Source organism: Dyadobacter sp. 676 (genome assembly GCF_040448675.1).
Taxonomy (GTDB): Bacteria; Bacteroidota; Bacteroidia; order Cytophagales; family Spirosomataceae; genus Dyadobacter.
In genome coordinates this window covers 3,240,343-3,297,186 of sequence record NZ_CP159289.1, presented here as the reverse complement: position 1 = coordinate 3,297,186, position 56,844 = coordinate 3,240,343, and the positions used below count along the sequence as shown (strand labels likewise).

55 protein-coding genes and 1 pseudogene (2 of these 56 cut by a window edge) are annotated in these 56,844 nt (G+C 49.9%); 14 read left to right on the top strand and 42 right to left on the bottom strand.

Features of this window, described 5'->3' with window-relative positions; genetic code table 11:
• Together ABV298_RS14800 and ABV298_RS14795 are read left to right on the top strand one after the other, a co-directional pair.
• On the top strand, window positions 1-1,576 hold the 3' portion of the coding sequence (locus tag ABV298_RS14800; protein ID WP_353722838.1) for an acyl-CoA carboxylase subunit beta. 38 nt of this gene lie to the left of the window's left edge; the window shows 1,576 of its 1,614 coding nt (coding positions 39-1,614); its start codon lies beyond the left edge, outside the window; it ends in the stop codon at window positions 1,574-1,576.
• Between the two features lie 23 nt (window positions 1,577-1,599).
• Complete coding sequence (locus ABV298_RS14795; protein WP_353722837.1) at window positions 1,600-2,484, top strand: NAD(P)-dependent oxidoreductase; 885 nt, start codon at window positions 1,600-1,602, stop codon at window positions 2,482-2,484.
• 136 nt (window positions 2,485-2,620) lie between these two features.
• Here the strand turns inward: ABV298_RS14795 and ABV298_RS14790 are convergent, their stop codons facing one another.
• Window positions 2,621-3,196, bottom strand: a complete 576-nt coding sequence (locus ABV298_RS14790; protein ID WP_353722836.1) for a DUF4136 domain-containing protein — start codon at window positions 3,194-3,196, stop codon at window positions 2,621-2,623.
• Window positions 3,197-3,289: 93 nt separating this feature from the next.
• Window positions 3,290-4,325 (bottom strand): annotated as a pseudogene (aroB, locus tag ABV298_RS14785) (3-dehydroquinate synthase).
• 277 nt (window positions 4,326-4,602) lie between these two features.
• On the opposite strand from aroB, the gene ABV298_RS14780 reads away from it, so the two are divergent.
• Window positions 4,603-5,661 carry a VOC family protein gene (locus ABV298_RS14780; protein ID WP_353722835.1) on the top strand — a complete coding sequence of 353 codons (1,059 nt, stop codon included), beginning with the start codon at window positions 4,603-4,605 and terminating at the stop codon, window positions 5,659-5,661.
• A 106-nt stretch (window positions 5,662-5,767) separates the two neighbouring features.
• Here ABV298_RS14780 and ABV298_RS14775 read toward each other — a convergent pair whose 3' ends face one another.
• Window positions 5,768-6,748, bottom strand: a complete 981-nt coding sequence (locus tag ABV298_RS14775) for a 1-acyl-sn-glycerol-3-phosphate acyltransferase (RefSeq protein ID WP_353722834.1) — start codon at window positions 6,746-6,748, stop codon at window positions 5,768-5,770.
• A gap of 159 nt (window positions 6,749-6,907) precedes the next feature.
• Between ABV298_RS14775 and ABV298_RS14770 the strand changes: the two genes are divergently transcribed.
• Together ABV298_RS14770 and ABV298_RS14765 are read left to right on the top strand one after the other, a co-directional pair.
• On the top strand, window positions 6,908-7,948 hold the full coding sequence (locus ABV298_RS14770; protein WP_353722833.1) for a hypothetical protein: 1,041 nt from the start codon (window positions 6,908-6,910) through the stop codon (window positions 7,946-7,948).
• A 41-nt stretch (window positions 7,949-7,989) separates the two neighbouring features.
• A complete protein-coding gene (locus ABV298_RS14765; protein WP_353722832.1) occupies window positions 7,990-8,838 on the top strand; it encodes a TIGR01459 family HAD-type hydrolase in 849 nt (282 codons plus the stop codon).
• Between the two features lie 2 nt (window positions 8,839-8,840).
• Here ABV298_RS14765 and ABV298_RS14760 read toward each other — a convergent pair whose 3' ends face one another.
• The 4 genes from ABV298_RS14760 to ABV298_RS14745 all read right to left on the bottom strand — a co-directional run bounded on the left by ABV298_RS14760 (window position 8,841) and on the right by ABV298_RS14745 (window position 12,962).
• Window positions 8,841-11,498, bottom strand: a complete 2,658-nt coding sequence (locus ABV298_RS14760) for an ABC transporter permease (RefSeq protein ID WP_353722831.1) — start codon at window positions 11,496-11,498, stop codon at window positions 8,841-8,843.
• Window positions 11,495-11,830, bottom strand: coding sequence for a helix-turn-helix transcriptional regulator (locus ABV298_RS14755; protein ID WP_353722830.1), 336 nt, complete (start codon window positions 11,828-11,830; stop codon window positions 11,495-11,497). Before ABV298_RS14755 ends, ABV298_RS14760 begins: the two co-directional genes overlap by 4 nt.
• A 120-nt stretch (window positions 11,831-11,950) precedes the next feature.
• On the bottom strand, window positions 11,951-12,163 hold the full coding sequence (locus ABV298_RS14750) for a hypothetical protein (protein ID WP_353722829.1): 213 nt from the start codon (window positions 12,161-12,163) through the stop codon (window positions 11,951-11,953).
• 16 nt (window positions 12,164-12,179) lie between these two features.
• Window positions 12,180-12,962, bottom strand: a complete 783-nt coding sequence (locus ABV298_RS14745; protein ID WP_353722828.1) for an N-acetylmuramoyl-L-alanine amidase — start codon at window positions 12,960-12,962, stop codon at window positions 12,180-12,182.
• A gap of 134 nt (window positions 12,963-13,096) precedes the next feature.
• Here ABV298_RS14745 and ABV298_RS14740 point away from each other — a divergent pair, with 134 nt between their 5' ends.
• The gene (locus tag ABV298_RS14740) at window positions 13,097-14,638 is read left to right on the top strand and encodes a YifB family Mg chelatase-like AAA ATPase (RefSeq protein WP_353722827.1); all 1,542 of its coding nucleotides are present in this window, start codon (window positions 13,097-13,099) and stop codon (window positions 14,636-14,638) included.
• Between the two features lie 42 nt (window positions 14,639-14,680).
• Window positions 14,681-15,355 carry a Uma2 family endonuclease gene (locus tag ABV298_RS14735; RefSeq protein WP_353722826.1) on the top strand — a complete coding sequence of 225 codons (675 nt, stop codon included), beginning with the start codon at window positions 14,681-14,683 and terminating at the stop codon, window positions 15,353-15,355.
• A gap of 13 nt (window positions 15,356-15,368) precedes the next feature.
• Here the strand turns inward: ABV298_RS14735 and ABV298_RS14730 are convergent, their stop codons facing one another.
• The 3 genes from ABV298_RS14730 to ABV298_RS14720 all read right to left on the bottom strand — a co-directional run bounded on the left by ABV298_RS14730 (window position 15,369) and on the right by ABV298_RS14720 (window position 18,282).
• Window positions 15,369-16,181, bottom strand: a complete 813-nt coding sequence (locus ABV298_RS14730) for a hypothetical protein (protein ID WP_353722825.1) — start codon at window positions 16,179-16,181, stop codon at window positions 15,369-15,371.
• A gap of 144 nt (window positions 16,182-16,325) precedes the next feature.
• Window positions 16,326-17,153 (bottom strand): SDR family oxidoreductase, encoded by an 828-nt coding sequence (locus tag ABV298_RS14725; protein WP_353722824.1) that lies wholly within the window; start codon window positions 17,151-17,153, stop codon window positions 16,326-16,328.
• Between the two features lie 109 nt (window positions 17,154-17,262).
• The gene (locus tag ABV298_RS14720; protein WP_353722823.1) at window positions 17,263-18,282 is read right to left on the bottom strand and encodes an alpha/beta fold hydrolase; all 1,020 of its coding nucleotides are present in this window, start codon (window positions 18,280-18,282) and stop codon (window positions 17,263-17,265) included.
• Between the two features lie 105 nt (window positions 18,283-18,387).
• Here ABV298_RS14720 and ABV298_RS14715 point away from each other — a divergent pair, with 105 nt between their 5' ends.
• From ABV298_RS14715 to ABV298_RS14705, 3 genes are all read left to right on the top strand, one after another.
• Window positions 18,388-19,074 carry a response regulator transcription factor gene (locus ABV298_RS14715; protein WP_353722822.1) on the top strand — a complete coding sequence of 229 codons (687 nt, stop codon included), beginning with the start codon at window positions 18,388-18,390 and terminating at the stop codon, window positions 19,072-19,074.
• A 157-nt stretch (window positions 19,075-19,231) separates the two neighbouring features.
• Entirely contained in the window at window positions 19,232-20,215 is a 984-nt protein-coding gene (gene hemB, locus ABV298_RS14710) for a porphobilinogen synthase (protein WP_353722821.1), read from the top strand.
• Window positions 20,216-20,304: 89 nt separating this feature from the next.
• A complete protein-coding gene (locus ABV298_RS14705; protein WP_353722820.1) occupies window positions 20,305-21,825 on the top strand; it encodes a M28 family peptidase in 1,521 nt (506 codons plus the stop codon).
• Between the two features lie 52 nt (window positions 21,826-21,877).
• Here the strand turns inward: ABV298_RS14705 and ABV298_RS14700 are convergent, their stop codons facing one another.
• From ABV298_RS14700 to ABV298_RS14675, 6 genes are all read right to left on the bottom strand, one after another.
• Window positions 21,878-22,624 carry a hypothetical protein gene (locus tag ABV298_RS14700; RefSeq protein WP_353722819.1) on the bottom strand — a complete coding sequence of 249 codons (747 nt, stop codon included), beginning with the start codon at window positions 22,622-22,624 and terminating at the stop codon, window positions 21,878-21,880.
• Window positions 22,624-24,804, bottom strand: coding sequence for a DPP IV N-terminal domain-containing protein (locus tag ABV298_RS14695; RefSeq protein WP_353722818.1), 2,181 nt, complete (start codon window positions 24,802-24,804; stop codon window positions 22,624-22,626). Before ABV298_RS14695 ends, ABV298_RS14700 begins: the two co-directional genes overlap by 1 nt.
• Before the next feature lie 54 nt (window positions 24,805-24,858).
• On the bottom strand, window positions 24,859-25,041 hold the full coding sequence (locus ABV298_RS14690) for an Arc family DNA-binding protein (RefSeq protein ID WP_353722817.1): 183 nt from the start codon (window positions 25,039-25,041) through the stop codon (window positions 24,859-24,861).
• 1 nt (window position 25,042) lies between these two features.
• Complete coding sequence (locus tag ABV298_RS14685; RefSeq protein WP_353722816.1) at window positions 25,043-25,906, bottom strand: SPFH domain-containing protein; 864 nt, start codon at window positions 25,904-25,906, stop codon at window positions 25,043-25,045.
• A gap of 127 nt (window positions 25,907-26,033) precedes the next feature.
• Window positions 26,034-26,567 carry an energy transducer TonB gene (locus tag ABV298_RS14680; protein WP_353722815.1) on the bottom strand — a complete coding sequence of 178 codons (534 nt, stop codon included), beginning with the start codon at window positions 26,565-26,567 and terminating at the stop codon, window positions 26,034-26,036.
• On the bottom strand, window positions 26,515-27,498 hold the full coding sequence (locus ABV298_RS14675) for an energy transducer TonB (RefSeq protein ID WP_353722814.1): 984 nt from the start codon (window positions 27,496-27,498) through the stop codon (window positions 26,515-26,517). The genes ABV298_RS14680 and ABV298_RS14675 overlap by 53 nt, the downstream gene beginning before the upstream one ends.
• Window positions 27,499-27,672: 174 nt before the next feature.
• Here ABV298_RS14675 and ABV298_RS14670 point away from each other — a divergent pair, with 174 nt between their 5' ends.
• Entirely contained in the window at window positions 27,673-28,539 is an 867-nt protein-coding gene (locus ABV298_RS14670) for a UDP-2,3-diacylglucosamine diphosphatase (RefSeq protein WP_353722813.1), read from the top strand.
• Window positions 28,540-28,541: 2 nt separating this feature from the next.
• The gene (locus ABV298_RS14665; RefSeq protein WP_353722812.1) at window positions 28,542-29,663 is read left to right on the top strand and encodes a glycosyltransferase family protein; all 1,122 of its coding nucleotides are present in this window, start codon (window positions 28,542-28,544) and stop codon (window positions 29,661-29,663) included.
• Between the two features lie 19 nt (window positions 29,664-29,682).
• Here the strand turns inward: ABV298_RS14665 and ABV298_RS14660 are convergent, their stop codons facing one another.
• The 6 genes from ABV298_RS14660 to ABV298_RS14635 form a co-directional block, all read right to left on the bottom strand.
• Window positions 29,683-30,156 (bottom strand): hypothetical protein, encoded by a 474-nt coding sequence (locus ABV298_RS14660; protein ID WP_353722811.1) that lies wholly within the window; start codon window positions 30,154-30,156, stop codon window positions 29,683-29,685.
• Window positions 30,157-30,167: 11 nt separating this feature from the next.
• Window positions 30,168-30,746: a hypothetical protein gene (locus ABV298_RS14655; protein WP_353722810.1), complete on the bottom strand. Its 579-nt coding sequence runs from the start codon at window positions 30,744-30,746 to the stop codon at window positions 30,168-30,170.
• 1 nt (window position 30,747) lies between these two features.
• Window positions 30,748-32,037 carry a hypothetical protein gene (locus ABV298_RS14650; RefSeq protein ID WP_353722809.1) on the bottom strand — a complete coding sequence of 430 codons (1,290 nt, stop codon included), beginning with the start codon at window positions 32,035-32,037 and terminating at the stop codon, window positions 30,748-30,750.
• A gap of 191 nt (window positions 32,038-32,228) precedes the next feature.
• Entirely contained in the window at window positions 32,229-33,461 is a 1,233-nt protein-coding gene (locus ABV298_RS14645; RefSeq protein WP_353722808.1) for a serpin family protein, read from the bottom strand.
• 95 nt (window positions 33,462-33,556) lie between these two features.
• A complete protein-coding gene (locus ABV298_RS14640; protein ID WP_353722807.1) occupies window positions 33,557-35,065 on the bottom strand; it encodes an outer membrane beta-barrel protein in 1,509 nt (502 codons plus the stop codon).
• Window positions 35,037-35,606, bottom strand: coding sequence for an RNA polymerase sigma factor (locus ABV298_RS14635; RefSeq protein ID WP_353722806.1), 570 nt, complete (start codon window positions 35,604-35,606; stop codon window positions 35,037-35,039). The genes ABV298_RS14640 and ABV298_RS14635 overlap by 29 nt, the downstream gene beginning before the upstream one ends.
• 247 nt (window positions 35,607-35,853) lie before the next feature.
• Here ABV298_RS14635 and ABV298_RS14630 point away from each other — a divergent pair, with 247 nt between their 5' ends.
• Window positions 35,854-36,150 (top strand): muconolactone Delta-isomerase family protein, encoded by a 297-nt coding sequence (locus ABV298_RS14630; RefSeq protein WP_015813116.1) that lies wholly within the window; start codon window positions 35,854-35,856, stop codon window positions 36,148-36,150.
• 61 nt (window positions 36,151-36,211) lie between these two features.
• On the opposite strand, the gene ABV298_RS14625 is transcribed toward ABV298_RS14630, so the two are convergent.
• The 17 genes from ABV298_RS14625 to ilvD all read right to left on the bottom strand — a co-directional run bounded on the left by ABV298_RS14625 (window position 36,212) and on the right by ilvD (window position 52,784).
• Window positions 36,212-36,697, bottom strand: a complete 486-nt coding sequence (locus ABV298_RS14625) for a GAF domain-containing protein (RefSeq protein ID WP_353722805.1) — start codon at window positions 36,695-36,697, stop codon at window positions 36,212-36,214.
• 475 nt (window positions 36,698-37,172) lie between these two features.
• Entirely contained in the window at window positions 37,173-38,327 is a 1,155-nt protein-coding gene (locus ABV298_RS14620) for a 2-isopropylmalate synthase (RefSeq protein ID WP_353722804.1), read from the bottom strand.
• A gap of 263 nt (window positions 38,328-38,590) precedes the next feature.
• Complete coding sequence (leuB, locus tag ABV298_RS14615) at window positions 38,591-39,661, bottom strand: 3-isopropylmalate dehydrogenase (protein ID WP_353722803.1); 1,071 nt, start codon at window positions 39,659-39,661, stop codon at window positions 38,591-38,593.
• 51 nt (window positions 39,662-39,712) lie between these two features.
• Window positions 39,713-41,281 (bottom strand): alpha-isopropylmalate synthase regulatory domain-containing protein, encoded by a 1,569-nt coding sequence (locus tag ABV298_RS14610; RefSeq protein WP_353722802.1) that lies wholly within the window; start codon window positions 41,279-41,281, stop codon window positions 39,713-39,715.
• 78 nt (window positions 41,282-41,359) lie between these two features.
• Window positions 41,360-41,956, bottom strand: coding sequence for a 3-isopropylmalate dehydratase small subunit (gene leuD / locus ABV298_RS14605; RefSeq protein ID WP_353722801.1), 597 nt, complete (start codon window positions 41,954-41,956; stop codon window positions 41,360-41,362).
• A 60-nt stretch (window positions 41,957-42,016) separates the two neighbouring features.
• Window positions 42,017-42,376 carry a four helix bundle protein gene (locus ABV298_RS14600; RefSeq protein WP_353722800.1) on the bottom strand — a complete coding sequence of 120 codons (360 nt, stop codon included), beginning with the start codon at window positions 42,374-42,376 and terminating at the stop codon, window positions 42,017-42,019.
• Window positions 42,377-42,429: 53 nt separating this feature from the next.
• The gene (gene leuC, locus ABV298_RS14595; protein WP_353722799.1) at window positions 42,430-43,833 is read right to left on the bottom strand and encodes a 3-isopropylmalate dehydratase large subunit; all 1,404 of its coding nucleotides are present in this window, start codon (window positions 43,831-43,833) and stop codon (window positions 42,430-42,432) included.
• A gap of 191 nt (window positions 43,834-44,024) precedes the next feature.
• Window positions 44,025-44,357, bottom strand: a complete 333-nt coding sequence (locus ABV298_RS14590) for a DUF86 domain-containing protein (protein ID WP_353722798.1) — start codon at window positions 44,355-44,357, stop codon at window positions 44,025-44,027.
• Window positions 44,350-44,637 (bottom strand): nucleotidyltransferase family protein, encoded by a 288-nt coding sequence (locus ABV298_RS14585; RefSeq protein ID WP_353722797.1) that lies wholly within the window; start codon window positions 44,635-44,637, stop codon window positions 44,350-44,352. The genes ABV298_RS14590 and ABV298_RS14585 overlap by 8 nt, the downstream gene beginning before the upstream one ends.
• 52 nt (window positions 44,638-44,689) lie before the next feature.
• Window positions 44,690-45,538 carry an AraC family transcriptional regulator gene (locus ABV298_RS14580; protein ID WP_353722796.1) on the bottom strand — a complete coding sequence of 283 codons (849 nt, stop codon included), beginning with the start codon at window positions 45,536-45,538 and terminating at the stop codon, window positions 44,690-44,692.
• 178 nt (window positions 45,539-45,716) lie between these two features.
• On the bottom strand, window positions 45,717-45,896 hold the full coding sequence (locus ABV298_RS14575; RefSeq protein ID WP_353722795.1) for a HepT-like ribonuclease domain-containing protein: 180 nt from the start codon (window positions 45,894-45,896) through the stop codon (window positions 45,717-45,719).
• Window positions 45,877-46,185, bottom strand: coding sequence for a nucleotidyltransferase family protein (locus ABV298_RS14570; protein ID WP_353722794.1), 309 nt, complete (start codon window positions 46,183-46,185; stop codon window positions 45,877-45,879). The genes ABV298_RS14575 and ABV298_RS14570 overlap by 20 nt, the downstream gene beginning before the upstream one ends.
• 72 nt (window positions 46,186-46,257) lie before the next feature.
• The gene (ilvA, locus tag ABV298_RS14565; RefSeq protein WP_353722793.1) at window positions 46,258-47,514 is read right to left on the bottom strand and encodes a threonine ammonia-lyase IlvA; all 1,257 of its coding nucleotides are present in this window, start codon (window positions 47,512-47,514) and stop codon (window positions 46,258-46,260) included.
• An 86-nt stretch (window positions 47,515-47,600) separates the two neighbouring features.
• A complete protein-coding gene (ilvC, locus tag ABV298_RS14560; RefSeq protein ID WP_353722792.1) occupies window positions 47,601-48,647 on the bottom strand; it encodes a ketol-acid reductoisomerase in 1,047 nt (348 codons plus the stop codon).
• A gap of 64 nt (window positions 48,648-48,711) precedes the next feature.
• Complete coding sequence (gene ilvN / locus ABV298_RS14555) at window positions 48,712-49,245, bottom strand: acetolactate synthase small subunit (protein ID WP_353722791.1); 534 nt, start codon at window positions 49,243-49,245, stop codon at window positions 48,712-48,714.
• 48 nt (window positions 49,246-49,293) lie between these two features.
• Window positions 49,294-51,054: a biosynthetic-type acetolactate synthase large subunit gene (ilvB, locus tag ABV298_RS14550; RefSeq protein ID WP_353722790.1), complete on the bottom strand. Its 1,761-nt coding sequence runs from the start codon at window positions 51,052-51,054 to the stop codon at window positions 49,294-49,296.
• Window positions 51,055-51,098: 44 nt separating this feature from the next.
• Window positions 51,099-52,784: a dihydroxy-acid dehydratase gene (ilvD, locus tag ABV298_RS14545; RefSeq protein WP_353722789.1), complete on the bottom strand. Its 1,686-nt coding sequence runs from the start codon at window positions 52,782-52,784 to the stop codon at window positions 51,099-51,101.
• Between the two features lie 324 nt (window positions 52,785-53,108).
• Between ilvD and murQ the strand changes: the two genes are divergently transcribed.
• A complete protein-coding gene (murQ, locus tag ABV298_RS14540; RefSeq protein WP_353722788.1) occupies window positions 53,109-53,912 on the top strand; it encodes an N-acetylmuramic acid 6-phosphate etherase in 804 nt (267 codons plus the stop codon).
• A 2-nt stretch (window positions 53,913-53,914) separates the two neighbouring features.
• On the opposite strand, the gene ABV298_RS14535 is transcribed toward murQ, so the two are convergent.
• The 3 genes from ABV298_RS14535 to ABV298_RS14525 all read right to left on the bottom strand — a co-directional run.
• Window positions 53,915-54,925 (bottom strand): zinc-binding dehydrogenase, encoded by a 1,011-nt coding sequence (locus ABV298_RS14535; protein WP_353722787.1) that lies wholly within the window; start codon window positions 54,923-54,925, stop codon window positions 53,915-53,917.
• A gap of 96 nt (window positions 54,926-55,021) precedes the next feature.
• Window positions 55,022-55,810 carry an NIPSNAP family protein gene (locus ABV298_RS14530; protein WP_353722786.1) on the bottom strand — a complete coding sequence of 263 codons (789 nt, stop codon included), beginning with the start codon at window positions 55,808-55,810 and terminating at the stop codon, window positions 55,022-55,024.
• 100 nt (window positions 55,811-55,910) lie between these two features.
• Window positions 55,911-56,844, bottom strand: the 3' portion of a protein-coding gene (locus ABV298_RS14525) for a type IX secretion system membrane protein PorP/SprF (RefSeq protein WP_353722785.1). Its footprint extends 98 nt past the window's final position; the window shows 934 of its 1,032 coding nt (coding positions 99-1,032); the start codon falls outside the window, past its right edge; it ends in the stop codon at window positions 55,911-55,913.

The window sequence follows — 56,844 nt, the reverse complement described above, 5'->3', positions numbered from 1 at the left end:
CCTGAATCGGAAGTACGAGCAGGTCAAGCTCGGCGGGGGCAGAAAAAAAATCGAAGCGCAGCACCAGAAAGGCAAGCTCACAGCACGCGAAAGGATCGCCTACCTGACCGACGAAGGTTCCGATTTCCTCGAAATAGGCGCATTCGCGGGAGAGGGAATGTATGAAGAAGAGGGCGGCTGCCCGTCGGGCGGCGTGGTAGCCGGTATTGGTTATGTGTCGGGAAGGCAATGCATGATCGTCGCGAATGACGCAACCGTGAAAGCGGGTGCATGGTTTCCGATAGCCGCGAAGAAAAATTTGCGCGCGCAGGAGATTGCGATGGAAAACCGACTGCCAGTCATTTACCTTGTCGACAGCGCGGGCGTATACCTGCCCATGCAGGCGGAAGTTTTCGCGGATAAGGAACATTTCGGCCGCATTTTCCGGAACAATGCCCAAATGTCGGCTATGGGCATCGTTCAGATTTCGGCAATCATGGGGGCTTGCGTAGCGGGTGGGGCCTATCTGCCGATCATGTCCGACGAGGCATTCATAGTCGAAGGTACCGGCTCCGTGTTTCTGGCCGGCCCCTATTTGGTCAAATCCTCTATTGGCGAAGATATCGATACGGAATCACTCGGGGGTGCAGCGATGCATTGCGAGATCTCCGGCGTCACGGACAACAAGTTCTCCGACGATAAATCCTGTCTGGACGCCATCAGAAGGCATATTGATAAAATCGGCAAACCATTTTCCGCCGGTTTTGACTACAAAAACCCGCTGCCTCCTACCCGCCAGCCAGAGGAAATTTACGATCTCCTCCCCACCGACCGCCTGAAACCTTACGACGTACTGCCCATCCTGGAATGCATTGTGGACAACTCGGAGCTCGACGAGTACAAACCCGATTACGGAAAAACACTCATATGCGCCTACGCACGCGTGGGCGGCTGGGCTGTGGGCATCGTCGCGAACCAGCGCAAAATGGTGCGGTCGGGGAAAGGTGAAATGCAAATGGGCGGCGTCATTTACGCCGAAGCCGCCGACAAAGCGGCGCGGTTTATCATGAACTGCAACCAGAAGAAAATCCCGCTCGTGTTTTTCCACGACGTGACGGGTTTTATGGTAGGCAGCCGCGCCGAGCAGGGCGGCATTATCAAGGATGGGGCTAAAATGGTGAATGCGGTAGCCAATTCGGTGGTGCCGAAGTTTACATTCATCATTGGAAACTCTTACGGTGCGGGCAACTACGCTATGTGCGGCAAGGCTTACGATCCTCGCCTGATATTCGCCTGGCCCACGGCCCAAATGGCCGTGATGAGCGGCGCCACCGCGGCACGGACTTTGCTGCAAGTACAAACCGCCACATTGAAAGCCAAAGGCGAAACGATCACCCCGGAGGCGGAAAAGGAATTGTTAAACCAGATTACCGATCGCTACAATCAGGAATTATCTCCTTACTACGCCGCTGCCCGCCTTTGGGTAGATGGCATTATCGATCCGGTCGAAACACGGCGCATTATCTCGGAGGGTATCAAAGCCGCCGATCAGGCGCCTATTGAGAAGGCATTCAATGTGGGTGTCATTCAAGTTTAAATTGAAATCTAAATCTGTAATTTATGTCGGAAAAAATTGCGTTTCTCGGACTCGGGAACCTTGGTACTCCTATCGCTGAAAGCCTGCTCGAAGCAGGTTATGAACTGGTCGTCTGGAACAGGACAGCCGCCAAAGCGGAACCATTGACCAAACTCGGCGCCACCGTTGTAGAAAACCCCATGGACGCCATTACTACGGGCGGATTGGTATTTTCGGTACTTGCCGACGATGCCGCGGTGGAAGAAATATTCTCGATGGAATTGGTGGAAAAGCTCGGAAAAGACGGTATACATATTTCCATGAGCACCATTTCGCCCGAAACCTCGCGCCAGCTTGCGCAGGTACATGAGTGGTATGGCGCGCATTATGTGGGCGCACCCATATTCGCCCGTCCGGAAGCCGTACGCGCGAAGGTGGGAAACATCTGTCTTTCGGGCAATGCGGCTGCAAAGGAACGCATCAAGCCCATTGTGCAAAGTTTTGTAAAAGGCGTTTTTGATTTCGGCGACGACCCCGGAGCCGCGAATGTGATCAAGCTTGCCGGTAACTTTATGATCGCGTGCAGCCTCGAAATGATGGGCGAGGCATTTACAATGGCCGAAAAGAACGGTATTTCACGACAAAGCATTTACGAAATGCTGACGTCGACCCTGTTCGCCGCACCGATTTTCCAGAATTATGGTAAGCTCGTCGCCAGCAACACTTACGAGCCGGTTGCATTCCGCTTTCCGCTGGGGTTGAAGGATATTAACCTCACATTGCAAACCGCTTCGGATGTAAATGCGCCGATGCCTTTTGCGGACATCATCAAAAACCGATTCATTTCCGGCCTCGCCAAAGGTCGCGAAAACCTCGATTGGGGCGCATTGGCATTGGGTGCGTCCGACGATGCCGGCTTGACGAAGTAGATTTTATATTTAATTAAACAGAAATGGCTCAAAATCTTCAACGAGAAGATCCTGAGCCATTTCAACCAGTGCGTTGCTGATATGGTAGCGACAGCTTCCGGCGGGCACCATTATGTCGACGATTTCTGATCGGCTATTATCGTCCAACCTGCTCGCCATAACGCCGCGGGTCATACCCTTTGGCAAATAACGGGTATTGGTCGAAAATGCGCCTTACTACGCTGCGGTAGTGGTTATTGGAACCTTCCGATCCTTTGAATATACCCGAGGCATATCCTCTCCAGACTACCTGATCGCTCTCCGCGTCGATCAGCGAGACGATCAGCGTACCCTTATCGAGCGCATATTTGATCGGCTCGTAGCGAAAGCCCTCGTTCTCAGTGTCTACCCAGTTCTTGATCACCGGCTGCATATAACCCTGGTAGCGCAGGTTATCATAAAAAATACCGTAGTTAACCAGCAGCGTAGGCTTTTCGGCGGTGAGCTTGTAGCCCCTCACTTGCATCTGGCGGCGGATCGCTTCGTAAATTTCGGTGCAAAGATTGTTGGTATCCCTCTCGCATTCCAGAAACGTATAAGAAGAGTAATCTTTAAAATTGGTTTCGTAGCTGTAATCATGCTCCACAAACACTTTCCGGCCACTGGAGCACCCTGCTATAACGGCTACGAGCAGCAAAGCGGCAAAAATTGAAATAGACCTCAGCATAAGCATTAAAATTTGTCAGGTTGTGAATTAAAATATATCAAGAATGTATTTTGAAATACTCCTCTTACACTACCAATAGCTTATGCCGAACCTGTAAATCTATCCCAAATAATAAGCTATTGATCTGCGCATTTCAGCCGCTGTTACTACTATATCAAAGGCACATTGCCCGGCTCCACTCAGCAATGAAAACCTGATTTCCTTTCCTTTATTCTTCTTATCCTGCCGTGTCAATGCGATGATTTCCTCCACATCCTCCGGCTTGATCTTCACCTTGCCGTAGGTAGCGAACAGGAATTCCTCGATGTCCGTCAGCGTCTGCTGGTCGATCATTTTCCGCTCGAACGACAGGTACGCTTCCATGATCATCCCCACCGCGATGGCTTCCCCGTGGAAAAGCCGCTCTTTGGGCGACTTGTTCAAAAAGCACGTCTCCACCGCGTGCCCGAGCGTGTGCCCGAAATTCAATATCTTCCGCAATCCTTTCTCCGTCGGGTCCTGATCCACCACCTGCTGTTTGATCTTCACCGAATGCGCGATCAGGTCGGGCCAGTTTTGTTCTTCGAAATCTTTGGCCCGGATTTCCTCCCATTTCGCACCGTCGGCGATCAGGCAATGCTTGACGATCTCCGCAAACCCCGACCGTATTTCACGTTCCGGCAATGTTTTCAGAAACACCGGGTCGATCAGCACACTTTTCGGGATGTTGAAAACGCCCAGGTGATTTTTGAAACCCTGAAAATCAATACCTAATTTTCCTCCCACGCTCGCATCGACCTGCGCCAGCAAGGTCGTCGGAACCTGAATAAAATCTATTCCACGTTTGTACACCGCGGCACAAAATCCCCCCCATATCCCCGATCACCCCGCCGCCGACATTCACCACCAATGCATGCCGGTCGAGCTCCTCCTTCGTCATGGCTTCCCAGATTTTTTCGCAAGTCGCCAAGGTTTTATGCGCCTCGCCGCTGGGAACGGTTACAACACCATGCTTCGGCAAAAACGCTTTTAAAATCGGATAACAATGCTTTTTTGTGTTGTTATCGGCTATTACTACAATTTTTGAATACTGTTTGGAACTCAAAAAATCCGGTAGGCTCTCGCCTATCGGTGCAATTACTACTGACTGGTTCATTCTAAACTATCATTGAGACGGGCTCATCGCAGATACGACGAGTGCAACCAAATGGATGCGTTGATTTCCAAGATCTTAAAATAAAATTTTGGAAAACCATTTTAAAGATAGCAATTATTACGCTTATCAAATAATCATTTGTTTTTTGTATCCCGAGAAATTTTTCCACAGGTCGCATTCCCGGTTCAAACGCCTGTGCCACGGCTCATTTGCTTTTTATTTCGTAAAATTGTCCCTTCTTTAAGATTATCCACCTTTATCTTTTATACCTCGACAAATGAGTGCTCCGCTGATCTCTGGAATTCAACAGGTAGGAATCGGTTGCCGGAATGTGCCCGAAACCTGGAAATGGTACCGGCAGGTGCTGGGTTTCGACGTGCCCATATTCGATGAAAAAGCCGATGCCCCGCTCATGACGCCCTATACCGGCGGCAAAGTGCAATCGCGGCAGGCGGCACTGGTGATCAATATGGCCGGCGGTGGCGGACTGGAAATATGGTCGTTCACGAGCCGCGTTTCACAACCGGCAAATTTCAAAGTTGAAATCGGTGATCTGGGCATTAATGCGATCCGTTTCAAAGCACCTGATGTAAAAAAGGCACACGAATGGGTGAAAGGCCACTCGAAAGAAGCGACCGGCCCGCTCGCAAAGCTGCCCGAAGGCGAAGGTTTCTGGGGAGCCGACCCGTGGGGCAATATATTTCAGATTACGAGCGATGCTACCTGGTTTCAGACCAAAGGCAAGAATGTCGGTGGCGTGGCGGGCGTTGTAATCGGCGTGTCCGACATCGACAAGGCTGTGGTTTTCTACCAAAACCTGCTGCAACCGCTGCATATCGTTTATGACAAAACCGGCGTTTTCGAAGACCTACCTACCTCCATTCCGGGCCAGCGCTTTCGCAGAATGCTGCTTCGCAAAAGCTTCACCCCCGACGGCGCATTCAGCCGCCTGCTCGGCGACGTGCAGATCGAGCTCGTGCAAGCGCTTGACCGCACACCCAAAAAAATATTCGAAAACCGTTTCTGGGGCGATTGCGGGTACATTCACCTGTGCTTCGACACGCTGGATATGAACGCATTGAAAACCAAACTGCAAGCGCAAGGTTATTCATTCACCGTCGATAGTGAAAGCTCATTTGGAATGGAAAATGCCGCGGGCCGCTTCGCCTATCTCGAAGACCCGGATGGAACGCTGATCGAACTTGTGGAAACCCATAAGGTGCCTATTCTGAAAAAGCTGGGCTGGTTCATGGACCTGCAAAAACGCGGGCTTCGGAAGCCGTTGCCGAACTGGATGTTAAAAGCGATGGGGCTAGGGAAAGTAAAGGACAAATAGTACAAATTTTGTATTACTAAAATACAAAATTTGTAAATTAACCATGCAAATTTGCAGGTGAAGTTCAAATTTACATGGTTAATGCTTTTTTTGGAGCACCAAGAACTTAGTACTTGCTCCCAATCCAGGCCAGCAATGGCAACCCTACAAACAGCCCCAGTCCCGCCTGCCAGCCCGCGAATGCGGCTACGATGATTGAAAGCAATACCACGATCACCGGGTACAAATACAGCAGCATACCAAAAAGTACGGAATCGTAAAAAACCGACCGCGCGGTGAGTTTGGCTGCCTTTTTTTCGAAGAAAGAATATAATGGCAAATGGACCATGCGGCCAATCCAGCCGATTGCGCCCAGCAATGGATTGCTTTTCGCTTTCGCTGCCGCGCATTGATCGAAGAATGCGCTGAGTTGTCGTTGTTGCTCGGCTTTGGGCAGATCGGCGGGGACGGTGAGTATCTCCGCATTCATCTTCCGGTCGAGGATTTCGTTAAATTCCCGGAGCCACTTTTCGTATTCCTGCGGGCTGGTCTGAATGTCGGCGGCAGCAATGGCTTCGCCAAAATTGAGGGAAACCCGCTTGCCGGGGCCACGGAAGTTTTCGTAGTTCAGGCCGGTCGGGATCACCTTCATACTTTGCAGCGCGTCGTCGCCGTACCAGATTTTATAGGCCATCCGCGCAGTACCTTTGCCAAGGGGGCGCAGGCGCCATTCATTTACGCAAATACCTTCCGAGAAGACCACCACGGCATCGCCCTTTTTGAGCGCATCGTGGCTTTCCTGCGCGGTAACATCATGGTTTTTGACATATTGCCTGCCTTCCGAACCGCGAAAAACGGGGATCAGGTTGATCTGGCGCAGCCAGAACGCAGCCGTTTTTTTTCGGAAAACGTCGCCGCGAGTGAGCGTATGAATGGGCTGTTTGAGCACGGAGCCGATTACCACCGCATCGAAAAATGAATCGGGATGGTTGGAGGCCAGCAGCAACGGCGCTCCTTTGGGTAATTTATCGAAATTGACGACGCAAAGCTTTCTCAGATAAATAGGCAATGCGAGACGGACCAGAAAACGCGAGAAATAGTAAAACAAAGTTCAAAAAGTATGTTTTTGCAAAATTAGGCGATTATTTTTTTATTCAATCCTTCGCTGCCAGGGTATTCTGCTCTTGCTAGTTTGCTACCTTTGGTGTCATCATAGGCCTCCCCGGAGCGTCGAATCTACTTTTGTAAAGCTAATGCGAGATCAGGAATGCGTTTAAAAGATTATCCCCAAATTATCCGGAAAGCCTGGGCGGGCTTCGATAATTCCATCGGGGTCAAATTTGTAGAGGACATCAGTGCGAAAGTTTCCACCAACCACGTTTTCCGGGTTACGCTCGATAACGACGACAAGGTAGTCGCCAAACTTTCATATTTCGGAAAATACGAACATTTCAAGGAAGATCACCGGATCATCCAGGCCCTTGCCAATAACCTGCTTTACCCTTTCGAGAACGTTCTTGCGAAGTCGCTGGTGAAGAATAATCAGGTTTATACGTACCGTTATCAGGAAGATTTCGTAGACACATGGGTGGTGTTTTACAACCCGATCCGTGCCATGAACCGGCTCCCGCGGCGCCTCGAAGAGGACCATATCCGCAAGCTGGGCGCAGAAGCCGCCAAATTCCATCAGGCATGTTTCCGGGCAAGCCGGTCCATTCCAAAATCTTCCAAAAACCTGCGGACAGACATACACCATTTGCTGGAAATCCTCGAAACCGATACGGGCCAGTATGAGCACCGCGGTTACATCAATATCCTCAAAAAGCAATGCGATATTTTCATGAAAAATATCCAGCGGCTGAACGTCAGCTCGTTCGACCTCATGCCTGTTTTTGTGGACTGGAACATCGGGAATTTCTCCGTTACCGACGATATGAAGCTCTTTTCGCGCTGGGATTACGACTGGTTCCGGGTATCGTCGCGGGTGATGGATTTCTATTTTTTCAGCCGGGTGTGCTCCAACGTCGGCGACCGCACCGTGTTCAGCTATCTTATCGGCCCGCTGATGGAAGACCGGTTTATGATCTTTTTACAGGAATATCATAAGGTGTATCCGCTGACGGAAAACGAGGTGCGCTTCATGAAGGAAGCCTACCGCTTTTTTATATTGAATTATGTGATCAAATATGGCAAATATTTTTTCCACCGCTCCTATTGCACCAAGCTGCAACGGGAGGCCTATGAATTATATTTCCCGTCGATCGACGGCTTCGATGCCGACAAAATTCTCCGCACACTGAAAATCTAGCATACCTCCTTTAATCAACTTCACTCCAAGACACCAACTGTATGGTCCTCGATAACTTCAAATCCGTCATTTCGAAATACGACGTAATTTTCTTCGACGCGTTCGGCGTGCTGAAAACCTACAACGGGCTGATTCCGGGCATCGAAAATACATTCGCCTACCTGCGCGAGCGCGGAAAGGACTTTTATGTAGTTACAAACGACGCATCCCGCAGCCCGGAGCAGCTCGCGCAAAGCTATGTGAACCTGGGTGTGTACGACGTTACGCCCGACCGCATCATATCCTCGGGCATGCTCGCGCGCGAATACCTCGGTTTGAAAGTGAGACAGGGCGTAGTGGCATATTTAGGCACAGAAAATTCGGCGCATTACATTGAAACGCCTGACCTCAAAACGCTTTCAATCCGTCAGCTGGATTTAAATAATGTGGCGGATATCAATGCGTTGGTGTTTTTGGATGACGAAGGCTTCGACTGGAACACGGATCTGACCAAAACGCTGAATCTGCTTCGCAAACGCAACATTCCGGTAATCGTGGCCAATACCGACAAAACTTACCCGGCATCCAAAAGTCGCGTATCTTTCGCAATCGGCGCATTGGCCAAGATGATCGAGGACACCATCGGCCGGCAATTTATCCGCTTCGGTAAACCGGACCCGCAGATGTTCATTTTTGCCTACCAGCATATCAAAAACTATCCGAATGTGAGCAAAAAGGAAATCCTCATGGTAGGCGACACGCTGAACACCGACATTCTCGGTGGCAATAAATTCGGGCTCGATACCGCGCTCGTGCTCACGGGCAATACCCAAGCGGAAGATGCCGAGGTACGTATCCGTGCGACCGGTATTATTCCGACTTACATTTGCGTTTCGGCGGTGGTGGAATAACGTTATTCGCTCCGCAAGCATACGACTGGGTTGGTTCTTGCCGCCCGCATGGATTGAATGGAAATAGTCAGTAGCGTGATCAGAGCTGTTATCCCAATGGTCAATGCGAAAATCCACCAGCCGACATCGATGCGGTACGCATATCTTTGGAGCCAGTTGGACATCAGGAACCAGCCCAATGCCGCTGCGGGTACAAAACCTGTGACCAGTAATCGCCCGAAATCTCTTCCGAATATCCAGAGCACCTGGTTCTCCGTCGCGCCGAGCACTTTTCGCACGCCGATTTCTTTCGACCGCGATTCGGCCATAAAAGTGACGAGGCCGTATAGCCCGAGGCAGCCGATCAGGATCGCGATGGCGGAAAATACGCGGATCAGGCCCAACAGTATTTGTTCGGTAGAATAGAAATCGTTGATCTTGTCTTCCAAAAAACCGGAATGATAAACATTCTCCTGAAACAATGCATTCCAGGCCTTTTCAATGCGGGGTAAGGTCGTATCCATCGTGCCGGTTTGAAGCTTAATGGCCGTCATGGCATAAGCCGTAGGCTCGTTCACCACGACCGCAGGCTGCGCGGAATTGCTCAGCGGGTCCAGGTTAAAGTCCCTGATAACGCCGACTATCGTACGTTCGCGGTCCCAAAGCCGGATGTCCTTGTTCAAAATGTCGACCGGATTGCCGATTCCAAGCTGTTTTAGCATCGCCTGGTTTACCAGTGCTTCCCGACGTGAAGTATCCCGGGATTCGAGGTTCCTACCTGCCAGCATTCTTAATCCAAAAACAGGCACATAATGGTCGTCTCCAATCCGTACACGCACCTGAAACTTTTCCTTTTCAGTACGATGATCGAATGTAAATGGCTCATCGGTATCCATTTGGGACATAGGCGGCTCGCCAGCCAGCGCCACGGCCTGCACACCCGGCATGGTACCGAGCCGATTGGTCCAGGCATCGGTTCTCGCAGCATTGCCGCCCGGAAGGCCCACCATCAGAATGGCTTCCGGATCAAATCCGGGATCAGCCGTTTTCAAATGCTTCACCTGCGCCGACATCACGATCACCCCGATAATGAAAAGCTGCGTGATAAAAAACTGCACGACCACCAGGCTCTTCCTCACCGAAAACTTTCCATCGCGCCGGGCGCCCGGCCTGCCTTTCAATGCAGCTACCGGATTGAAGCGGGCCATCACAGCCGACGGATAAAGTCCCGCCAGCAGGATCACCAGCATTACCAGGCTTCCAAACCACCACAATGCATGGGTATTCAATAAATCCAGCACAGAAATGTCTGGACGCAGCATCCACAATGCGCCGTTCAGCATCGGCAGGTTCAATTGGGTGAGCAACAATGCCATGACAAACGCCGCCCCACATAATATCGCCGTTTCCAGCATAAACTGCCCAATCAACTGCGCCCGCGAGCTGCCCATCGTTTTCCGCACGCCCACTTCCTTCGCCCGTCTGACGGCCTGGGCTGTGCACAAGTTGATGAAATTCACACAAGCCGCAATCACCAGAAATACACCGACAACGATCAACGCGTATAAAACGGGGCGCGGCGCCGGACCGTAACCGGGCATATGGAACATTTCGTGCAGCGGGATCGTCCGCATTTTGTATGTTCCTGCGTCTTTTCTACTATAATGCTTCCGCGTGATCTCCGTTAACGTTCGGTCCAGGCGGGCCACACCGACACCTTCTTTCAATGCCACCCAGCACATGGTAATCGGTTCGCCCCAGGCCTGCATCATGCCTGGGTCATTCCACAAGCCCGGCAGCGTGGAGTAGGAAATGAGCACATCATACCGCAGTTGGGTGTTTGAAGGCGGGTTTTCGATAATACCAGTTATCGTCAGGTCTGTTTTGTTATCCAGGCGTAACATTTTGCCGATGGCCTGGTCAGTACCAAAGTACTTTTTCGCATATTCCCTCGATAGCACGGCTGTATTCGGAGCGCTTAATGCCGCTCGCTGATCACCTGCTGCCCATTCGGAATCGAAGACTTTGAAATACTCCGGTTCTGTAAAACAGATATTCCGGGATTCCTCAAATTTTTTTGACATGCCTCCCTTCCCATCCGGGACGCTCACCAATGCGCCGAATACATTGTTCAATCGCACGGCACTTTCCACAAATGGATATTCATCGCGAAGTACTTGTCCAAGCGGTCTCGGCGTCACATCGGTTGGCTGCGGTTTATCATTCAAAATATCGGTAACGACCCAGTAAATGCGCTCCGATTTGGTGTGATAGCGGTTAAAACTAAACAGGTAACCCACAAGCAAAAAAATTACCAGCCCGCTCGCAAGCCCAACCGACAGGCCCAGGATGCTGACAATGCTGGTCGTACGATTGCGCCAAAGGTTGCGCAGCGCAATTTTGAAGTAATTGTTGAACATGGCCTGGTATGGGGTCTGATGATTCGGATTAATTTGTGTCCTTAATGCCTTCGACCAGCCTGCCCGCTCGAATCCGAAACGCAGGCGGATGAAGCCTATTACATTCAGGGAATAGCGTCGGCTCGCCTCCTTTTGGCCAAAAGCCAGGTAATCAGCTTGAAAACGCTCATGGAGATCGCCCTGCACTTCTTCCACCAAATGGGGTGTGCATAGCAACCTGAGCAGGGCATCGGCCCAGCGGGGAGGCTTAGGAGAATTCATATGGCGGGTATTAAAGTGTCCGGTCCAATCGCATTCCAAAGTCGGTTTCGCATCTCCTTGATCTCCGATAATGTTGCGCCACCCAATGCCGTCACCGCAAACAGTCGCTTGCGCCTGCCGCCACGTTCGGCCGTGGCTTCTCCCAGATGCGATACGAGCATCCCTTTTTCTTCCAACCGGTGCAATGCCGCATGCACCGCGCTGATATTGGCCGAGCGGCCGGTCTGATCCTGCAACTCATCAGCGATCGCCACGCCGTAGGCCTTCTCTTTAAGAATAGCCACGGTCAACAGCACCAGTTCTTCAAACTCTCCAAGGTAGATCCGCTTCATGTTTTATATTTTTCACTTTTGTAGATAAAATAATTGTGCCAATTTAAAGGATACCTATATATCAATTAATTATTATAAAGTAAAATGATTTTTTGTCCGTAAGCGGACGCTTGTAATTCGTTAACGGACAGCAGGAATCGCCGAAACGGGCACATAGTACTCTCGGAACCGCTCATCTTCCTGCCCGGCTTCGACGGCCTTGCCTAGTTTTCGTAACAGGACTGCGCGGTTTTGATGGCATTGCCCGGCAACCCAGGAATCGGGAAACGAACGGGCTGAACGGGTAAAAAGCTCATAGGATTCACGTAGCAATGCAGTGTCCCGCTTCGTCATGAATACTTTACCTTCCTCAAAATCCTGCCGCCACCGCTTTGCAATGGGGGGTCATACGCTCGGCTTCCTGAAAAACCTTGAATGGGGGAATAGCGGGGACTTTTGAATTTTTCGCGGCAATAGGCGCGACCGGCTTCGAAAAGAATGCAATCACTGCTTCCAAATAGGCCATAGCCTCCCGTCGGTTGTGTTCAGGTTGTTTCAATCGCTGTTCTTCGGAAGGGTTCGTAAAAAATGAAGCTTCCGCCAAAACCGCGGGTATTCCGTAAGTGTTTCTAAGCACCGAGGCACCTGCGTCGGCGAAGATGGTAAAGTCCGAGACCAATGACACCGGCGTGCCGGGCTTATGCAGATATTTGAGCAGCCGGGCGGCCAGTTCTTTACCAAAATCGACACTCGCGACATTTTCCGACTTGTTTCCATGAAAATAAATGATGGGAAAATTGACGGAAGAATCGGCTGTCGCATTGTGGTGAATGGAAACGAAAAGATCGGCTTTACGGTTTTTGGCGAGCGTCGCGCGATCAGGCAGCGGCACCTGAATGTCCTCTACCCGCGTCATGACTACCCTGGCCCCTTTCTTTTCCAGCAGTTTTTGCAACAGTAAGCCAACGCGCAGGTTAATCCACTCTTCCCGCTCGCCGCCGGGACCGACCCGGTAGCTGTCCGTGGCAGCCGTGCCACCATGGCCGGGATCGATGCAAATGATTTTGCCTTTTAAGGGTTTCCGCCTCGATTGGGCGAAGGCAACCGACGCGACGCCGGCGAGCAGTAACAGGACCAGTAGAATGCGGTTCATGCGAAACAATATAATGGATTCATAAATTAGGAATGATCAGGCGGTTGCGCAAGCCTTCCCGACGGTTTCCCTGGTTTATCCTTTTTCCTGCTATTTTTGCCGGGAATCTTTCAATTTACTTAAAGCACACACTTATGCTTGCGAAAACCTACGGAAGCGCCGTGTCCGGCGTCGACGCCACCATCATTACCATCGAAGTCAATGTAGGCCAGGGACTGGGCTTTTATATGGTCGGCCTGGCCGACAGCGCTGTAAAGGAAAGCCAGCAGCGCGTGGAGGCGTCCCTGAAACACTGCGGTTTTAAAATGCCCCGGCAGAAACTGGTCGTCAACCTGGCACCCGCCGACATCCGTAAAGAGGGTTCGGCATATGACCTGCCCATTGCCATTTGTACATTGCAATGCTCCGACCAGCTCGTTTGTACACGCTCCATCGAGGATTACTTTATCCTGGGCGAGCTCTCGCTCGACGGGATTCTCCGGCCCATTAAAGGCGTCCTGCCGATTGCCATTGAAGCGCGTAAACAAGGCTTCAAAGGCATTGTCCTACCCGCCGAAAACGCACATGAAGCAGCCATTGTCAATAACATCGATGTAATACCCGTCGAAACGCTGGCGCAGGCCGTCGGCTTCTTCAAGGGCGTTCAGGACATCGAGCCGCTTCACGTAGACACGCGCGACCTGTTCTTTACCTCTCAAAACGAATACGAGGCCGATTTCGAGCACGTACAAGGCCAGGAGAACATCAAACGTGCGTTGGAAATTACGGCAGCGGGCGGGCATAACGCCATTATGATCGGACCGCCGGGGGCTGGTAAAACGATGCTTGCGAAACGCATACCTGGCATATTGCCGCCGTTAAGCCTGCCAGAGGCATTGGAAACGACCAAAATCCATTCGGTAGCCGGCAAGCTCGGCAAAGAGGCGACGCTCGTTTCACGCAGGCCGTTCCGTTCGCCGCACCATTCGATCAGCGATGTGGCGTTGGTGGGAGGCGGAAGCTATCCGCAACCGGGCGAGATTTCACTGGCCCACAACGGCGTGCTCTTCCTCGACGAGCTGCCCGAATTCAAAAGATCCGTACTGGAAGTAATGCGCCAGCCTCTGGAAGAGCGAAGAGTGAGTATTTCCAGGGCGAAAATGGCGGTAGAATATCCCGCGAACTTCATGCTGATTGCCAGCATGAACCCCTGCCCGTGCGGCTATTATAACCATCCCGAAAAAGAATGCGTCTGCGGCCCGGGCGTTGTTCAAAAATATCTTAACAAAATCAGCGGTCCGCTTCTGGACCGCATCGACCTCCATGTAGAAGTTACGCCTGTCTCCTTCGATCAAATTTCTTCCACCCGCAAATCCGAGAGCAGTGAGCAAATCCGCACGCGTGTGATCAATGCCCGCCAACGCCAGACCGAGCGTTTCAGGAACCATAAGGAAATCTATTCCAATGCGATGATGACGCCGGAAATGGTCAGGCAGATCTGTATCATCGAAGATTCCGGCAAAATGTTGCTCCGTAAAGCGATGGAGCGCATCGGTCTCTCCGCACGTGCCTACGACCGCATCCTCAAAGTCTCCCGCACCATCGCCGACCTCGCCGATAGCGACGATATCAAAGTCGAGCATTTGGCCGAAGCGATTCAATACCGGAGTCTGGACCGGGAGAACTGGGCTGGATGACCGTGCTAATAGTCTATTTTTTCACCTTAAACTTTGTTAAATTTGGAAACACTACAACTGACCAAAGAGATGAGTAATCGTATCGTTTCGGAAATCATGAATGTGCCGGATGCCTATCTGGTGCTGGATGCGGTACAAAAAGCGCTTGATGAAGAACAGAAGCGCCGGTTGAAATTTTACAATGACATTACCGGAGAACAAAAGGTAGAGTTCATAAACGGCGAAATCATTGTTCACTCTCCGGCGCAGAAGCAACATGGCAGGATATTCTTTCGCCTCGGCCATCTGCTCGATATTTATGTCAACAGGGAAGGGCTAGGTTTGGTTGGAGGAGAAAAATATATGGTTGCTCTCACTCGCAATGATTATGAGCCGGACCTGTGCTATTTCAGAAAAGAAAAAGCAGATAAGATGACCGATAAACAGGTGCTTTTTCCAGCACCCGATTTTATTGTCGAAATTTTATCTCCGTCGACAGCGGCTCGTGACCGCGGTGTAAAGTTTAGGGACTACCAGGCACACAGAATTGAAGAGTACTGGATAGTTGACCCGGAAAGTCACACAGTCGAGCAATATCACCTTTTCGGCGACGAATATCAGTTGATTCTCAAATCTGCGGTGGGCGACATTAAGAGCTTCGTAATTGACGGCTTCCAGATTCCGATTGTCGCCATTTTCGACGATGCGGAGAATCTGAAAGCCATTCAAAATCTATAATTCCCTCAACTACTCAAAGTTCCTCTACGCTTACCCCGCCCAATTCCTGAAAGAGTGTCTGCCAATAATGCGTCACGTGCGGGTTGTTCTCCTTACTAGAAGCCGTCGGCTCGAACGGCGATACGATCGTCACCTGCGGAGAGCCAATTGCATACCGTTCCAGCTTTTTCGTATCTTCTTTGGCATCCGCCTCCGCTTCCGCGTCGCTCTTCGGCGGATTGGCATGAAAATCGCGGCGGTCGGTGCCTTTTACGCTTTCTACCATATCACTGAAATAGTATACCTTCACTTGTGAACCACTTTCTCCGGCTTTGGCGATTACAGGCAGACTGGCCCAAATGTCGGTCGAGAGGTTTGACGAGCCGGTGTTCTGCTGGTTGAGCTTCGCAAGCAACTGGCGTAGGTAAATGCTCTTTTCCTTCTGCAAAGCCAATTGGAATGCTGTTTCAATACCCTCGCGGTCGGTAGCATTCGCTCCTTCGAGGTCATCGCGTTCGCTCCGAACGGTGAGCGACAACGCACGGGCTTTCGAAGTGTTTTCGTGGATAAAATATACTTCCAGTTTATCCCCCTTGTTCTTCATATTGTTCTCCACGATATCGGTAAGCGCCTGGCGGTATTTCTGGTTGACATACTGTTTATCCACATGTACGCTTTGGGTTTTATCCAGAAACACGATGGTATAAACCGGCGCGTCGGGAACGGCCCGGGTGGCCTCTTTCTCGCTTCCGCATGAAACTATCGTCAGGAATAATACCGCAAGCAGCAGGCGGCTTGCCTGCGCCCCGAATTTGCTGAAAAAGGGGTGATGGGTCTGATGATTCATAAATGGAATTTATTTGGCTAAACTAATTGGTTCTTCAAATATTACACAACGCCAAACGGTGGCTATACGCATTTATTTTAATACAAAAAGAAAACCCTTCAAAACGCGTGCCTTGAAGGGTTTTTCAGGATGTCAATTGGAATATTACTGCTGCTGCGCCTGTTGCTGGATCATCGTTACCAGTTCCTCCGAAATACCGGTGGAAGAATAACCGCCGTCGTGATACAAGTTCTGCATGGTCACGAAACGGGTCAGGTCGGAGAACAGGGTAATGGCGTAGTTCGCGCAATCGTCTGCCGAAGCGTTCCCCAGCGGGCTCATTTTTTCCGCAAAATCATAGAATGCGTCGAACCCTTCGATGCCCGAGCCGGCCTTGGTTTTGGTAGGCGACTGCGAAATGGTATTTACACGTACATTTTTGGCTTTTCCGTAGCGGTAGCCATAGCTGCGCGCAATGCTTTCGAGCATCGCCTTGGCTTCGGCCATGTCGCTGTAAAAAGAGTAGGTTCTTTGGGCCGCAATGTAGGATAATGCCACAACCGACCCCCATTCGTTGATCGCGTCGAGCTTTTCCGCAACCTGAAGAAATTTGTGCAGTGACAACGCGGATATATCTACGCCCTTCTGGAACCATTCGTAGTTCAGGTCACCATAAGATCTGCCTTTACGAACGTTCAGCGACATTCCGATCGAATGGAGTACGAAATCGATCTTGCCGCCGAGGATCTCGGTCGATTTGGTAAAAAGGTTCTCGATATCTTCCAGGGAAGTAGCGTCGGCAGGAATGATCTCGGCGTCGCATTGCTTCGCCAGGTCGTTGATTGCCCCCATGCGCATCGCAATCGGCGCGTTGGTAAGTACAAACGTGGCACCTTCTTCCTTTGCTTTCAGCGCTACTTTCCAGGCAATGGAGTTTTCGTCCAATGCACCCGATATAATTCCTCTTTTTCCTTTTAATAAACCGTAAGCCATGTTTCCTTTCTTTGTTGATATTAGGACGTCCGTTCAAGGCGGCAAAGTAAAGCATTTTTCATCGGTTTAACCACAAATTACCCCCTCACAATGCCGTTTCCGTACCCGTTCAAGGTTGAGCGGCAGCGTTTTCTACTGGTTTCATGTGCAGCTTTTCCTGAAAAAACCGGTCTGTGGCCTCGTACACGCTCTTTACGTCTTTCGAACGCAGACGCGATGCGATCACGTGGTCGCCGCTTTCGGGGAATGCTTTTTCTTCTTTCAGGCCTGCGGGTGTTCCGAGCCCTTCGAACATCTTGCGGATCGCCTTTACCGACACTACTTTGTCCTGTTCTTCATCGTTTTTATAATAATACCCTACAAAAACGGGCATTTTGATCTCCTTGTAAATCTCCGGCCGGGCGATGGCGTCGATCATCTGCTGTAAAGTCGTGAGCCCGTTCGTATGATAGCCCTGCAACCAGAACTGCGCCTGGGCCGGAAGAGAGTCTTTACCCATGTTATGCGTCCCCATTACCTTATGCAGAATCTGCTGCCCCCACGGGCCGGTTACGAGCTTCATAGCCGGATTTGCAATGGCCATACAGGGCGAGTAAAGGACAAGTCCCTTGATTTCCGGGTGCGCAGCGGCCAGGTAAACCGATAGTAATCCGCCCGCCGAAGTGCCGATCACGATCACGCTGTCGCCCAAAACCTTCCCAATAGCCAGCGCCCGTTTTGCACCCGCCAGAAAATTGGCGGGCGTCAGGTCGTCGAATGCGTTCGTATCTGCGATACCGGCATCGTGCATACGCGCGAGGTAAAGGTTCGCGCCGTATCTTCTTGCCAGGTCTTTATGAACAGGGTCGCCCTCCGCCCAGCTGGCGCCGAAACCATGAATATATACGATGCTATACGTCGTTTTCTGCTTCAAACTGTCGTTGGCCCACACAATGCGCGCCTCATTATCGGGTTTGAGCAGCGGAATGGCCTTTTCAGTCCGGTTTATTTCCTCTTCCAGTTTCAGAAGATCGCCGGTGACGGTAGGCAAAACGGGCGTAAGGCGTGCTTCGGGCACTTTGGGGCCTGACAGGAACACTACACCGAGGATCACGAGGATCGCAGCGACCCAGAGGATGAATTTTAACATTTTTTATGAGTTAAGAAGGTTTCAGAGATACGAAAGATCGCTAGTTTTATCGGGTTAATTTACGCATGATGTCACCATTCAGCAAATTCTGTTATCCCTGCGCCAATGCCCAATCTCTTACTCGTTGAAGATGACGCCAACCTGGGGATGCTTCTTCAGGAGTATCTGACCGATAAAGGCTTTCCTACCGACCTTGCTACTGATGGCCAGAAAGGATGGCAGCATTTCGTCGATAAAGAATACGACCTGTGTATTTTCGATGTGATGATGCCTAAAAAAGACGGGTTTTCGCTTGCCAAAGAGGTCAGGATGAGTGGGCGTGATGTGCCGATCATTTTTCTAACGGCAAAGTCGATGAAAGAGGATACCCTGCAGGGCTTTCGGGTGGGAGCGGACGATTATGTGACGAAACCTTTCGACCGCGAGGAATTGCTGATGCGCATCCACGCTATTTTACGACGATACGCGCGACAAGCAGACCAGCAAGAGGAGACAAAGGTTTTTCAGATTGGTCAATATACTTTCGATTACGACCATCAGCAATTAGCCATCGGCGAAAATTCAGCACGACTGACGAGTAAGGAATCGGAACTGCTGCGGCTTTTTTGCCAGAACCTCAACCAGCCCATCAGCCGCAGCTTTGCACTCAAAACCATTTGGGGCGACGATTCCTATTTCAATGCACGAAGTATGGATGTTTACATTACCAAGCTCCGCAAATATCTTCGCGACGATCCATCCATACAGATTATGAATTTGCATGGGGAGGGTTTTAAGCTGATGGTGGGGTAAGGGAGGAAAGGAGAAGGAGGAAAAAGGAGAAGGAGGAAAGGGCGAGGAAAAAGGGCTGTTCGGGAAACTCTGCGTTTCTTTGTGTCGTTTTCCATTTAATGTTCCATAAGCTTTAAATAAAAGCCGACGGCCGAGAGCCGATCGCCGAATGCCTATCATGATCCAGTTATCCCGTCGTCCCCGACGCAATAGAAAATCCGCAGGAGTTCGTGACCTTGTTCAGGAAACCAATTTACAGGTATCCGATTTCATTTTCCCCATGTTTGTCGTTGACGGCACGCGGCAGAAGTCCGAAGTGAAGTCAATGCCCGGCATTTACCGCTATTCACTCGATAACCTGCTCGAAGAACTCAAAGAAGTGACCGACCTCGGTATCCGGGCCATCGATCTTTTTCCGAATTATCCTGAAAGCAGAAAGGACCGTTTCGCATCCGAGAGCTACTTCGAAGATACTTTTTACCTGAAAGCCATCACGGCCATTAAAGAACAGTTCCCGGAGCTGGTGATCATGACCGACGTGGCGATGGACCCGTATAGCTCCGACGGCCACGACGGCCTGGTCGAAAACGGCAGGATATTGAACGACGCCACCCTTGAAATACTCGCCAACATGTCGCTCGCGCAAGCCAAAGCCGGTGCCGACATCCTGGGGCCGAGCGATATGATGGACGGCCGGGTGGGTCACATCCGCCGGCACCTCGACGCTCACGGTTTTACCGACGTGAGCATCATGTCGTATTCCGCCAAGTATGCCAGCGCATTCTACGGTCCGTTCCGCGACGCGTTGGAATCTGCGCCCAAGTTCGGCGATAAAAAAACCTACCAGATGAACCCGGCCAACAAGCGCGAGGCGTTGCTCGAAGCACAGCTGGATTTCGAGGAGGGGGCCGATATGCTGATGGTTAAACCCGCATTGTCTTACCTGGATATTATCCGTCTGCTCGACGAAAACTTTGATATTCCGATTGCCGCCTACAACGTGTCGGGCGAATATGCGATGGTGAAAGCCGCAGCGCAAAACGGCTGGCTCGACGGCGAACGGGCAATGATGGAAGTGCTCACGAGCATCCGCCGTGCGGGTGCCAAATGCATTCTTACCTATTTCGCGAAGGAAGCGGCCGTGATATTGAACAAACGGTAGCGAATTCCTATTGCCGCAACATAGAATGTGAAGATGTCTGATTATCTTACGTCTTCACATTTTTCTTTTCGACATCATTAAAACCAGTCATGAAGCTGTCATTACTACTATTACCGCTCGGTTTGGTCCTTACCCTTCCCGCCGAAGCTCAGAAAAAAAATTCTTCGTTACCCGAATTTCAGGTAAAAAAATCGGAGACCGAAGCGCATATCCGCTTCCTTGCGGGCGACGAGCTCATGGGCCGGCGCACGGGCGAGCAGGGCAACTTCGTAGCGGCACGCTACATTGCCGAGCAGTTTCGGAAAATGGGCGTCGTGCCCGTGCCGGGGAATGCCGAAACCGGCACATCCGGCTATTTCCAACGTGTACCATTCGAAAAAATGGGCGCTAATGGCACCGGTGAAATCGTTGCCGACGCGGAGATCATGAAAAGCGGTACCGACTGGCTCCTGATGGCCGGCGATGCGGCGGATTTGAAGGCACCGATCGTATATGCGAGCTATGGGCTGGAAAATGCGGCTAAAAGCTGGGACGATTACAAAGGGCTGGATGTAAAAGGTAAAATTGTGTTGGTAGAAAGTGGCACGCCGGAAGCCCAAACGACCTCCGAGCTCTTTGCCACTTCCGCTGAAAAGCGCAAAATCGCTCAGGACAAAGGCGCTATTGCGGTCATAGAGCTTTTTAATGCTGCAGTGCCCTGGAATGTGGTAAGCAAATTTTTTGCAGGCGAAAAAATTTCGCTGGCGGAAGGCAATACCGCCGGATCCATTCCACATGCCTGGGTTAATGGTAAGGAAGCCAGATTTGCCCGTGCATTGCGCGCGGTGAAAGAGGTCACTTTCAAAACATCCGGCAGGATCGCGAAGCCCATTTACAGCTACAATGTGGCCGGTTACATTCCCGGTACGGATCCCAAGCTGAAAGAAGAATATGTGCTGCTTTCCGCACATTACGACCACGTGGGCGTGGGTAAGCAGGGCGGACAAACCTACACGGCCGAAGACAGTATTTTCAATGGCGCACGCGACAATGCATTTGGCGTCACGGCATTGCTTACCGCCGCCGAAGCACTAGCCAAAAACCCTCCGAAACGTTCCATCGTTTTGGTAGCGCTCACCGGTGAGGAAGTAGGATTGCTGGGAAGCAAATATTACGCCTCGCACCCGATCATGCGTTTGAACAAATGCATTTTCAATATGAATTCCGACGGTGCCGGTTATAACGACACCACCATCGTTTCGGTGATGGGCCTCGACCGTACGGGCGCACGCGCGGAAATCGAGGCGGCTTGCAAGGCGTTCGGCCTGGGCGTTTTCGCCGACCCTTCTCCCGAACAGGGTCTTTTCGACCGGTCGGACAATGTGAGTTTCGCCAAAGAGGGCGTTCCGGCACCGACATTCACACCGGGCTTCAGGGAATTCAACGGGGATATTATGAAAAACTATCATCAGGTAACGGATAACCCCGAAACCATTGATTTCAATTACTTGCTGAAATTCAGTCAGGCCTATACTTACGCTGCCCGGCTCATTGCCGACCGCAAAACCGCACCGCAATGGATTGCGGGCGATAAATACGAGCCGGCCGCTAAAAAGTTATATGGCAGATAATCCTGTTTTAATATGAAAAAAAGGCCTCAGGAAACTGTTCCCGAGGCCTTTGCTATTTGGAATTATAATATCGCACCAGGTCCGCCACCTGTGTTTCATCCTTGAAATCCAGGTCGTGTTCTTTTAAATATCGATCCACATCGGCCTTTTTATCCGTCATCAGCGCCAGCAGGTTCTTTTTATTCAAAGTAACCTTTTGCGCCGCGCCACCTGAAAGCAGATAGTAGTCGTTTACCAACCGAACGACCGTATTCTTTTCCCCGGTGCCAAATCCAGGGTTATAATTCGGCTTGGTGATCCTTGGTTTGTATGCCTTCAGAAACGTAATATTTCCCGAAACCAGCACCGCGGCAAAACCTTTCAGTTCTCCTTTCGGGTCGTAAGCCGAGAGATTCACATACTCTACGGGGCCCGGGCCGCTATCGATCCTGAAACTTTTCAACTCGCTGCCACGAATTACCCTGATATCCTTCTTCGCCTTATCGGCCAGCACTTCCAGCTCATCGTTGAGCACGTTGTAACGGATATCGATGCCCGCGATGATGTCCGATTCAAGGCCTCCCACCTGGGTGACTGGCCTGACCAGTTTCACATTCCCAATATGCCAAAGCGAATCGATATAAAAATCGCCAACCACCCCTGGTTGCTCCGTAGGTGACGTCCAGAAAACGCCCGATCTCGGAGCGTTCAATCCCCTACCCGTATTGATCCCGACCTTCGTTCCTTCGCTGACCTGCGCGATGCAACCCAGCGGGACCAGTCCCATCAGACTAATCGTCCGGAATATCTTTCTGCGCATTATCTCGCTCCCGGAGGGCAGTTCTTTTTCAGATAATCGGTAAACAGCGACCGCAAATGCTGCGAAGTGCCTTCGCCTTCGGAGATGCTGTGCGAGCGGTTGGGATAGGGCATAAACTGGAATACCTTGTTAGCCCTGATCAACTCGTTGACGAGCATTTCGGCATTCTGGTAATGCACGTTATCGTCCCCCGTACCATGAATATATAGCAGGTTTCCGCGCAGGTTTTTGGCATAGGTAATCGGCGAACCTTTGACGAAATCTTCACGGTTCTCCTGCGGAATGCCCATGTAACGCTCCTGGTAAATATTGTCGTAAGTCAATTGGTTGGCGACTGCCGCCACCGCAATACCGGTTTTGAAATGCTGCGGGTACTGAAACAGCAGATTCAAAGTCGACGAACCGCCACCGCTCCATCCGTGTACGGCCACGCGGCTGGTATCGATGAATGCGAATTGTTTGAACATGGCGGTCGCAGCACCGTCCATGTCTTTGATATTGATACGCCCGATGTTGCGATAGATCGCCTTGCGCCATTTGGCGCCCTTGGGCGACGGCGTTCCGCGGTTGTCGACAGAGGCATAAATGTAGCCGTCGTCCGCCATGCTGCCAGCATACAAGCGATTTTTCCCGGTTCCCCATACGTCCCTGACAGTACTTCCCGCTGCTTCCCCGTACACCATGAATACGATGGGGTACTTTTTAGCGGGGTCGAAATTGGTAGGTTTCACCATCCACGCATCGATTTCCACCCCTTCGTCGGTTTTTACCTTAAAGAATTCGATATTGGTTTTGGATGCGTTTATCTTGTCTTTCGACTGCGCGATGGAATTATCCGGGTCGATGGACGTGTGTTTCGGTAAGGAGATCCATTCCACAAGCGGCGAGGTTTTCGCGTTCGAGAATTGGTGTCTCGCGAATTTTGCCAGCGGCGAAATATCGTAGCTGTGCGTACCGGCCTGGTCGGCGGGGGTAATGCGCACCGGCGTGCCTTTTCCATCCAGGGTGGTTTTATACAAATAGCTCTGGGTCGCATTATCGGGCGAAGCCATGAAGTAATAGGCATTGTTCTTTTCGTCGATGCGGACCGGACTGATCAGATCGAAATTTCCGGCCGTGATCAACGTTTCCTTTTTACCGTCACGACTTACGCGGTAAGTATGGCGCCAGCCATCTTTTTCACTTACCCATAAAAATTCCTTTCCGCCGTTGATCCAGTCCCAGCCCACGGGGTCATTGTCCCAGCGGCTTTTTATATCGATCCAAGCCTCATCTTTTTCCGAATAAAACGGTTTCGCGCTTCCGTCGGTTGTGTTAATGTAAAACAATGTGCTTTCGTTCTGCTTGCGGTTCAGTTGCTGGATCACAAGTTCGTTCGGCATACCCGACCATTCCATGCGGGGCACATAGGTATTTTGGGGGTCGCCGGGGATATTCATCCATTTTGTTTGCGCGGAAGCGACATCCACCACACCTATTTTATAGGGAGAAGGCGTTTCGCCGACCTTCGGATATTCCACCGGCACATTGAACGAGTAAATAGAATCCGTGGTGTTGATCATCAGAAAGTTACGGATCTTGCGCGCGTCGAGCTGCCAGTAGGCAATGGCTTTGCTATCGTCGCTCCAGCGGAAACCGTCGCGACAGTCGAACTCTTCTTCGTAAGCCCAGTCGAAAGTGCCGTTAATCACCCGGTCGGTGCCGTCTGTTGTGAGTTGTTTGATGGCACCGCCCGCCAGGTCTTCCACATACACATTATGCCTGCTCACATACGCGACCTTCGTTCCGTCCGGAGAAAATTTCGCAAACATCAGCGACGATTCCGGCAAACCTTTCCCAAGCTGTTTCAAGGTTTTGGCGTTCATATCATACACCCAGTAATCGCCGCGGGTATCGTACCGCCAAACGCGCTTTGAATTGGTATAAACCAGCACTTTATCCCCGGCTTTACTGATAGAATAGCTTCTGATGGTCAGCGGCGCGCCGTCCTTCGGTGTAAGCTGTTCTTTTGTAACGATCACTTTTTCCTGGTTGGCAGGCAATATTACTTCCACAATCTGGCTTTCGGCGGCATCGCGGTAACCGCTGCCGTCGGGTAGCCATTGAAATGTGTCGGGAATTTGCGCAAAGAGCTGAAAGGAGAGGATTGTTAATGAAAGTGTCCTGAATATTTGCTTCATGTGAGCTTTAAAAATTAGTACGACAACTATATGAATGCAAGTTTAACATTTTAATTATTCTTTTGCATCGTCGCTCCCGCTTCCCTTTGATTTAGAGCGTCTTTGTTTTTTCAACGCCTCACTTAGCAAAAATTCGATCTGCCCGTTCAAACTGCGGAAATCCTGCTGTGCCCAGGTTTCGAGCTCCCGCAGCATATCAGGATTGATCCGCAAAACAAATGCTTTTTTCTCCGCCATATCAAGGATACAAGGTACCGGCGTTCAGAATTGGGGTCGCCGCTTTCTCACCGCACAAAACTACCAACAAATTGCTCACCATCGCCGCCTTGCGCTCTTCGTCGAGCTCCACAATCTGCTTGTCAGAAAGCATCGCCAGGGCCATATCCACCATTCCGACGGCCCCGTTCACGATCTGGCGACGGGCTGCCACCACCGCCGACGCCTGCTGGCGTTGCAGCATTGCACCCGCGATCTCGGGCGCATATGCGAGGTGACTGATCCGCGCTTCGAGCACATCGATACCGGCCCTGCTCAGACGCTCGGTAAGCTCGGCTTCGAGCATTTCGTTGATCTTGCCGCTGCCGTCGCGCAAGGTAACCTCCTGGGTCGTCGCTTCTTCATCTTCCATCGAATCGTAAGCATAAATACCCGCCAAATGCCGTACCGCCGCTTCCGACTGGATTTCCACGTATTTTACATAATCATCCACTTCAAAAGAAGCCTTAGCGGTATCGCCCACCCGCCACACTACTACCGCCGCAATTTCGATGGGGTTGCCGAGCTTGTCGTTCACTTTCAGTTTCTGGCCGTTCAGGTTACGGGCGCGGAGGCTGATCTTCTTTCTGCGGAACAGCGGGTTCACCCAGCGGAGTCCGTTCTGCTTCATCGTGCCCATGTAATCACCGAAGAATGTGGTCACGACGGCTTCATTCGGGTTAATGACCGTGAGGCCGATGAGAATGATAAATCCCGTAACGCCGATAATCAATCCCGTAACGGGGCTACCCGTGCCAATCGCATATACAAAGCCGCCAAAAAGCAGCGCCAGGCCTATCACAAACAACAGATAGCCGGAGATGGAGCGTAATTCCTTTTCGATCATAGTCGGTCTGATTTGATATTAAATTGATATCACCATATTATCAAATAGATTCCGGGTTCCGAATAGATTTGGGACAAAAAAATCCCGGGGCCTGTGACCGGCTCCGGGAGTGGATGAATGGTGATGGCTATCTGCGGAAGGTGGGTCCTTCGATCTGAAAATTAATAGGTACATTGTATTTAACCCTTACTTTCTGGCCACGCATTTCGCCCGGGTTCCATTTTCCGTTCATAAGCTTTACAACGCGTAGCGCTTCCTCGTCCAGCCCATAACCGACGCGGTTCTCGACTTTATATTCGCACATCGAACCATCTTCGCAAACCACAAATGACAGCATCACGCGCCCCGAGACGCCGCTACGGGCTGCATCGACAGGATACCTGATATTCATGCCCAAGAACTTATACAACTCCTTGACTCCTCCCTTAAATTCAGGTTGGACCCGAGCCGACGCATATTCTGTTTTGGTGCCATTAATCCAGGAAACACCGCTCTTGAATTGTCCCAAATCATAAACCTCCTCGTAGTACCGGGTACTATCGGCCAGCTTTCCTATCCATTTACCATCCTTGATACCATTCACCACTGCGCCTTCCTCCAACAGCCATTTACCGTCCGGTGTTTCTCCAACCGCTCTCCAATAGCCCTCCCCGTTTTTCACATATTGCGTACCATCCGGACCCCAGGCATTTAGTAGTAGGGGGGTCCTCTTTCACGCCCGTTTTGTTAACCGGAAAATCCCGGTGGGCCCTGATCTGCCCGTTGGAATCCCAATATACCTCCGTCACCAGCGAGTCGGTCAGCAGCTGCTGGCGTCTTACCATGCCATTTAGGTCATAATCCTTGACCACCGATGCCTTGCCGTCTATACCATATTCGACGTAGGACAACATGCGACCGTCGGAGTCGAACGTTACCTCGGTAGCATGGCTGGCCTCATTATAATCACGTGCCGAAATGCGGTAGGCAGGAATTGAGTCTGCATCCGGGTTTATGAAGCGTGATTTATAACGGATTTGTGTTTTTGCAAATTTGGCCGCACCCAGTTTCTTCCATTTTTTGCCCTTCGATTCTTCATAAGCCACATCTCCGGCCACAAACCCGAGGTCGTCAACTGGCATCGTACGCCGGTATTTGGCGCGTGCGGAATCTATCGGAACGAATGCCTCGTTAAAATAGTCGACGAAAGCATGCCTGGCTTCATCGTAGGTGGGTTTGGCCTCGGCTTTGAACGTTACTGGAAAAAAGACCGCTTGCCGGACCCTTTCTCCTCGCAGCATAGCGGGTTTCCACGCTTTGTACATGGCCAGCACCCTTACCGCTGCCGCATTACAGAGCGTATCAATTCCGCGGGTCACTTCGATATCACTCATGCTTCCATCGGGCTGCACCACGCCTTTGAGATACACCCGCCCATTTACGCCTTTCACCGAGTTCGGTAAGGGTATGTGAAGATTGGAGCTGATGAATTGATTGAGTACCGTTAACCCGCCCGCCGGCTCGGCCTGTTTTTCTACTTCGTGAGGCAAATACACTTGCTGGGCGAACGCCTGCGCACCTGAAAACAACAATAGAGTGAGTAGTTTTTTCATTAGGGTTGATGAGGTTATGCCATCAGTAAAAATGATATTTTTCTTTTAAAGAAACTTATAGTTACTCTATAAATATTTCAAAAATGAATTGTAGAAGTAGTTTTTGGTTCAAACTTAACTTACTGATAACCTGCGAATAATATGCAGGTAATATAAAAAGAGAAAATTTGTATCATGGGAGATACAACTCACTTTCGGACTATCATCATTTCTGACATTCACCTCGGAGCAGGAGGGTCGAAGGCAGAAGAGGTCACCAATTTCCTGAAAAGCTATACGTGCAAAAAGCTAATCCTGAACGGCGACATCATCGACGCGTGGCAACTGAAAAAGTATGGTGTATGGAAACGCAAACATACGCTGTTTTTCAAACGCGTACTAAAAATGATAGAAGAGCATAAAACGAAAGTGATTTACATTCGCGGTAACCACGACGATTTCCTCGATCAGATCATCCCACTGCGCCTCGGCAAACATTTTCAAATCCGTAAAGACTATGTGCTGACATCGGGCGCCCAAAGATTTTATGTGACGCATGGCGATGTTTTCGACTCCATTACCACGCATTTGAAATGGCTGGCCTACCTTGGCGATATAGGCTATACGTTCCTGTTGTGGGTTAATAAATTTTACAACAAATATCGCACATGGCGCGGGCTCTCCTATTACTCTTTGTCGCAACGTGTGAAGCAGTCGGTAAAAATGGCTGTGAACTACATGACCGACTTCGAAGAGAAACTTACAGAGCTCGCCCGTTCACGCAATTGCGACGGCGTCATCTGCGGGCATATCCATCATCCGGCGATCCGCGAGATCGACGGTATCAAATACATGAATTCCGGCGACTGGGTCGAGACATTGAGTGCATTGGTGGAAGACTTCGACGGCAACTGGAGCCTGCTCTATTACGATCAGCAAACGATCATCGAAAAGCCCGTAAAGCAAACAAATACCAAAAAAGTCGTTGAAAACTTCCCCGGCCTCGAAAAGCAGGTAGCGTTCACCGGTTTTCTGATGGGGCGGAATCAACGCTATCTGTAATTATGAGAATCCTTTTTCTGGTTCAGGGAGAAGGCCGGGGGCATCTGACGCAAGCTATTTCGCTCGGCCAGATCCTGCGCAGCGCAGGACATAAAGTGGTGGGTGCGATGGTGGGGACATCTCCGGGCCGGAATATTCCTTCGTTTTTTCAGGAGCAGATCTTCGCGCCGGTACATCATTTCGCCGCGCCCAATATCATTTACAAGGCCCACGGCGGCGGCATGAATGTGGGCCGTACAATCGCCACCCACCTGGCACATTTGCCTAAATACCTCAAAAGCCTCCATCGCATCCATGAAACAGTCCGCCAGATCAATCCGGACCTGATTGTAAGCTTTTACGACACTTATGGCGGGCTCTATAATATGATTTATCGCTCGGGCATACCGATGATCTGCATTGCGCACCAGTATTTGTTGCTTCATCCGAAATTTATTTTTCCAAAAAACAGCCGGGTAAACCAGTTTCTGATCAACCTGAACTCGAAATCGACGTCGTGGCTTTCGGCGAAGCGGCTTGCATTATCGTTTCGTGAAATGCCCTCGGCGCCGGAACGGAAAATTAACGTAGTGCCGCCATTGCTGCGCAAGGAAGTCACCCGGTTAATTCCTCAAGAAGGAACGTTCATACTCGTTTATATGACACACCACAGCCTGAGTAAGCAGGTGATCGACTGGCATTTGAAACATAAGGACGTACAACTACATTGCTTCTGGGACAATGCCGGCGCTTCGGAGGAATTTGTATTCGACGATACACTCACATTTCATCAGATAAACAGCGAAAAATACCTGAGAATGCTGGCTACCTGTCGTGCGTTGGTTACTACCGCGGGCTTCGAATCCGTTTGCGAGGCAATGTACCTGGGTAAGCCGGTGATGATGGTGCCCGTCCCCAATCATTTCGAGCAGGAGTGCAATGCGATAGACGGCGTAATCGCGGGAGCCGGTGTGATGTCAAAATCGTTCGACTTATCGGTGATCTTCGATTATCTGCCGAAACATATCGATCAATCCGGGAAATTCAGGGCATGGTACCACCGCGGGCAGCAGCTATTTGTGAAGGAAATTGCGGACTTCGAGAAATCGATCGATATCAGGCGGAAAATGCAGTCGGAGATCTGACATTTCCCTCCCGAATACCTTACTTATCCTTCTTGAAAACAAGCTGTTCCTGGTTTTGATCGAATTTGAGGATCAATTTGTCCGAAGAAATATGGTAACTTCCCTTCCCGCTTATTGAATCGGACGGGAGCCATGCTTTCCGGCTCCATTCCGGCTCACCTACTTTAGTTCCACCGAAACTTACGATCTTGAATGTGCAGTTCGGTCCAAGTGTATAGCTCCCGCCGACGGTGTTTACAAAAGTATGCCCCGAAATAACGCCGTTCTTTTTATCGTCTTCGAAAGTAAATACCACGCTTTTTCCGTCCACCTCCGGATCGGTATCAATAGCGCCCGTCACAGTATTTTGAAAATAGTCCAGACGCCATATTCCCTTCAACGAGGCGATTTCAGAACATGGTGGAAAATCACAGCAAAGCTCGCGATCACCACACTCAAATGCCGTCAATGCGAGGAATGCAGCGCAAATAAACAAACAAGCGGTTCTTTTCATGAGGTTAGGTATTAAAAACTGATTCCTAATCTTAATGCAAGGCGATTGTAAATCCGGTCTTCAAACCGTTCGGCCTGATTCCAGAGCGGTGGTTTGGTAACATGAGCTTCCTGTCGTTTGTAGCTTATTGCGACTGTAAACGCGGCAGCTTCGGGTTTTCCAACTTTGAGCCCAAGCCCCGGATTGAGCATTACACCTCCTCTCGTATCGAAATTGTCGGGATCATCGTGAAACCACGCGAAGGCATAACCGGCATCGACCGTGCCGTACAATTTCACATTTCTCCTGCCGAGAAGATCATATCTGACGCCGCCTGCAATAGGGTTGAGCAGTGCCGCTTTGTACCAATCCATTCCCAGCGTCACACCTACCGACAGCTTGCGGCCAAGCTGCAAGCCGTTAAAAGTCTGAACCGTCAGACTGGCTTTGTTATCGACTTGCTCGCTGTTTCCAACATCGGAGTAGCCATACTTCACCCTCCCGAACAATCCTCCGAACTCGGTGTGATTGACGAACCTGGTTCTTTGCACCGTTTGCGCATTGGCAATGGAAGCGGTCACCAGTAACATTAGCAATACGGTTTTTTTCATCTCAAATCGCTTTTCCAACCGGGATTTTGCTCAATAGCTTCAAATCTTTCGGATTCGACGAATCGTATTGGTAAAAACCGTCATCGCCAATCAGCAGCAGCGTTTTGCCCAGGGAAATGACGTCGTACGCATGCATATCCTTGAAATGTGCCAGCTGGTTGCGATCTACCGAAAACTTGTCGGTTACGTCGAATACCTTCAAACCATGCTCTCCTTCGCATAGAAAAAGCACCGGGAAATCGATACTCAGGCCGTGGGGATTTGCCATTTGATAGCTTTTGATAAGCTGTGGAGCGGCCGGATTGCTTATATCGACAAGGTCGAGCTGGTTCTGGCTTCCCGCGCAGGCTGTACCCGTGCGTAACGTCACATACGCAATGTCCTCATGGACTACTACCGGGTCACAGGCGCGGCCATGCTGGAAATTAGAAAGCTGTTTCGGCTCTGCCGGGTTGGTGTTATCATAAATAAACATCCCGGTTGATGAGCCGATGAATAGCTTGTTGTTATACGGAAAAACGGTTTCGATGCCCCATCCAAGATTTATTGTCGCGAAATCGACCGGCTGAGCAGGTTTATCGATTTTGAAAAGGTGCATTTCGCTCTGACTCACCGCATAGAGGAAGTTACGATCCAGCGCGAAGCGTGCCATAGAGCCTGCCTGCCCGTTCGTTCCACCGGAAGATTGCGGGGAGGCCGACGATGAACCGCTGAAAGAAGCTTTGTCAGCAAGCATCCAAATAACGCCGCCCCACCAGTTGGGTGAAATGTTTTCCTCACAATTGACGGTAACCGTTTCAGTCACCCATTCCACGTCCTGATCGGTAATGGAGCCTACGGATTCGTTCAACGACCATCCACCGCCATCGAAAAGACCCACTTTGAATACATTTTTAACCCTGCCTACTTCCTTTGGTTCCATAGGGTCGGTAATATCGATCGAGACGAGGTCGCAGAAACTGTCGGCGTAGAGAATGTTATCGCGGACAGCTATGTCGCCATTACCGGGAATATTGATGAATGTGATAAATTCCGGGCTGGCGGGATTGCTGTTATCGATAATGTGGATTCCTTTTTTAATTTCATTCACAAACAAATATTTTCCCTTCACATACATTTTCCCCGGTTGTTGAAGCGTACGGGGCGATTCGGCCTTCACCATCGTCCTAAGCTCCATCAACGAACGGGTTACCGTACTGAAACGGCGTACCACGCGCGTTTCTTTACATTGGTCGTTACACGACCAGCAGAGCCATGCCACGACAGATAACAGTAAAAGTTTAGCTTTCATACAGTCAGGTTTACAGGCTGGTAAAAATGATATTTTAACTTCGGTAAATGCATGACACTATTGTTTCGTAATTAGTTGGAATACAAAACAAAATCGTCCGAAAGCAAGGCCTTCGGACGATAACGCACCCCGAAAATACCGGCGAACCGGTATTTTTTATCTTTAATATTTTGAATTGCCTTTCGGCGTTGCTATTTCGAATCCGGATTTTTAATCCTTCCAATGAACAGAATGGTGTTGGAAGTGTTTTCGCTGATCACCAATCCGAATGGGCGGTCACAAATGTATCTGGGTGGTTCGGGCGCGGCTGATGTAGTAATAGCGCCTACCGATGTTACCGCCGCTGCTTCCGTTCCCCGCTCGTCAATGCCCAGATAAGTGTCCTGTTTTATGAAATCGACAAACAGTTTTGAAGAATTATTGATCTTACTGAGATCCGCTTCATCCTTAAAAACCTTCTGAATACCCAACTTCTGCAAAGTTTCCTTCATTTGTGCGGAATATTCGAGAGTAAACCTGGGCAGCCCGACTGTTACTCCGCTCTCCTGCATCCCGCTGTTCAATTTTGACCAACTGTCACCGGTGATGCTTTTCAGCACATCATCCACTTTGGCCTGATCTCTCGGAATCAGTAATGTCATATTGAATTGCCCGTTCGCGTAGGGAAGCTGTACTGCAACGAAATTGTCGACATTACCCGTTTTAAAATCGGACGACACATACATCATTTTTACATTCTTACTTTCCCCGTTTTCGAGCTTGAATGGTGCGTCCTGCGTTCTCTTTGAATCAAACCTGGATTTCCAGTCTCCCTTAAAATACAATGCATTCAAAAGGAACATTACATGATCGGATTTGATCTGGTCCAAAACCTTTTTGATCTTTCCTTTTGTCTTGTCGCTGGCCCATTTGTTAATACGGTCCTTAGCAGCATCGTCAAATGGTAAACCAATTACTTCCGATTCAAATGAGTCTTTTAAAACGGATTGAAAATTATTTTCAACAGAAAAGTCGTTCCTGTACCAAACCGAATTTGCCAATCCAAGACTGACCTTAGAATCGGCCACCGGCAAATCTCTGATTAATGTTTTATAAGCCGCATTTAATTCCGTTAATGCGACGGCATCCATTTTCAAGCCCTTTTGAATTTCCTGCGCGGTTTCGCTTCCGGCGCCATTCAAAAGCATTCCCAAAGCCATATGCAGGCTTAGTGGCGAAACAAACAGATTTTCGTTTGCAGGTTGGGTTTCCTGTAATGCATGAATAAAATCAAAGGCGAAGGAAATTGTCCCGTTTGAAACGGCGGCCGGTATTTCCACCGGATTTACCTCGTTGCCGGGATCAACACTGCCGTCGTTGGCACAGCCCAGAAAAAGAGCGGCAGCCAACACGGACATTGTGATCGATTTCTTTGAAATTTTCATGGCTAACAGATGCAAGAATTTTGCCTCCACAATCAAACCCACAAAACGATAGATTCAAATCAACCTGCAATGGTTGGAAACTTCTTTGAATTATCTCAAAAAGAATAGCGAACAGACCACGAAACGCCATATAAATAAGGATGCGAGTCGAGGCTTTGGTTAGCCCTAAAACCAGACGACACCGCTTTTTGATACGAGCCTGTCAGGTTAGCGCCCCATTTCGCCGAAAATTTGTAATTGAACCTCAATCCGGTTGTCGCGGCCCAATTCATACCGCGGTAAATTTCATCGCTGGCGGTTGTCCTGATAATGTCTCCCGAAGCCGATTCCAGTTCATTTACCAAAAAGAAATTCGCCATCATTCCACCGAGTACCGAATAGCTCAGTTTCTTGTCAGGATTCAGCGTAAAGCCCGCCTGAACCGGCAGTTGCAGGTATTGATAGTTGTTCCGCACTTTTTTGGCGACATCGATATACAATGCGCCATTATTGAAACTGGCCGTCTTGTCGGCCAAAGCAGGACTGTTGGCAGCCAGCGCATTTTCGAGGACATTGGCCGCAGCGCTGTTGTAGGCACTCAATACATAGCCTCCGCCCTCGTAATTGGAATTCCCGCGAAGATAACTTAAACCTGTTTCGAGGGACCAATGCTTCGACAAGCGTACACCGCCCTGTGTTTGCACGGCATAAGAGGCACGCGCCTCATTGGACCCGGTTACCGCACGCTTTTGACTTACCGATTGAGCCAAGAACGCCGTTGGGGCTTCTTTCAGCTGCACATCGGGGTTAAAAGAGGCCGGCATGATGCCGATTCCCGCGTAGTATTCTTTCTGCTTTTTAGGTTTAACGGGTTCCTCAACCTGTATTTCAGGGCGGAAAAATACATGCCGTTTCTGAACGTAGACGTCCAGGTCATTATAAGGCAGCGTCGCCAGCAGCTCAACTGAAATCGAACGGTTTTCGCTTCTCGCCGCATTACCGCTTCCACCCACTTCCGCCGATGCAACTTGTTCAGGCAACGAATTTTGAGTAACCGGTTCGGCCGTATTCACTATATTATCTGAACCGCTCGAAACAGCAGGTTTTTGAGGAACATTGGTCGAAGCTATATGCACCTGTTCCGCGTGAGGTTCATCAGACGCAGCCCGGGATTTTTTGGCAACAGCACCTGCATTTGCTCCGGCGCCCGCTTTCGAAAGTGTTTCCGATGACGCAGCCTTATGCCTCGAGGGAACGTTTGCCCCATCACCGGATGCCAGCTTCTCCGTTTCCTGAATTTCAATAACTACCGGCGCTTCATTAACGGAACCGGTATTTTTTTCATCCGCTTCCCGGGCAGGCTTCATGGTTACTGCCACATGTGGCTTATTATCTGTTGTACCACCTGAAAACCATAGCCCGCCACCAACAAGCAGCAATACCGCGATCGACGCAGCCGCGTACCACATCCTAGGCGAACGCCACCAAAGCGGGACGACTTTTTCCTGCTCCCTGTCAAGGTGTGCTTCTATTCCCTCCCACACCGACGGCGGGGGAGTTTCAGAAGCCTCTTGCAGGGCCTTCTTCCACTGGTCTTCAAAATTGTTTATGTTGGACGGATCCATCATCAAATCTTTTTTCTTTGTTCAATTTGTGTTGAAGCAATGTCCTTGCCCGCGAGTATTGCGACTTGGACGTTCCTTCGGAGATACCCAACATCTGGGCGATCTCGTTGTGCTGATAACCTTCAATCGCATACAGATTAAAGATCGTCTGGCAGCCGGGCGGCAGTTCACGGATCATCTCCATCAACTGCTGCATCTGGAAATTACCCAGCGTAAACTCCCTGTCGGCTACGCCATTGTGGTGTATATCTATATCGTCGAGTTCTTTCAGGTATTTCTGCTGTCGTAAATGGTTCAGCGCTGTATTCACCACTACCGATCTCAGCCAATATTCCAGCGGACTATCATTCCTGAATGAATCGATGTTTTCATAAATTTTGATAAAGGCGTCCTGCAAAACATCTTCCGCGTCGGCACGGTTTTTCGTGTAGCGCAGGCAAATAGCGAACAACTTACCCCCGAAAACATCATATAGCTGTTTCTGGGCGACCCGGTTGCGCTGCTTGCAGCCTTTCACCAATTCCTGTTCGTTAAACGTCATCCGAAGGTTAGGGGTGCTTCGTTCGGTTTGTAAATAAATTCAGCACCTCCATCCATAAGATAGACGATAACTGTTGCGTTATGATCCGGCTTCATGTTCTTCGGCCGTTGTAAATGACATGACATTCTCATTATCAAAATGGTTGGAACACTCTGAAAAACTGTTGCCAAATGTTGGGCGGTTCCTGAAAAGGAACTAATCTGCGCCCCATATCCTTTAAATAGGTACAACCTAAAATCTATCGCCCATGAGCCAATATATGGTTGAAATCCAGCTCCCGGCTGTCATGTCGGAAGATTTCACGGCCAAAATACCCGCTCAGAGAAAAAAGATTAATGAACTGATGGAGCAGGGAAGGCTGATGTCCTACGCTTTGTCGGATGATTATTCCCGCCTCTGGTGTGTGGTTAGAGCAGAAAGTGAATTTGAAGTAATGTCCCTCGTTTCAGAATTTCCGCTGATCGATTATATGGATCCTAAAATAACCAAACTCATGTTTAATAACGTGGTAGCGCTTCGCTTGCCCATGTTTTCATTGAACTGACACTAATTAATGACATTTTGTGGCCTCGCCGGTTCTCCGTGCGGGGCTTTCTTTTGGTTAATCACAGCTTTCCCGTAATCAGGCCTGTGATTCTTTCTAATTCTTCCCGATCCGTTTCGTTAAAATCATCCAGTTGGTCGCTATCTACGTCCAATACCATCGCTACTGTCCCGTTTCTGTGAAAAACCGGCACCACTATCTCCGAGCGCGATGCCGAGCTGCATGCGATATGGCCCGGAAACTGTTCCACATCAGGTACGATAATCGTCTCCGCGCGTGTGTAAGCGGCACCACATACGCCCTTGTGGAACGGTATGCGTGTACACGCAATGGGACCCTGAAATGGCCCCAGCACGAGTTGCCCTTCTTTTACCAGATAAAATCCTACCCAGAAAAACCCGAACGCTTCCTTCATAACAGCGGTTATATTGGCGAGATTGGCAATAAGGTCGCTTTCGTCGGCGATAAGTGCTTTTATTTGCGGATAAAGTGCTTCGTAAATTTCAGCCCTGTTTGTAGCTGTCGGTATTGATAATGTCTCTGCCATAATTTAAAATACGTTCCGATTTTTGCTTAACACGATAGGGATTTGAATAGTTACATATCTGCATTAAAACCTTACAATTAAACCGTTAACTTCGGGAAGAACCCTTACAGGCATAAAACTGGACGTAAAAATCACCGGCGCCAGAGAGTATTTTGTGAATGCGGTCTCGGAAGGTTCTTCCATCTCACGGATGTAAAAGACGTCGGTCACAAAACTGACGACTCGGATATCGCAACTTGGGAATGGGTATCGGGAAATTGGTGTTATCAGAGGCGTTGAAGCTGGTTTTCGATGGCTACGCTCGCTCATCGTAACCGTGCCATCATCCGATAATACAAAAGAAAAAGCCCTTAGTCAGAATCACCGAGGGCTTTTTGTAATCTGATGGATGTTATTGAATGTGTAATCTTACAAAAAATTCTTTAAAACATCAAATTCAGATTCAAGCTGTTAACTAATTCTAAGGATATTCTAATTAAACTGCCTCCGCTGTACGCACCAGCTCAACCAGATCCCCGTCGTTTACTTCTTTCTTGATATCGGCTACTTCCAGGAAGCGCGTATACAACTCATCCAGGACCGGTTTTTCAAATGAGAATCCCAGCAATTCCAGACGGTGCTTCAATGCGTGCCGACCGCTGCGGGCCGTCAGCACGATGTCGGACTTATCGACACCCACGTCATGCGGGTTCATGATTTCGTAATTCAGGTTGTTTTTCAGGAAGCCGTCCTGGTGGATACCCGATGAATGCGCGAACGCATTACGGCCCACGATAGCCTTGTTCGCCTGCACCGGCATACGCATCATTTTCGAAACCAGCTGGCTGGTCGGATAAATATGCTGGGTGTTAATGCCTGTTTCCAAGCCCAATTCCTGGTGCACTTTCAACGCCATTACCACTTCTTCCAGCGACGTGTTACCGGCGCGTTCGCCGATACCGTTGATGGTTACCTCCACCTGACGTGCTCCCTGGTTGATACCCGCGATCGAATTTGCGGTCGCCAGGCCAAGGTCGTTATGGCAGTGGATCGAGATGGTCGCTTTATGAATGTTCGAGACGTGTTCGAAAATGTATTTGATTTTGTTTCCGTACTCGTCGGGCAGGCAGTAACCTGTTGTGTCAGGGATGTTTACCACCGTCGCTCCGGCGCCGATTACCGCTTCTACGAGTTGTGAAAGGAAAACGAGGTCTGCGCGGCCGGCGTCTTCGCAGTAAAATTCCACATCCTCCACTTTTGACTTAGCATATTTCGTAGCCGCGATCGCTCTTTCGATGATCTTTTCGCGGGTAGTATTGAATTTATGCTGGATGTGAATATCGGAAGAGCCGATACCCGTGTGAATCCGTGCCCGATTTGCATACTGCAATGCATCCGCGGCTGCGTCGATGTCGCCTTGCACCGCACGTGAAAGCGCACAAATGATGGGCTCACGTACTGCTTTGGAGATTTCTACCACAGAACGAAAATCTCCCGGACTTGAAACCGGGAAACCGGCTTCGATAATATCTACCCCCAGCTTTTCGAGTTGTGTGGCAACCACGATTTTCTCTTCTGTGGTCAATTGGCTGCCAGGAACCTGCTCGCCGTCTCGTAAAGTAGTGTCGAAGATCTGAACTCGATTACTCATTGGTGGGTATTAATTTTTTTATGGACACGAATTTAACAATATTTCAGGCAATATAAAACCCTTTCCTTGTCACGGGAAAGGGTCTGTAACTTATCAAAACATAACCTTTCCCGAGACTCACGGTAGCTGTTGGAGATCGAGAATAAGATTATATTGCTGCTTCATTTTTATGTTGCGAAATTTCGCTAACCGCGAGTTTCTTCTGCAAAGAAAGCACAAGTTTTGAATGCAACAAATATTGTTTGGTAAAACTTTGAATTTTTTTAGATTCTTTTCAAAAGCTCTTCGCCAGCTTGTTGTGTATTCAGAATCTTATCCGCCGGAGTCGATGCATCGGCGATGTCGCGGGTTCTGAAACCATCTTTCAGCAACTTGTCAACCGCCGAAATAATCGCTTCCGATTCTTCTTTCAAACCAAATGATATATCGAGCAGCAATGCGGCCGAAAGGACTGACGCCAAGGGGTTTGCAATGCCTTTGCCGGTAATGTCGTGCGCGGAGCCATGGATCGGTTCATAAACTCCGGTGCTGTCACCGACAGACGCCGAAGCGAGCATTCCCATCGACCCGGCGATCTGACTTGCCTCGTCGGTAAGAATATCCCCGAACAAGTTGGCCGTCACAACCACATCGAAACGCTTGGGATCTTTAATCAGCATCATCGCAGCAGCATCGACAAACTGGTGCTCGACCGTTACATCGGGATATTCAGGGGCAAGAGCCTGGATCACCTCGCGCCACAAACGGCTGGTTTCCAAAACGTTCGCCTTATCCACTGAGCAGAGACGCTTTCCACGCGTACGGGCGGCTTCGAATGCCTTGCGGCCGATACGCTCTACCTCGAAACGGCTATATTCTGCCAGGTCGTAAGCGGTGTTATTGTCGTTTTTACGACCTTTTTCCCCAAAATAAATATCGCCTGTCAGTTCCCGGAAGAATAGGATGTCCGAACCTTTCAGGATTTCGGGGCGGATAGAAGATGCACCCAAAAGCTCGTCGAACAGCTTGATCGGACGAAGATTGGCGTACAAACCCAGCTCCTTACGCATTTTCAGCAAACCTTGTTCCGGGCGGACTTTGGCAGTAGGATCATTGTCATATTTCGGGTGACCAACGGCGCCAAAGAGGATCGCGTCGGAATTACGCATTTTTTCGAGGGTTTCGTCAGGAAGCGGGTTGCCGGTCGCTTCAATAGCCACGTGGCCCATCAATGCCTCGTCGTAAGTGAATTCATAGCCGAATTTTTCGGCGATTTTTACCAACACTGCCTTTCCTACCTCAGTAACTTCTTGTCCGATTCCGTCGCCCGGAACGATAAGGATATGCTTTTTCATTAAAAATATTAATTGATAATCAGTAAATTATAAACAAATAAATGCATTGCCTTACGACAATGCATCTGCTAATGGCTCGGGGGTAATCTTGTTTTCGGGCACGCCGATCAGGTTCAGCATTTTCTGGGTAGCCTGGATCGCCGCGAAAGTCTGGTCCGAATCCAAACCGCGCGTTTTGACCTCCTTACCATTGATTTCCCAGGTAATGATCGTTTCGCACAAGGCGTCGGTTTTACCACCTGGCGGAATGCGCACGGTGTAATCGGTCAGCATCGGCAGGTCGATTCCCTTTTTTGCGTAGATCTTCTTCAATGCATTCATGAATGCGTCGTACTGGCCGTCGCCCTGTGCGTTTTCTTCAAAAACCTCTTCACCAAAACAAATCTGCAATGTGGCGGAAGGTTTCAGGTTTTTCGAATGCGTGAGCACATAGTTGGTAATCACCACTTTCTCTTCAACCGCATTGCTGTCGAGAATGTCGGAAATAATATACGGCAGGTCCTCCGGTGTTACCACTTCCTTCTTGTCGCCCAGCTCGATGATCCGCTGTGTTACCTTTTTAAGGTCCGCGTCTGATAGTGAAATACCCAGATCGCGCAGGTTGTTTTCGATATTCGCCTTTCCGGAAGTTTTACCCAATGCATACAGGCGCTGGCGACCAAAGCGCTCAGGCATCAGTTTGCTGAAATACAGGTTGTTCTTTTTATCGCCATCCGCATGAATACCGGCCGTTTGCGTAAAAACGCTCTCCCCGACAATCGGCTTGTTGGCCGGAATGCGTATACCGGAGAATGTCTCCACGAGCTTGCTGATCGAATAGAGCGATTTTTCGTTCACCGCAGTCGCACATTCAGGCAGCATGTCGTTGATCACGGCGATAGTACTCGCGAGTGGCGCGTTACCCGTGCGCTCGCCCATACCGTTCACCGTCAGGTGCAGACCGTGTACGCCCGCTCGGAGGGCTTCCATCACATTCGCCACGCCGAGGTCGTAGTCGTTATGCCCGTGGAATTCAAAATGACGGCCGGGATATCGGTCTACAATCTCTTTGACGAATGTATAAGATTCGAATGGTGTCAGAATGCCCAAAGTGTCGGGCAGCAAAATTCTTTTAATAGGCAGTGTAACCAGAAAATCAAGCGATTGAAATACATAATCCTTCGAATTACGCATGCCGTTGCTCCAATCTTCGAGGTACACATTGCATTGAATGCCCTTCGTCTCGGCCAGTTCGACCACACTGCGAATGTCTTCGAAATGCTCCCCTGGCGATTTTTTGAGCTGATGTGTCAAATGGTTCAGCGACCCCTTCGTGAGGAGGTTCATCACCTTCGCCCCGGCCTGCACCATCCAGTTAATGGAGGCATCGCCGTCGACGAATGTGAGCACTTCAATTTTATCCAGAAAACCATTGGCACCGGCCCAATCCGTAATTTTCTTCACCGCCTGGAATTCCCCTTCCGACACGCGTGCCGAGGCCACTTCAATACGGTCGACCTTCACTTCCTGCAAGAGGATCTGGGCGATGGTCAGTTTTTCTGACGCGGAAAACGACACCCCGCTGGTTTGCTCACCATCGCGAAGTGTCGTGTCCATTATTTCAATATAGCGGCTGTTCATAGGCTGTCGGCCGTCGGCTTTCGGCTATCGGCTATCAAAAACTGGTTCGACGGCCGACTGCCGATCGCCGACAGCCCATTAAAATATTCTCTCTGCTTCAAACTTCCTGATGTCCTCCTTCATAGCTTGCAGATAGTCGATATCGTCGAAGCCGTTCATGAGGTTATGTTTTTTATAACCATTGATGTCGAAAGATTCTTTTTCTCCGGTGGCAAGGATCGTGATGGTCTGCTCCGGCAGGTTCACTTCCAGCTCCGTTTTCGGATCGACCTCGATGGCTTCGAAGATTTTATTCAGAAACTCAGGACTCACTTGTACTGGCAAGATACCGATATTCAACGAGTTACCTTTAAAAATATCCGCAAAGAAGCTGGAAACCACGCAGCGAAACCCGTAATCGTAGATTGCCCATGCGGCGTGCTCGCGGCTGGAACCGCTACCGAAGTTGTGGCCTCCTACGAGGATTTTACCCGAGTAAATAGGGTTGTTCAAGACAAAATCCTGCTTCGGCGTATTGTCGCTATTGAAGCGCCAGTCGCGGAAGAGGTTATCGCCAAACCCTTCCCGCTTGGTCGCTTTCAGGAAGCGCGCCGGGATGATCTGGTCGGTATCTACGTTTTCAATCGGCAAAGGCACTGCCGAGCTTTTCAGTATGGTGAATTTATCGTAAGCCATTGTTTATTGGCTGTCGGCTTTCGGCTGTCGGCTTTCGGCGTTTTAAGCCTTGCCTTTTCCTCAACTTTCAGCGTTTAGTTTTTTAATCAAATGATACAGTTGCTTTTTAATGGACGTGATTTCCGATTGCACTAAGTCATGTGAATTGGCATCTAAAAATCCCAGATCTTTTGAAAGTAATGTCAGGTACTCCACTTCCTGGCAAGATCCGAAAGAAATCCCCAGAAATCGGGCAAAATCCCTTTCACTCCTCTTTCCACATCCCTCACAGATATTCGTTGGAACAGAAATAACCGCCCGGCGTATCTGCGAGACGAGGCCAAATTTTTCGTCAGCAGGAAAATCTTTCGTCAACCTGTAAAGTTCAAGAACAAGCTTATGGCTCTGTTCCCAAACACCGTACTTTCTAAAATCCCTCATTATAGTGTGCAAGATTAAAAGTCCGACTGCCGATAGCCGACAGCCGAAGTACCTTAAAGCAACGTCCGCGGGTCCGTTACCACGCCCGTTACCGCTGCCGCTGCTGCTACGAGCGGGCTTGCGAGCAGGGTGCGTGCGCCGGGGCCCTGGCGGCCTTCGAAGTTACGGTTAGAGGTACTTACCGCATATTTGCCTGCCGGGATCTTGTCGTCGTTCATGGCCAGGCATGCCGAGCAACCCGGTTGACGCAGCTGAAATCCGGCCTCGGTCAGAATGTCGAGGATACCCTCGTCTTTGATTTGCTGCTCCACAATGTGCGAGCCCGGAACGATCCACGCCGTTACGTTATCCGCCTTTTTGCGGCCTTTCACGATCGACGCGAACGCGCGGAAGTCCTCGATACGGCCATTGGTACAGCTACCGATGAAAACGTAATCGATGGGTTTACCCAGCATTTCTTCGTTTTCATGGAAGCCCATGTAACTCAGCGACTTATCGTAGGTAGCCTTGCCACCTTCCACCTGGTCGGACGTAGGGATCGCCTTGGTGATGCCCTGGCCCATACCCGGGTTGGTACCGTAGGTGATCATCGGCTCGATATCGGCCGCATCGAAAGTATATTCTTTGTCGAAAACAGCACCTTCGTCCGTTTTCAGTGTTTTCCAATAGGCTAGTGCTTCGTCCCACTTTTCACCCTTCGGAGCATGTTCACGGCCTTTGATATAGGCAAAAGTAGTTTCGTCGGGAGCGATCATACCACCGCGTGCACCCATCTCGATACTCATATTGCAAACGGTCATCCGGCCTTCCATCGACATATTTTCAAATACATCTCCCGCGTATTCAACGAAATAACCTGTTGCCCCGGCAGTAGTCAGTTTCGAAATGATATAAAGCGTCACGTCTTTCGGCGTCACGCCTTTGCCCAGCTTGCCATTCACGTTTACACGCATTTTCTTAGGCTTAGGCTGCATGATGCATTGCGAAGAAAGCACCATTTCCACCTCCGAAGTACCGATACCGAACGCGATCGCGCCGAACGCACCGTGGGTAGAAGTGTGCGAGTCACCACAAACGATCGTCATACCAGGCAGCGTAATACCGTTTTCAGGTCCCACGACGTGCACGATACCGTTACGCGCGTGTCCCAATCCCCAGTGTGAAATGCCGTATTTCGCGGCATTTGCTTCGAGGGCTTTCAACTGGTTGGCCGAAAGCGGGTCCTGAACCGGAAGGTGCTGGTTAATAGTCGGGGTGTTGTGATCCGCCGTCGCGAAAGTACGCTCGGGGTACATTACACCAATGCCCCTGTTTTCGAGTCCCAGGAAAGCAACAGGGCTCGTTACTTCGTGGATAAAGTGGCGGTCGATGAAGAAAACATCCGGACCATCCTCGATTTTACGGACAACGTGGGCATCCCACACTTTGTCGAAAAGGGTACTCGCTTGATTACTCATTTTTGATTAAAATTAGAATTTCGCCTCGTCGGCCAGGCTTCAAGAAACAGCTGATAATCAATGCCTTTCTTGGAGGGAGAACCGACATTACAAATTACCGTAAATTCAAACGAATATGGATAACGGTAAAGGTTCAAAAAATAGTGATTTTGGTTCGTGCGGGTGTTTTGGGCGGAAATCTTTATTTGGAATCATCTAAAATATGGCGTAAGCTGTTGTAGTGGAGGCAAATGCACTTCAATGATCCGCCAAACTATCTCATAATCAACGCCGGCGTAGTTGTGTACCAGAATGTGCCGCGACCGTATAATTCTCATCCATTCGATTTCCGGATGCTGTTCCCTGACCCGCTTGGGCACCCGATTAGCCGCTTCTCCCAGAACCTGCAAGTTTCTGATGACCGCATCGCGTGTCTTACGATCTTCCATAAAAGCATGGAAGCTCATTCCGGCAGAATAATCCAGAATAGCAGAAATGGAATCCAGCATATCCGAAAGCAAAATGCCGGAAGGCCTGTCAGACATAAAGAAGGTCTTTTTCGATATACGGGAGCATATTGGGTTTAACGCCCTTCTTGCTTACCAAATCCACCTTGTGGTTCAGTATTTCTTCTAGCTCAATCGCAAGATCGATAAATTCGAAACCGACGGAAGAAGCAAATTCTACCAAAATATCGATGTCACTTCCCTTACGCGCTTCGTTTCTGGCATACGAACCAAAAAGCCCCATAGATTTCAACGGGTACTTTTCAAAAAGTCGTCGCTTGGATTTTTGCAACGTTCCCAAGATGCCTTTCGCTTCCATATGAGTCAATTGTTTCGAATATAAAAATACCTCTTTTTCAAATCTATAACAATCACCCCTGCCGCTTCGGCGTAGTCCCGTATTTCTCTTTATAGGTCTTTATAAAATGGGAAACGCTTTCATATCCGATCTCCGTGCTGATCTCCGAAACGTTCTTCGTACTATTCCTCAACAGGAAATCCGCATAATCCAACCGCTTGTTTTTCAGCCACAATGCCGGTGAAGTATTGAATTCCTCCTGAAAATCGCGCTTGAATGCGGAAAGGCTCCGCCCCGAAAGCCGCGCCAGCTCATTCAATGTAAGCGGCTTCAAATAGTAGCTGTTCATCAAAAACGAAAGATCGACCTTTTCGCCTTTATATAGACTATACAAAATACCGCGCAGCTGGTTTGAGTTATCCAGCTCCATTAAATGCAGCAGCAGCTCCTGGAATTTCAAACGTAAAAAGTGGTTTTTCAACTCCGTCCGCGAGCGGAAATAGGGAAATACTGATTGAATGAATTTTTCAAAATTATCATCCGACTTCAAAAGCAAAATCGGGTATTCGACCGCGCCGGCGTCCTTTTGAGCATCAAACAGTTCGGGATGCAGTCCCACAAATTCTTTCAGCAGCTTTTCGTCGAAAAAGAAAACCAGACTCTTATACGCTTCATGAATGGATTCCGACATTAAATAGAAGCCCCTCTGAATAAACAAAATATCACCTTTTTCAACGTGCACCTCCTGCGTAGGGCTGGTAAATTTCTTCTCTCCTTCCAGGACCACAATCACCGCATGCTCTTCGAAAAACACATCGTATTTGGAAGGGTATACCTCGTTACGGTATGCCACGAAGGTCATATCCTGAATTTTCAGGGACTCGAATTCCTGAGAGCTGATGTCAGATGGTACACGGAGCATTGGCAAAACAAGGAAAGCTATTGCTCTCTTTCAATAATGAGGAAAATCCAGATGCGGTTGACTGGAACTTCGGTTTTGATTGCATCCCTTAGAAGTTGGTAGTCAATGCCCAATAGTGATGAATCATTCTGTCTCGTAAGCCGGCGAAGCCTTTCCAATCGAATAATGGATATTTTATTCATATTTCATCGGGAATCCGTTTGCAGGCCTCGCCAATGATCTCGAAGCTTCGAACGACAGCTTTGGATAATGTTTCGTCACTCACAAAGCGGTCATAATCTAGGTTAGCAGTCTTGTCCTCGATATTGCGAAGCTCAGATTCAATATGTCGCAGGAAATCAATCAGCAAAGGAGACATACTCGATTTCCTCTTTGACACTACGCTGGACAAAAGACGCCAGGGATTCCCAGGTTACGAGCTCAACTTTCCGGTTCAGCAGCGCTTCCAGATATTCGGCAAGGTTCAAATAATTGCGGAAAGTCTTTTTCCCCTCCCGAAATTCGACGACAATGTCAACGTCACTGCCTTCCTTCTGTTCCCCACGCACAAACGAACCAAAGATTCCAAGTCGTTCGGCACCGAAGCGCTGAATGGATGACTGGTGACTTTTGATAATTTCATGAACCTGCTGTTTATACTGTACCATAGTGCCATATATTGTGTATTACAATATTACTTCATTGCCCGCTCACATCAAACAACCGAAATTGTTTGAAATTTACACCATAAACTGAAACAAATCCGGCTGATCATTCAAATACTCATACACCACCCTATTCGCGTCCATTCGCTCGATCAGCGGCGCGAAGTCTTCGCGGCTTTTCAGTTCGATACCCACCAATGCAGGCCCCTGCTCGCGGTTGGTTTTCTTTACATATTCAAAACGCGCAATGTCGTCGTTCGGCCCGAGCACATTCAGAAACTCCCGGAATGCGCCCGAGCGTTGCGGGAAGCGGATGATGAAATAATGTTTCAAGCCTTCATAAAGTAATGAGCGCTCTTTGATTTCTTCAGTGCGGGTAATGTCGTTGTTACCGCCGCTGATCAGCACGACTACATTTTTGCCCTTAATGTCTTTTCCAATCAAATCCAATGCGGCCACGGTCAATGCGCCCGCAGGCTCGGCTACAATAGCTTCTTCATTATAAAGCTGCAAAATCGAGGAGCATACTTTTCCCTCCGGAACAAGCAGGATTTGATTCAAACTCTTGCTGCAAATATCGAATGTAATGTCCCCGGCACGCTTCACAGCCGCCCCATCCACGAACTTATCGATGTTTTCCAAAGTCACCACATGCCCTTCCTGAATCGACTTGTGCATGGTCGGCGAGCCTTCCGGTTCTACTCCGATGAGCTGGGTTTTAGGGGAAAGTTGTTTAAAAACAGTGGAAATACCTGCCGCAAGGCCACCGCCGCCGATCGCCATCAACAGGTAATCGATTTTGAAATCGGCATCCTTGAAAATTTCCAGGCCGACAGTCCCCTGGCCTTCGATAACCTGCAAATCATCGAACGGGTGCACAAAAACGGCATTGGTACTATCGCGGTAGGCCATCGAAGCATGGTAAGCGTCGTCGTAGGTGTCGCCTACCAAATGTATTTCAATCCATTCCTGCCCGAACAACCGCACTTGCTTCACTTTCTGCGCTGGCGTGGTCGTGGGCATGAAAATGGCTCCTTTCACCTGCATTTTCCGGCACGCGTAGGCGACCCCCTGCGCGTGGTTGCCTGCACTCGCGCACACGACCCCGCCCGCGAGGGCTTCGGAAGCCATGCTCGCCATTTTGTTATAGGCCCCACGGATTTTGTAGGAGCGAACGGTTTGTAAATCTTCCCTTTTGAGATAAATATTGGCTCCGTACTGCTCCGAAAGATGTGCATTATAGAATATCGGTGTATGGTTAATCACCCCGCGCAAGCGTTCGGCGGCGAGAAATATGTTATCGAGAGTCGGAACGGAATGTGAAGTGCTCATAGGATTCAATGAAAAGAGCTTTGCAAAACAGCAAAGCTCCATTTCTATTTTTTCCCTTGACCAAAGTCAAGGGCAATGGGATTTTATTAGTTTCTTTCCGGACGGAGGCTGCGAACAGTTGCGCCCGCCTGCCACATTTCCGATTCGCGCAGTTCGGCCAGCTCTTCTTCCAGTTTCACGCGGTAGTCGGGCTGCGAGTTGCGCGTGATGGAGATCTTAGCTTGCTCGCCGGTTTTTACGGAGTTGTAAAGTTGTTCGAAAACAGGCTTGGTAGCGTCGCGGAATGGTTTCCACCAGTCCAAAGCACCGCGCTGCGCCGTAGTAGAGCAGTTGGCGTACATCCAATCCATACCGTTTTCAGCAACCAATGGCATCAGCGATTGGGTCAGCTCTTCAACGGTTTCGTTGAATGCTTCCGACGGCGTGTGGCCGTTTGAACGCAACACTTCGTATTGCGCTGCGAAAATACCCTGGATAGCACCCATCAAAGTACCGCGCTCGCCGGTAAGGTCGGAAGTTACTTCGCGGTAGAAATCGGTTTCGAACAGGTAACCTGAACCCACACCGATACCCATTGCGATACATTTTTCACGCGCTTTGCCGGTAGCATCCTGGAATACCGCGAAAGAAGAGTTCAAACCTTTTCCTTCCACGAACATGCGGCGCAGCGAAGTTCCCGATCCTTTTGGAGCAACCAGGTACACGTCCACGTCGGCAGGAGGAACGATGCCCGTCTGATCTTTATAAGTTACACCGAAACCGTGCGAGAAATACAGCGATTTCCCGGCAGTAAGGTATTTTTTAACTGTTGGCCAAAGTTCGATCTGAGCAGCGTCAGAAAGCAGGTAGCAAATGATGGTTCCTTTTGCAAGCGCCTCTTCGATGTCGAAAAGGGTTTCGCCTGGTACCCATCCGTCAGCAACGGCTTTGTCCCAAGACTTACCACCTTTACGCTGACCAACGATTACATTGAATCCGTTGTCGCGCATGTTCAAGCTTTGGCCTGGGCCTTGTACGCCGTAACCAATTACAGCGATGGTTTCGTTAGAAAGTACTTCGCGTGCTTTTTCAAGAGGAAATTCTTCACGGGTTACTACTTCTTCTTCGACCCCGCCGAAATTTAATTTTGCCATTGATTATTGATTGGATTATTGATTTACTACGAATTTAAAAGCAATACTACTAAAACTTTATAGACTATTGGTAATACTCCCACTCGGCTTCCGGCAGATAATCCACCAGTGTCTGAGGCGATTTGCTCACCGCCACACGCCCCGAGCGAACGAATTCGAGGATCTCGTGGGGTTTGATATAGTCGAAAAATTCAAAGATTTCCTCTTCGGTGCCGGTTTTCTGGATGATCACGTACGTAAGATGCCAATACACCACCCAGGCTTTGTAAACCTTGTTAATGGTTTCGATATCGAGCGGTTTGGCGCCAATAGGCGTCGACACCTTGAATAATGCGATCTCGTTATAGGCGATGTCTTCGTTGAGGTACCCGAATACTGCGAGCACTTCGATGATTTTGCGGATCTGGCGGACCAGCTTCTCCACCGCCTCCCGTGACTCGCTGCGGATGACGATCGTGAAGCGGGAAATACCCTTACGTTCGGTTTCCGAAACGGTCAGACTCTCAATATTGATCCGCCTCCGTGTGAAAATCGTCGTGATCTTGTTGAGAATACCGATTGAATTCTCCGTAAAGACACAAATGGTGTATGATGTCATAATTTCTTGAATGTCTGAATGTAAGTGAATAGCAAAGTTCCATTTACATTATTCCAAACGGATATCGGCCACACAAGCCCCGGTTGGCACCATCGGGAACACGTTTTCTTCTTTTTCAACCAACACTTCCAGCAGGTAAGGCTTGTCGGAAGCCAGCATTTTGTCCAGCGACGCATGCAGGTCCTCGCGTTTCGCGCAGGTATGACCGTCGATGCCGAAACCTTTCGCGATCGTGATAAAATCAGGATTTTGCAGCTCCACAAACGAATAGCGTTTCTGGTGGAAAAGTTGCTGCCACTGGCGTACCATTCCGAGGAAGTTGTTGTTCAGAATGATAATCTTCACCGGCAGACCGCTTTGCGCAATGGTACCCAATTCCTGAATGGTCATCTGGAAACAACCATCGCCTATAATCGCTACCACCTCACGGTCCGGCGCACCGACCTTCGCCCCGAATGAAGCCGGCAATGCGTAACCCATAGTCCCCAAACCGCCCGAAGTAATGTACGAGCTCGGTTTTTTAAACTGGTAGTAACGTGCCGCCATCATCTGGTGCTGCCCTACGTCGGCCACGATCACCGCTTCGCCTTTGGTTTTATCCGAAAGGGTGCGGATCACTTCCGCCATTTTGATCTTCTCGGTGGTCGGTGCCAATTCGGGCTGCGTAATCTTCTGGTCTTCGATCGCATCGTATTTCCTGAACTCCGCTCTCCATGCTTCGTGATTATTTTCGTTTACCAACGGAAGCAGCATTTCCAATGCTTTCTTTGCATCGCCTACCACCGGCGCATCGGCTTTCACAATCTTATCGATCTCAGCGGGGTCGATTTCGATATGCACGACCTTCGCCTGTTTCGCGTAGCGGTTCAGATCGCCCGTAACACGATCGTCGAAACGCATTCCGACAGCGATAATAAGGTCGCATTGGTTGGTCAAAACGTTTGTACCATAGTTACCGTGCATTCCCAGCCAGCCTACGTAATTGGGGTGGTCAACCGGCATCGAAGATAGCCCCAGCAATGTAGAAGCCGCCGGAACATCCGTTTTTTCGATGAATTGGAGCAATTCCTGCTCGGCACCGGCGATCTGCACGCCATGCCCCACAAACAGGAACGGGCGTTTCGCCTGGTTGATCAGCTTGGCTGCGGCCGCCAGTTGCTCGTCTTTCGGGGCAATGCGAGGGTGATAACTCAATAAAGTCTCCGTCTTCTTATGTACGAAAGGTTTCGTCATCAGTTTTTGCTGTGCATCTTTCGTAATATCGATCAACACAGGTCCCGGGCGGCCGGATTTTGCTATGTAGAATGCCTTGGCGATGATCTCGGGAATCTCATCCGGCGTCGTAATCTGGTAGTTCCATTTCGTGATCGGGATGGTAATACCCATTACGTCCGTTTCCTGAAATGCATCGGTACCGAGCAAGTGTGATGCTACCTGACCGATAATGCAGACCATCGGCGTGGAGTCGATGATCGCATCGGCGATGCCGGTCACCAGGTTAGTGGCGCCCGGACCGGAAGTTACCAGGCATACGCCTACTTCACCCGATATGCGCGCAAAACCTTCGGCCGCATGGGCGGCACCCTGTTCGTGGCGCACCAGAATGTGGTTGATCTGGTCCTGATAGTCATAGATCGCATCGTACACCGGCATAATCGCCCCGCCCGGATATCCGAAAATGGTTTTCACCCCTTCCGCAATCAGCGACTGGATCACCGCATGCGAGCCATTGATCAGCTCCGGCTTGGCCACCGAAACCACCGGTTCCGAGCCGTGAATTGTTGCAGTTTGATTTTCATTAAATCCCATGACCTCTGTTTTATTTAGTCGGATGAATTTCTGTCCTTGATCTTTTACGCTTCGTCGGTCACACAACCTTCGCTGGCCGACTTCACGGTTCTGATATATCTTCCCAGCATACCTTTTGTGAATTTCGGCGCCGGCTGTACCCAGGCCGCTCTACGGGCTGCCATTTCTTCATCGGATATATGCAGCGTCAATACGCGGGTGTTGGCGTCGATGGAAATGCGGTCGCCGTCTTTCACCAATGCGATCGGACCACCTTCGAATGCTTCCGGCGTAATGTGGCCTACTACGAAACCGTGGGTACCGCCCGAGAAACGGCCGTCGGTGATCAACGCGATCTTGTCGCCAAGGCCTGCGCCCATTACCGCGGAAGTAGGTTTGAGCATTTCCGACATACCCGGGCCACCCTTCGGGCCCGCGTTACGGATCACCACCACGTGGCCGGGCAGGATTTCGCCTTTCGCCAGCATTTCGATGATCTCCGTTTCGTGCTCGCACACTTTTGCTGTTCCGTCGAATGTCAGCCCTTCCTTGCCGGTAATCTTCGCTACCGCGCCGGTTGGTGCCAGGTTACCGTACAATACCTGAATATGCCCCGTTTGCTTGATCGGTGTTTCGATCGGGAACACCATTTTTTGTGTTTCAAAATTCAAATCGGGTGCCTCGGCGAGGTTTTCCGCGACTGTCTTTCCGGTTACGGTAATGCAGTCGCCGTGGATCAAGCCTTTGGAATACAAATACTTGGTCACCGCCGGAACACCGCCGATTTCGAGGATATCCTCCATGAAATACTTGCCGCTAGGCTTCAAATCGGCAATGAATGGTGTGCGGTCGGAAATCGCCTGAATGTCATCCAAAGTCAAGGGAATACCCGCCGCGCGAGCGATCGCAAGGTAATGCAATGCCGCATTAGTCGAGCCGCCGAGCGCCATCACCACGGTCAACGCGTTTTCGAGCGATTTTCTGGTAATAATATCTTTCGGGGTAATATTCAGTTCGAGCAATTTCTTCATAGCCGCACCGATCTTCTTGCATTCCTCCTGCTTGCCTTCGTGCGTAGCCGGGTAGGAGCTGCTGAACGGCAGGCTCAACCCCATTGCTTCGATCGACGACGCCATCGTGTTGGCAGTGTACATACCACCGCAGGCACCCTGGCCGGGGATCGAATTCTGGATTACTCCTTTATAATCTTCGTCAGAAATATTGTTCGCGAACTTCTTGCCCAATGCTTCGAATGCGGAAACGATGTCCAGCTTCTGTCCTTTATAATGTCCCGAGCGGATCGTTCCACCGTACACCATGATGGAAGGGCGGTCGAGACGCGCCATCGCCATTATAGCGCCGGGCATATTTTTGTCACAACCTACCACCGCGATAACGCCGTCATACCATTGTGCCGCTACAACCGTTTCGATGGAGTCGGCGATAATATCGCGGCTGGGCAGCGAGTAGCGCATTCCGTCGTTACCGTTGGTCATACCGTCGGAAACACCGATTGTGTTGAAGATCAGGCCGACCATGTCGTTGGCGTTCACTCCTTGTTTCACATACACCGACAGGCCGTTCAAGTGCATATTGCACGGGTTGCCTTCATAGCCTGTGCTCGCAATCCCGATTTGGGGTTTAACAAAGTCTTCTTCTTTCAAACCAATTCCGTAAAGCATTGCTTGTGCGGCGGGATTGGTCACTTCCTGGGTAAGGGTCTTCGAAAATTTGTTTAATTCTGTCGCCATTAGTGAATGATTGTATTTAAAATAAAAACACCCCACTCGGTGGGTGAGTGAGGTGCCAGTTATGTGCTATCATCCCACTCACGCCTGTGGCGTGACGATAATTAGGACCGGGACGATTAGAATCAGTTTCATCAGCGTAACATTAAAGTCCAGCGAAATTTCGCTGCTTTTGACTTAGTGCTACAAATTAGGAGCCAATCTTTTTATTTTCCAAACATTCTAAGGATTTTTTGTTGTTAATCTACGATAAATACCAAATTTCCTGCCGGGGTGGATCATTATTGGAAAAGATTTAATTTTGAAACCAAAAAAACGCGAACCACAATGCTGACAACCGAATCGTCTTCCAACTACCAGGATCTTGAAAAAATGAGTGTGCACGAGATCCTGACCTCCATTAACCGCGAGGATCAGACCGTGCCTCACGCCGTCCAGAAGTCGATTCCGCAGATCGAAGCTCTGGTAGAGCAGATCGTTCCCAGGATGCAAAAAGGTGGCCGGCTCTTCTATATCGGTGCGGGCACCAGCGGACGACTGGGGGTAGTGGATGCTTCCGAATGCCCGCCGACATTCGGCGTACCGTTCGATCTCGTGGTCGGGATCATCGCAGGTGGCGACACGGCCATTCGCAAAGCCGTCGAAAATGCGGAGGACGACTGGAATCAGGCATGGAAAGATCTCGCTGTTTACAAACCGAACGGGAATGATACATTAATAGGTATAGCGGCGTCGGGTCGCACGCCTTATGTAATCGGCGGCTTGAACGAAGCCCGGAAGGCTGGTTTGCTTACCGGATGCGTGGTGTGCAACGATGGCTCCGCGGTGGCGGAAGCGGCAGAATTTCCGGTGGAAGTAGTGGTTGGCCCCGAATTCCTGACCGGTAGCACCCGTATGAAGTCAGGAACAGCTCAAAAACTGGTGCTGAATATGATTTCGACCTCGGTAATGATCCGCCTGGGCAAAGTGAAGGGAAATAAAATGGTGGATATGCAGCTCACCAATGAAAAACTGGTCAACAGGGCGTTGCGTATGATCATCGATGAGCTGAATATCTCCCCGGACGAAGCGCAATCATTGCTCGACGAGCACGGAAGCGTCCGCGCTGCTATCGAATCCGTTCGGAAATAACGTTATACGGAAAGCACAATCTTGCCGAATTGCTGGCCGGAATCCATATAGCGAAGCGCCTGCTCGGCTTCTTCCAGCGGGAATACCTTATCGATTACGGGTACGATCCGTTTTTCTCCGACAAACTTTACCATATCGGCGAATTCCTGCTCGGTACCCATGGTGCTGCCATAGATATTAAGTTGTTTGAAGAACACTTTTGCAGGCACGATATCTGTGATGTTGCCGGTACCTCCGCCATAAAAACAAATGCGTGCACCAGGAGCAGCAATGTCGATCAGTTTCGCAAAACCGGGGCCGCCCGCGCTATCGATAATTACATTGAAATACCCCGTCTTGGGTCCGCGCGCTTTCACTAGCAGGTCGCGGAACCAGGTCGGGTTCCTGTAATTAATCCCTCCTTTCGCACCCATTTCAACCGCGCGCTGTATCTTTTGGTCCGAGCCCGAGGTTACCCACACTTCCGCGCCTGCCGCGATGGCAAACTGGATCGCAAAAAGCGCCACACCCCCACCCGCGCCTGTTACGAGTACGCGATCGCCTTCTTTGAACCGGCAACGGGTCATCAGCGAGCGCCAGGCGGTAAGCCCGCCTAACGGCAATGCGGCCGCCTCTTCAAAAGATAAATGCGCCGGCTTTTCGGCCAGGTATTTCGCTTCCGTCTTTACATATGCTGCAAACGTTCCGTTATCAGGTAGGCCCAGAATCTTGTGGTCATCACTGTAAAAATCGGGATTATCGCCCCAGTTTTGCGATGGATTGATGATTACTTCCTTGCCGATCCAGCTTTTGGCGACACCATCGCCCGCTTCGGCTACAACGCCCGCACCGTCGGAGCCGGGGATAATCGGCGTCGTAATACGGGGATAAAGTCCTTTTTGTATCCACACATCGCGGTGGTTCAGCGACGCGGCTTTTACCTGGACGAGCACCTCTCCTGGTCCCGGAACGGGCTTCTCGACATCTTCAATCACCAGCGGCTCATGAAGGTTCTTTAAAATAGCGGCTTTCATAATATTGGGTTTTAAACAAAAAAATGACGGACCGGCCTGCCCGAAACGGAACCTGCCTGATCCATCATTTCAAAATGACTCGAACCGTTTCGGATGCTATATATCCGAATATTCGGTCGGATACAAGAAGAAGCTGGTGTTTTTTGAAACGTTATTCTGATACTCCGGATTTGCTTTCAGCTTATTCCATTCGGCATCGTCGCTGAACGATTTCCAGTGCGCGTCACGCGAGGCCTTATCCTCGAAAGTAGTCATATACATCAGGTTCGGCATATGGCTGCCGGCAATCACCTCGCCATAGAATACTGCATTGAAACCCAGACGTTTAAAAAGCGGAACTTCGCCACCCGCGTTGAACATCTTCACCTTGTTCCGGTAGATTTTCTCGGTATGGCCTTCGTAGCTACGCAATTCATACACGCGCTGGCTTTTCGGACCGGTCAGATTTGGCTTCATGTGAACGGGCGCATCCGTGAATGCTTGCAGGATGATCGACTCGAAACGCGCGTAAGGCGGGTTTTTATAATTTGCATCGATGTAATCCTTTCCGGCAGATGCATAAGCTTCGTCCTTCTCCAGAGTTTTGGGCAAAGTCAGCAGCTGGTCGAGGGATTTCAATGGTGTAAACACATAAATCAGCTTGCCAGCCATGGTATCGGTAGGGACCGGCTTGAAAACGCCAACATTTTTGATCCCCGCCCGATGGGCACCGGGAACATATGCGTCCCTCAGAAATGCTTCCACACGTGCTTCCTGATCCGCATTTTTGAGGTGGTAGATTTTGATTTCGTAAAATTCCCGTTTGGGAGGCGCTGCCACGGCGCTCAACGCGACCATAAGCAGTAACAATGTGAAAAGGAAATTGAGGTTTCGGTAATTGGACATGTCCTTTATAATGTCTTTAAATAGTGAATAACCACTAAAAAAAGACTTTTGCCTTCCGGGTTTACCCTATTTCAATTCCCACTAATTTTTTTCGAAGCTTTCAGAATTTGGGACATGAAAGCTGGCGCTTGCGGGTTTTCGGGCGCTTCGGCTTGGATTCCAGCGGCGCGAAAACGTAGGAAAGTGAAATCTCGTGTGCCCCGCCGCTACCTGCGCCCAATGTAGAAATCGTGAGGTCATAGCTATAACCGATCGAAAATTTATCCTGACGATAGCCGGCCAGGAAAATAAGCGATTCGTGGTTGTTGATATTCTGCTCGTATTTCTTGAACGGAATCCCGCGGTACCACAAACCAAGCACGAGCGGCTCGACGGTTACATACATCCCGGCATCGAACTGATCATATTTTCCCTGTTTTTTATACATGATCGCCGGCGAAATTGTCTTCTCCTTGTCTATTTCGTCGCCCAGGAACGTGTAACCCGCAAACGGAATGCGTAAACCGGCCTGCAAGCTGGCCTTTACCGGCAAACGTGCTTCGGTCAGACTTGAAAATGCCTGATTGGGCCTGTTCAGGTGATGCGCTGAAATTCCGGCCCAGTACCAGTCCGAATACAGCATCGCTCCGGCACCAAAATCGGCATAGAAAACGTTCGGGCCGCCCTTTGCGAACGGGTCTTCCGATGGTTGGCCCGTAAGTCCGCCATTATTGTATTGGTCTCCAAAAGTCAGTCCGAAATAATCGAGTGTGCGCGAAGCTATGCCCCCTTGGATCCCGAGCCGTAGCGAGGTCAGTTCATTGAATTGAATCTGATAGGAATATTGCAGGGCCGCCTCTGTCGATTTGAGGTTTCCAAGGCCCTGGCTGTCCATTGTCACCAGCACGCCTACGCCACTATTGAAATTAGGCAGAAACACATCCGCTCCGATAGATGTCGTCACAAAATTCGCCGACAGGGATGGCCATTGATTCCGGTAATTGATGGTAGCGCGCGGTGCCAGTGCCCCTCCGGCAAGCGCGGGGTTCAGGTAC

What these genes read in the sequence shown, in the direction of transcription:
- ABV298_RS14620 (WP_353722804.1), bottom strand. Translation starts at nt 38,327, where the DNA reads ATGAGTAATCGAGTTCAGATCTTCGACACTACTTTACGAGACGGCGAG.
- ABV298_RS14580 (WP_353722796.1), bottom strand. Translation starts at nt 45,538, where the DNA reads ATGCTCCGTGTACCATCTGACATCAGCTCTCAGGAATTCGAGTCCCTG.
- ABV298_RS14695 (WP_353722818.1), bottom strand. Translation starts at nt 24,804, where the DNA reads ATGAAGCAAATATTCAGGACACTTTCATTAACAATCCTCTCCTTTCAG.
- ABV298_RS14725 (WP_353722824.1), bottom strand. Translation starts at nt 17,153, where the DNA reads ATGGCTTACGGTTTATTAAAAGGAAAAAGAGGAATTATATCGGGTGCA.
- ABV298_RS14690 (WP_353722817.1), bottom strand. Translation starts at nt 25,041, where the DNA reads ATGGCGGAGAAAAAAGCATTTGTTTTGCGGATCAATCCTGATATGCTG.
- ABV298_RS14780 (WP_353722835.1), top strand. Translation starts at nt 4,603, where the DNA reads ATGAGTGCTCCGCTGATCTCTGGAATTCAACAGGTAGGAATCGGTTGC.
- ABV298_RS14630 (WP_015813116.1), top strand. Translation starts at nt 35,854, where the DNA reads ATGAGCCAATATATGGTTGAAATCCAGCTCCCGGCTGTCATGTCGGAA.
- ABV298_RS14590 (WP_353722798.1), bottom strand. Translation starts at nt 44,357, where the DNA reads ATGTCTGACAGGCCTTCCGGCATTTTGCTTTCGGATATGCTGGATTCC.
- ABV298_RS14655 (WP_353722810.1), bottom strand. Translation starts at nt 30,746, where the DNA reads ATGAAAAAAACCGTATTGCTAATGTTACTGGTGACCGCTTCCATTGCC.
- ABV298_RS14670 (WP_353722813.1), top strand. Translation starts at nt 27,673, where the DNA reads ATGGGAGATACAACTCACTTTCGGACTATCATCATTTCTGACATTCAC.
- leuB (WP_353722803.1), bottom strand. Translation starts at nt 39,661, where the DNA reads ATGAAAAAGCATATCCTTATCGTTCCGGGCGACGGAATCGGACAAGAA.
- leuD (WP_353722801.1), bottom strand. Translation starts at nt 41,956, where the DNA reads ATGGCTTACGATAAATTCACCATACTGAAAAGCTCGGCAGTGCCTTTG.
- ABV298_RS14705 (WP_353722820.1), top strand. Translation starts at nt 20,305, where the DNA reads ATGAAGCTGTCATTACTACTATTACCGCTCGGTTTGGTCCTTACCCTT.
- ABV298_RS14760 (WP_353722831.1), bottom strand. Translation starts at nt 11,498, where the DNA reads ATGAATTCTCCTAAGCCTCCCCGCTGGGCCGATGCCCTGCTCAGGTTG.
- ABV298_RS14790 (WP_353722836.1), bottom strand. Translation starts at nt 3,196, where the DNA reads ATGCTTATGCTGAGGTCTATTTCAATTTTTGCCGCTTTGCTGCTCGTA.
- ABV298_RS14530 (WP_353722786.1), bottom strand. Translation starts at nt 55,810, where the DNA reads ATGTCCAATTACCGAAACCTCAATTTCCTTTTCACATTGTTACTGCTT.
- ABV298_RS14625 (WP_353722805.1), bottom strand. Translation starts at nt 36,697, where the DNA reads ATGGCAGAGACATTATCAATACCGACAGCTACAAACAGGGCTGAAATT.
- ilvB (WP_353722790.1), bottom strand. Translation starts at nt 51,054, where the DNA reads ATGGGATTTAATGAAAATCAAACTGCAACAATTCACGGCTCGGAACCG.
- ABV298_RS14795 (WP_353722837.1), top strand. Translation starts at nt 1,600, where the DNA reads ATGTCGGAAAAAATTGCGTTTCTCGGACTCGGGAACCTTGGTACTCCT.
- ABV298_RS14755 (WP_353722830.1), bottom strand. Translation starts at nt 11,830, where the DNA reads ATGAAGCGGATCTACCTTGGAGAGTTTGAAGAACTGGTGCTGTTGACC.
- ilvD (WP_353722789.1), bottom strand. Translation starts at nt 52,784, where the DNA reads ATGGCGACAGAATTAAACAAATTTTCGAAGACCCTTACCCAGGAAGTG.
- ABV298_RS14665 (WP_353722812.1), top strand. Translation starts at nt 28,542, where the DNA reads ATGAGAATCCTTTTTCTGGTTCAGGGAGAAGGCCGGGGGCATCTGACG.
- ilvC (WP_353722792.1), bottom strand. Translation starts at nt 48,647, where the DNA reads ATGGCAAAATTAAATTTCGGCGGGGTCGAAGAAGAAGTAGTAACCCGT.
- ABV298_RS14575 (WP_353722795.1), bottom strand. Translation starts at nt 45,896, where the DNA reads ATGTCTCCTTTGCTGATTGATTTCCTGCGACATATTGAATCTGAGCTT.
- ABV298_RS14730 (WP_353722825.1), bottom strand. Translation starts at nt 16,181, where the DNA reads ATGAATCATCAGACCCATCACCCCTTTTTCAGCAAATTCGGGGCGCAG.
- ABV298_RS14635 (WP_353722806.1), bottom strand. Translation starts at nt 35,606, where the DNA reads ATGACGTTTAACGAACAGGAATTGGTGAAAGGCTGCAAGCAGCGCAAC.
- ABV298_RS14740 (WP_353722827.1), top strand. Translation starts at nt 13,097, where the DNA reads ATGCTTGCGAAAACCTACGGAAGCGCCGTGTCCGGCGTCGACGCCACC.
- ABV298_RS14675 (WP_353722814.1), bottom strand. Translation starts at nt 27,498, where the DNA reads ATGAAAAAACTACTCACTCTATTGTTGTTTTCAGGTGCGCAGGCGTTC.
- ABV298_RS14745 (WP_353722828.1), bottom strand. Translation starts at nt 12,962, where the DNA reads ATGAACCGCATTCTACTGGTCCTGTTACTGCTCGCCGGCGTCGCGTCG.
- ABV298_RS14600 (WP_353722800.1), bottom strand. Translation starts at nt 42,376, where the DNA reads ATGAGGGATTTTAGAAAGTACGGTGTTTGGGAACAGAGCCATAAGCTT.
- ABV298_RS14770 (WP_353722833.1), top strand. Translation starts at nt 6,908, where the DNA reads ATGCGTTTAAAAGATTATCCCCAAATTATCCGGAAAGCCTGGGCGGGC.
- ABV298_RS14610 (WP_353722802.1), bottom strand. Translation starts at nt 41,281, where the DNA reads ATGAACAGCCGCTATATTGAAATAATGGACACGACACTTCGCGATGGT.
- ABV298_RS14650 (WP_353722809.1), bottom strand. Translation starts at nt 32,037, where the DNA reads ATGAAAGCTAAACTTTTACTGTTATCTGTCGTGGCATGGCTCTGCTGG.
- ABV298_RS14700 (WP_353722819.1), bottom strand. Translation starts at nt 22,624, where the DNA reads ATGCGCAGAAAGATATTCCGGACGATTAGTCTGATGGGACTGGTCCCG.
- ilvA (WP_353722793.1), bottom strand. Translation starts at nt 47,514, where the DNA reads ATGAGCACTTCACATTCCGTTCCGACTCTCGATAACATATTTCTCGCC.
- murQ (WP_353722788.1), top strand. Translation starts at nt 53,109, where the DNA reads ATGCTGACAACCGAATCGTCTTCCAACTACCAGGATCTTGAAAAAATG.
- ABV298_RS14720 (WP_353722823.1), bottom strand. Translation starts at nt 18,282, where the DNA reads ATGTTAAAATTCATCCTCTGGGTCGCTGCGATCCTCGTGATCCTCGGT.
- ABV298_RS14570 (WP_353722794.1), bottom strand. Translation starts at nt 46,185, where the DNA reads ATGGTACAGTATAAACAGCAGGTTCATGAAATTATCAAAAGTCACCAG.
- ABV298_RS14585 (WP_353722797.1), bottom strand. Translation starts at nt 44,637, where the DNA reads ATGGAAGCGAAAGGCATCTTGGGAACGTTGCAAAAATCCAAGCGACGA.
- ABV298_RS14535 (WP_353722787.1), bottom strand. Translation starts at nt 54,925, where the DNA reads ATGAAAGCCGCTATTTTAAAGAACCTTCATGAGCCGCTGGTGATTGAA.
- ABV298_RS14660 (WP_353722811.1), bottom strand. Translation starts at nt 30,156, where the DNA reads ATGAAAAGAACCGCTTGTTTGTTTATTTGCGCTGCATTCCTCGCATTG.
- ABV298_RS14645 (WP_353722808.1), bottom strand. Translation starts at nt 33,461, where the DNA reads ATGAAAATTTCAAAGAAATCGATCACAATGTCCGTGTTGGCTGCCGCT.
- ABV298_RS14685 (WP_353722816.1), bottom strand. Translation starts at nt 25,906, where the DNA reads ATGATCGAAAAGGAATTACGCTCCATCTCCGGCTATCTGTTGTTTGTG.
- leuC (WP_353722799.1), bottom strand. Translation starts at nt 43,833, where the DNA reads ATGAGTAATCAAGCGAGTACCCTTTTCGACAAAGTGTGGGATGCCCAC.
- ABV298_RS14765 (WP_353722832.1), top strand. Translation starts at nt 7,990, where the DNA reads ATGGTCCTCGATAACTTCAAATCCGTCATTTCGAAATACGACGTAATT.
- ABV298_RS14750 (WP_353722829.1), bottom strand. Translation starts at nt 12,163, where the DNA reads ATGACGAAGCGGGACACTGCATTGCTACGTGAATCCTATGAGCTTTTT.
- ABV298_RS14640 (WP_353722807.1), bottom strand. Translation starts at nt 35,065, where the DNA reads ATGGATCCGTCCAACATAAACAATTTTGAAGACCAGTGGAAGAAGGCC.
- hemB (WP_353722821.1), top strand. Translation starts at nt 19,232, where the DNA reads ATGATCCAGTTATCCCGTCGTCCCCGACGCAATAGAAAATCCGCAGGA.
- ilvN (WP_353722791.1), bottom strand. Translation starts at nt 49,245, where the DNA reads ATGACATCATACACCATTTGTGTCTTTACGGAGAATTCAATCGGTATT.
- ABV298_RS14715 (WP_353722822.1), top strand. Translation starts at nt 18,388, where the DNA reads ATGCCCAATCTCTTACTCGTTGAAGATGACGCCAACCTGGGGATGCTT.